The sequence below is a fragment of the Pantoea sp. SGAir0430 genome (genome assembly GCF_043549295.1).
In genome coordinates this window covers 1,886,904-1,943,115 of the sequence record NZ_CP039427.1, presented here as the reverse complement: position 1 = coordinate 1,943,115, position 56,212 = coordinate 1,886,904, and the positions used below count along the sequence as shown (strand labels likewise).

The 56,212-nt window shown below is 58.5% G+C and carries 56 protein-coding genes, 1 other RNA gene and 1 other annotated feature (2 of these 58 only partly in view); of the genes, 32 read left to right on the top strand and 25 right to left on the bottom strand.

From position 1 onward, the window contains the following. The 7 genes from clpP to E7738_RS09405 form a co-directional block, all read left to right on the top strand. A protein-coding gene (gene clpP / locus E7738_RS09435; RefSeq protein ID WP_010616837.1) for an ATP-dependent Clp endopeptidase proteolytic subunit ClpP crosses the window boundary here: on the top strand, positions 1 to 139 show its 3' end. It extends 485 nt beyond the left edge of the window; the window shows 139 of its 624 coding nt (coding positions 486–624); its start codon lies off the left edge, out of view; the stop codon is at positions 137 to 139. A gap of 127 nt (positions 140 to 266) precedes the next feature. After that, on the top strand, positions 267 to 1,538 hold the full coding sequence (gene clpX, locus E7738_RS09430) for an ATP-dependent protease ATP-binding subunit ClpX (protein ID WP_021507186.1): 1,272 nt from the start codon (positions 267 to 269) through the stop codon (positions 1,536 to 1,538). Between the two features lie 189 nt (positions 1,539 to 1,727). After that, positions 1,728 to 4,082, top strand: a complete 2,355-nt coding sequence (lon, locus tag E7738_RS09425; protein ID WP_394516308.1) for an endopeptidase La — start codon at positions 1,728 to 1,730, stop codon at positions 4,080 to 4,082. Between the two features lie 212 nt (positions 4,083 to 4,294). Continuing rightward, positions 4,295 to 4,567, top strand: coding sequence for a nucleoid-associated protein HU-beta (gene hupB, locus E7738_RS09420; protein ID WP_014606441.1), 273 nt, complete (start codon positions 4,295 to 4,297; stop codon positions 4,565 to 4,567). A 237-nt stretch (positions 4,568 to 4,804) separates the two neighbouring features. Beyond that, positions 4,805 to 6,673, top strand: a complete 1,869-nt coding sequence (gene ppiD, locus E7738_RS09415; RefSeq protein ID WP_394516307.1) for a peptidylprolyl isomerase — start codon at positions 4,805 to 4,807, stop codon at positions 6,671 to 6,673. Between the two features lie 139 nt (positions 6,674 to 6,812). Then, entirely contained in the window at positions 6,813 to 7,136 is a 324-nt protein-coding gene (locus E7738_RS09410; protein ID WP_238561129.1) for a ComEA family DNA-binding protein, read from the top strand. Positions 7,137 to 7,237: 101 nt separating this feature from the next. After that, positions 7,238 to 7,645, top strand: coding sequence for an acyl-CoA thioesterase (locus E7738_RS09405; RefSeq protein WP_166719923.1), 408 nt, complete (start codon positions 7,238 to 7,240; stop codon positions 7,643 to 7,645). A 44-nt stretch (positions 7,646 to 7,689) separates the two neighbouring features. On the opposite strand, the gene queC is transcribed toward E7738_RS09405, so the two are convergent. Together queC and E7738_RS09395 are read right to left on the bottom strand one after the other, a co-directional pair. Further along, entirely contained in the window at positions 7,690 to 8,385 is a 696-nt protein-coding gene (queC, locus tag E7738_RS09400) for a 7-cyano-7-deazaguanine synthase QueC (protein ID WP_058757956.1), read from the bottom strand. A 26-nt stretch (positions 8,386 to 8,411) separates the two neighbouring features. Further along, entirely contained in the window at positions 8,412 to 10,127 is a 1,716-nt protein-coding gene (locus E7738_RS09395) for an SgrR family transcriptional regulator (RefSeq protein ID WP_394516306.1), read from the bottom strand. Between the two features lie 93 nt (positions 10,128 to 10,220). Here E7738_RS09395 and cof point away from each other — a divergent pair, with 93 nt between their 5' ends. After that, entirely contained in the window at positions 10,221 to 11,042 is an 822-nt protein-coding gene (cof, locus tag E7738_RS09390; protein WP_058775233.1) for an HMP-PP phosphatase, read from the top strand. 34 nt (positions 11,043 to 11,076) lie between these two features. Here the strand turns inward: cof and E7738_RS09385 are convergent, their stop codons facing one another. Beyond that, on the bottom strand, positions 11,077 to 12,111 hold the full coding sequence (locus E7738_RS09385) for a PLP-dependent cysteine synthase family protein (RefSeq protein ID WP_021507195.1): 1,035 nt from the start codon (positions 12,109 to 12,111) through the stop codon (positions 11,077 to 11,079). Positions 12,112 to 12,226: 115 nt separating this feature from the next. On the opposite strand from E7738_RS09385, the gene E7738_RS09380 reads away from it, so the two are divergent. From E7738_RS09380 to amtB, 5 genes are all read left to right on the top strand, one after another. Next, positions 12,227 to 12,688 (top strand): Lrp/AsnC family transcriptional regulator, encoded by a 462-nt coding sequence (locus E7738_RS09380; RefSeq protein WP_021507196.1) that lies wholly within the window; start codon positions 12,227 to 12,229, stop codon positions 12,686 to 12,688. Between the two features lie 24 nt (positions 12,689 to 12,712). After that, the gene (locus tag E7738_RS09375) at positions 12,713 to 14,482 is read left to right on the top strand and encodes a SmdA family multidrug ABC transporter permease/ATP-binding protein (protein WP_058775236.1); all 1,770 of its coding nucleotides are present in this window, start codon (positions 12,713 to 12,715) and stop codon (positions 14,480 to 14,482) included. Then, the gene (locus tag E7738_RS09370) at positions 14,475 to 16,250 is read left to right on the top strand and encodes a SmdB family multidrug efflux ABC transporter permease/ATP-binding protein (protein ID WP_127833758.1); all 1,776 of its coding nucleotides are present in this window, start codon (positions 14,475 to 14,477) and stop codon (positions 16,248 to 16,250) included. The genes E7738_RS09375 and E7738_RS09370 overlap by 8 nt, the downstream gene beginning before the upstream one ends. 259 nt (positions 16,251 to 16,509) lie before the next feature. Beyond that, positions 16,510 to 16,848: a P-II family nitrogen regulator gene (glnK, locus tag E7738_RS09365; RefSeq protein WP_007886947.1), complete on the top strand. Its 339-nt coding sequence runs from the start codon at positions 16,510 to 16,512 to the stop codon at positions 16,846 to 16,848. A gap of 33 nt (positions 16,849 to 16,881) precedes the next feature. Next, positions 16,882 to 18,171, top strand: coding sequence for an ammonium transporter AmtB (gene amtB, locus E7738_RS09360; protein ID WP_021507199.1), 1,290 nt, complete (start codon positions 16,882 to 16,884; stop codon positions 18,169 to 18,171). A 72-nt stretch (positions 18,172 to 18,243) separates the two neighbouring features. Here amtB and tesB read toward each other — a convergent pair whose 3' ends face one another. Then, positions 18,244 to 19,107: an acyl-CoA thioesterase II gene (gene tesB / locus E7738_RS09355; RefSeq protein ID WP_058757950.1), complete on the bottom strand. Its 864-nt coding sequence runs from the start codon at positions 19,105 to 19,107 to the stop codon at positions 18,244 to 18,246. Between the two features lie 203 nt (positions 19,108 to 19,310). On the opposite strand from tesB, the gene E7738_RS09350 reads away from it, so the two are divergent. Beyond that, complete coding sequence (locus E7738_RS09350; RefSeq protein WP_021507201.1) at positions 19,311 to 19,868, top strand: YbaY family lipoprotein; 558 nt, start codon at positions 19,311 to 19,313, stop codon at positions 19,866 to 19,868. A 167-nt stretch (positions 19,869 to 20,035) separates the two neighbouring features. Here E7738_RS09350 and E7738_RS09345 read toward each other — a convergent pair whose 3' ends face one another. Beyond that, complete coding sequence (locus E7738_RS09345) at positions 20,036 to 20,347, bottom strand: MGMT family protein (RefSeq protein ID WP_021507202.1); 312 nt, start codon at positions 20,345 to 20,347, stop codon at positions 20,036 to 20,038. A gap of 176 nt (positions 20,348 to 20,523) precedes the next feature. On the opposite strand from E7738_RS09345, the gene ffs reads away from it, so the two are divergent. Continuing rightward, positions 20,524 to 20,620, top strand: an RNA gene (gene ffs / locus E7738_RS09340) — signal recognition particle sRNA small type. A gap of 128 nt (positions 20,621 to 20,748) precedes the next feature. On the opposite strand, the gene E7738_RS09335 is transcribed toward ffs, so the two are convergent. The 3 genes from E7738_RS09335 to E7738_RS09325 all read right to left on the bottom strand — a co-directional run bounded on the left by E7738_RS09335 (position 20,749) and on the right by E7738_RS09325 (position 21,868). Then, on the bottom strand, positions 20,749 to 20,967 hold the full coding sequence (locus E7738_RS09335) for an HHA domain-containing protein (RefSeq protein ID WP_021507203.1): 219 nt from the start codon (positions 20,965 to 20,967) through the stop codon (positions 20,749 to 20,751). Positions 20,968 to 20,991: 24 nt separating this feature from the next. Next, positions 20,992 to 21,369 carry an Hha toxicity modulator TomB gene (gene tomB, locus E7738_RS09330; RefSeq protein WP_021313568.1) on the bottom strand — a complete coding sequence of 126 codons (378 nt, stop codon included), beginning with the start codon at positions 21,367 to 21,369 and terminating at the stop codon, positions 20,992 to 20,994. Positions 21,370 to 21,514: 145 nt separating this feature from the next. Then, on the bottom strand, positions 21,515 to 21,868 hold the full coding sequence (locus E7738_RS09325) for a hypothetical protein (protein WP_275025951.1): 354 nt from the start codon (positions 21,866 to 21,868) through the stop codon (positions 21,515 to 21,517). Between the two features lie 327 nt (positions 21,869 to 22,195). Between E7738_RS09325 and E7738_RS09320 the strand changes: the two genes are divergently transcribed. From E7738_RS09320 to E7738_RS09310, 3 genes are read left to right on the top strand one after another with little or no spacing between them, the layout of a single operon-like run. Then, entirely contained in the window at positions 22,196 to 22,852 is a 657-nt protein-coding gene (locus tag E7738_RS09320; RefSeq protein ID WP_021507205.1) for a metal ABC transporter ATP-binding protein, read from the top strand. Then, positions 22,849 to 23,688: a metal ABC transporter permease gene (locus E7738_RS09315; RefSeq protein ID WP_021507206.1), complete on the top strand. Its 840-nt coding sequence runs from the start codon at positions 22,849 to 22,851 to the stop codon at positions 23,686 to 23,688. The genes E7738_RS09320 and E7738_RS09315 overlap by 4 nt, the downstream gene beginning before the upstream one ends. Before the next feature lie 21 nt (positions 23,689 to 23,709). Continuing rightward, positions 23,710 to 24,588, top strand: coding sequence for a metal ABC transporter substrate-binding protein (locus E7738_RS09310; RefSeq protein WP_394516305.1), 879 nt, complete (start codon positions 23,710 to 23,712; stop codon positions 24,586 to 24,588). Positions 24,589 to 24,632: 44 nt separating this feature from the next. On the opposite strand, the gene ykgO is transcribed toward E7738_RS09310, so the two are convergent. From ykgO to E7738_RS09290, 4 genes are all read right to left on the bottom strand, one after another. Continuing rightward, entirely contained in the window at positions 24,633 to 24,773 is a 141-nt protein-coding gene (ykgO, locus tag E7738_RS09305; protein WP_010616859.1) for a type B 50S ribosomal protein L36, read from the bottom strand. A 15-nt stretch (positions 24,774 to 24,788) separates the two neighbouring features. Then, positions 24,789 to 25,046, bottom strand: a complete 258-nt coding sequence (locus E7738_RS09300) for a type B 50S ribosomal protein L31 (RefSeq protein WP_021507208.1) — start codon at positions 25,044 to 25,046, stop codon at positions 24,789 to 24,791. Positions 25,047 to 25,206: 160 nt separating this feature from the next. Next, complete coding sequence (locus E7738_RS09295) at positions 25,207 to 28,356, bottom strand: multidrug efflux RND transporter permease subunit AcrB (protein ID WP_021507209.1); 3,150 nt, start codon at positions 28,354 to 28,356, stop codon at positions 25,207 to 25,209. Positions 28,357 to 28,373: 17 nt separating this feature from the next. Beyond that, positions 28,374 to 29,564, bottom strand: coding sequence for an efflux RND transporter periplasmic adaptor subunit (locus E7738_RS09290; RefSeq protein WP_058757947.1), 1,191 nt, complete (start codon positions 29,562 to 29,564; stop codon positions 28,374 to 28,376). Positions 29,565 to 29,706: 142 nt separating this feature from the next. Between E7738_RS09290 and acrR the strand changes: the two genes are divergently transcribed. After that, positions 29,707 to 30,345, top strand: a complete 639-nt coding sequence (gene acrR / locus E7738_RS09285) for a multidrug efflux transporter transcriptional repressor AcrR (RefSeq protein WP_031279658.1) — start codon at positions 29,707 to 29,709, stop codon at positions 30,343 to 30,345. On the opposite strand, the gene rsmS is transcribed toward acrR, so the two are convergent. Genes rsmS through priC form a run of 3 tightly spaced genes read right to left on the bottom strand, consistent with a single transcriptional unit; the run spans position 30,342 to position 31,310 of the window. Next, on the bottom strand, positions 30,342 to 30,497 hold the full coding sequence (gene rsmS / locus E7738_RS09280) for a pleiotropic regulatory protein RsmS (protein WP_021507212.1): 156 nt from the start codon (positions 30,495 to 30,497) through the stop codon (positions 30,342 to 30,344). The two genes, acrR and rsmS, sit on opposite strands and share 4 nt — an antisense overlap. 8 nt (positions 30,498 to 30,505) lie before the next feature. Further along, positions 30,506 to 30,751, bottom strand: a complete 246-nt coding sequence (locus E7738_RS09275; RefSeq protein ID WP_010616865.1) for a GlsB/YeaQ/YmgE family stress response membrane protein — start codon at positions 30,749 to 30,751, stop codon at positions 30,506 to 30,508. A 49-nt stretch (positions 30,752 to 30,800) separates the two neighbouring features. After that, the gene (gene priC, locus E7738_RS09270; RefSeq protein WP_021507214.1) at positions 30,801 to 31,310 is read right to left on the bottom strand and encodes a primosomal replication protein PriC; all 510 of its coding nucleotides are present in this window, start codon (positions 31,308 to 31,310) and stop codon (positions 30,801 to 30,803) included. 58 nt (positions 31,311 to 31,368) lie between these two features. Between priC and E7738_RS09265 the strand changes: the two genes are divergently transcribed. The 6 genes from E7738_RS09265 (at position 31,369) to htpG (ending at position 37,640) form a co-directional block, all read left to right on the top strand. Next, positions 31,369 to 31,752: a DUF454 family protein gene (locus E7738_RS09265; RefSeq protein ID WP_058775241.1), complete on the top strand. Its 384-nt coding sequence runs from the start codon at positions 31,369 to 31,371 to the stop codon at positions 31,750 to 31,752. Positions 31,753 to 31,902: 150 nt separating this feature from the next. Further along, complete coding sequence (gene apt / locus E7738_RS09260) at positions 31,903 to 32,454, top strand: adenine phosphoribosyltransferase (protein ID WP_031279659.1); 552 nt, start codon at positions 31,903 to 31,905, stop codon at positions 32,452 to 32,454. A gap of 247 nt (positions 32,455 to 32,701) precedes the next feature. Next, a complete protein-coding gene (gene dnaX, locus E7738_RS09255) occupies positions 32,702 to 34,681 on the top strand; it encodes a DNA polymerase III subunit gamma/tau (protein WP_058757942.1) in 1,980 nt (659 codons plus the stop codon). Beyond that, positions 34,023 to 34,084 (top strand) — a sequence feature (DnaX frameshifting element). Its footprint overlaps the gene before it by 62 nt. A 49-nt stretch (positions 34,682 to 34,730) precedes the next feature. Then, positions 34,731 to 35,060, top strand: a complete 330-nt coding sequence (locus tag E7738_RS09250) for a YbaB/EbfC family nucleoid-associated protein (RefSeq protein ID WP_010616869.1) — start codon at positions 34,731 to 34,733, stop codon at positions 35,058 to 35,060. Then, the gene (gene recR / locus E7738_RS09245; RefSeq protein WP_394516304.1) at positions 35,060 to 35,665 is read left to right on the top strand and encodes a recombination mediator RecR; all 606 of its coding nucleotides are present in this window, start codon (positions 35,060 to 35,062) and stop codon (positions 35,663 to 35,665) included. The genes E7738_RS09250 and recR overlap by 1 nt, the downstream gene beginning before the upstream one ends. Positions 35,666 to 35,771: 106 nt before the next feature. Beyond that, positions 35,772 to 37,640, top strand: coding sequence for a molecular chaperone HtpG (htpG, locus tag E7738_RS09240; RefSeq protein WP_262256352.1), 1,869 nt, complete (start codon positions 35,772 to 35,774; stop codon positions 37,638 to 37,640). 171 nt (positions 37,641 to 37,811) lie between these two features. Here the strand turns inward: htpG and E7738_RS09235 are convergent, their stop codons facing one another. Next, positions 37,812 to 38,681 carry a LysR substrate-binding domain-containing protein gene (locus tag E7738_RS09235; protein ID WP_021507220.1) on the bottom strand — a complete coding sequence of 290 codons (870 nt, stop codon included), beginning with the start codon at positions 38,679 to 38,681 and terminating at the stop codon, positions 37,812 to 37,814. 189 nt (positions 38,682 to 38,870) lie between these two features. Between E7738_RS09235 and E7738_RS09230 the strand changes: the two genes are divergently transcribed. From E7738_RS09230 to E7738_RS09215, 4 genes are all read left to right on the top strand, one after another. Continuing rightward, positions 38,871 to 39,698: a DUF6024 family protein gene (locus tag E7738_RS09230; protein ID WP_031279661.1), complete on the top strand. Its 828-nt coding sequence runs from the start codon at positions 38,871 to 38,873 to the stop codon at positions 39,696 to 39,698. A gap of 151 nt (positions 39,699 to 39,849) precedes the next feature. Further along, positions 39,850 to 40,494: an adenylate kinase gene (adk, locus tag E7738_RS09225; protein WP_021507222.1), complete on the top strand. Its 645-nt coding sequence runs from the start codon at positions 39,850 to 39,852 to the stop codon at positions 40,492 to 40,494. Positions 40,495 to 40,609: 115 nt separating this feature from the next. Beyond that, entirely contained in the window at positions 40,610 to 41,569 is a 960-nt protein-coding gene (gene hemH / locus E7738_RS09220) for a ferrochelatase (protein ID WP_021507223.1), read from the top strand. 58 nt (positions 41,570 to 41,627) lie between these two features. Further along, on the top strand, positions 41,628 to 42,929 hold the full coding sequence (locus E7738_RS09215; RefSeq protein WP_211725697.1) for an inosine/guanosine kinase: 1,302 nt from the start codon (positions 41,628 to 41,630) through the stop codon (positions 42,927 to 42,929). Between the two features lie 98 nt (positions 42,930 to 43,027). On the opposite strand, the gene ybaL is transcribed toward E7738_RS09215, so the two are convergent. Beyond that, positions 43,028 to 44,716 carry a YbaL family putative K(+) efflux transporter gene (ybaL, locus tag E7738_RS09210; protein WP_021508650.1) on the bottom strand — a complete coding sequence of 563 codons (1,689 nt, stop codon included), beginning with the start codon at positions 44,714 to 44,716 and terminating at the stop codon, positions 43,028 to 43,030. Between the two features lie 219 nt (positions 44,717 to 44,935). Beyond that, a complete protein-coding gene (locus E7738_RS09205) occupies positions 44,936 to 46,135 on the bottom strand; it encodes an MFS transporter (protein ID WP_262256351.1) in 1,200 nt (399 codons plus the stop codon). A 163-nt stretch (positions 46,136 to 46,298) separates the two neighbouring features. Between E7738_RS09205 and ushA the strand changes: the two genes are divergently transcribed. Further along, entirely contained in the window at positions 46,299 to 48,050 is a 1,752-nt protein-coding gene (gene ushA, locus E7738_RS09200; RefSeq protein ID WP_262256350.1) for a bifunctional UDP-sugar hydrolase/5'-nucleotidase UshA, read from the top strand. A gap of 34 nt (positions 48,051 to 48,084) precedes the next feature. On the opposite strand, the gene E7738_RS09195 is transcribed toward ushA, so the two are convergent. After that, entirely contained in the window at positions 48,085 to 48,516 is a 432-nt protein-coding gene (locus tag E7738_RS09195; RefSeq protein ID WP_058769406.1) for a multidrug/biocide efflux PACE transporter, read from the bottom strand. A gap of 90 nt (positions 48,517 to 48,606) precedes the next feature. On the opposite strand from E7738_RS09195, the gene E7738_RS09190 reads away from it, so the two are divergent. After that, a complete protein-coding gene (locus E7738_RS09190; protein ID WP_021508646.1) occupies positions 48,607 to 49,476 on the top strand; it encodes a LysR family transcriptional regulator in 870 nt (289 codons plus the stop codon). Here the strand turns inward: E7738_RS09190 and ybaK are convergent. The 3 genes from ybaK to copA all read right to left on the bottom strand — a co-directional run bounded on the left by ybaK (position 49,473) and on the right by copA (position 53,495). Then, positions 49,473 to 49,952, bottom strand: a complete 480-nt coding sequence (gene ybaK / locus E7738_RS09185) for a Cys-tRNA(Pro)/Cys-tRNA(Cys) deacylase YbaK (RefSeq protein ID WP_021508645.1) — start codon at positions 49,950 to 49,952, stop codon at positions 49,473 to 49,475. The genes E7738_RS09190 and ybaK overlap by 4 nt on opposite strands. Before the next feature lie 163 nt (positions 49,953 to 50,115). Continuing rightward, positions 50,116 to 50,916 carry a TraB/GumN family protein gene (locus E7738_RS09180; protein ID WP_215800311.1) on the bottom strand — a complete coding sequence of 267 codons (801 nt, stop codon included), beginning with the start codon at positions 50,914 to 50,916 and terminating at the stop codon, positions 50,116 to 50,118. 68 nt (positions 50,917 to 50,984) lie between these two features. Then, positions 50,985 to 53,495, bottom strand: a complete 2,511-nt coding sequence (gene copA / locus E7738_RS09175) for a copper-exporting P-type ATPase CopA (RefSeq protein ID WP_394516338.1) — start codon at positions 53,493 to 53,495, stop codon at positions 50,985 to 50,987. Positions 53,496 to 53,590: 95 nt separating this feature from the next. Here copA and cueR point away from each other — a divergent pair, with 95 nt between their 5' ends. Continuing rightward, positions 53,591 to 54,007: a Cu(I)-responsive transcriptional regulator gene (cueR, locus tag E7738_RS09170; RefSeq protein ID WP_058775250.1), complete on the top strand. Its 417-nt coding sequence runs from the start codon at positions 53,591 to 53,593 to the stop codon at positions 54,005 to 54,007. Here cueR and E7738_RS09165 read toward each other — a convergent pair. The 3 genes from E7738_RS09165 to E7738_RS09155 form a co-directional block, all read right to left on the bottom strand. Further along, entirely contained in the window at positions 53,983 to 54,441 is a 459-nt protein-coding gene (locus tag E7738_RS09165) for an NfeD family protein (protein ID WP_058775251.1), read from the bottom strand. The genes cueR and E7738_RS09165 overlap by 25 nt on opposite strands. After that, on the bottom strand, positions 54,441 to 55,355 hold the full coding sequence (locus tag E7738_RS09160) for an SPFH domain-containing protein (protein ID WP_021508640.1): 915 nt from the start codon (positions 55,353 to 55,355) through the stop codon (positions 54,441 to 54,443). The genes E7738_RS09165 and E7738_RS09160 overlap by 1 nt, the downstream gene beginning before the upstream one ends. Before the next feature lie 64 nt (positions 55,356 to 55,419). After that, positions 55,420 to 56,212, bottom strand: partial view of a thioredoxin family protein gene (locus E7738_RS09155; protein ID WP_021508639.1) — the 3' portion only. Its footprint extends 62 nt past the window's final position; the window shows 793 of its 855 coding nt (coding positions 63–855); its start codon lies beyond the right edge, outside the window; its stop codon occupies positions 55,420 to 55,422.

The window sequence follows — 56,212 nt, the reverse complement described above, 5'->3', positions numbered from 1 at the left end:
TATGAATGAGCTGATGGCGGAACATACCGGCAAATCGCTGGAGCAGATTGAACGCGACACCGAGCGCGATCGTTTCCTCTCTGCCAGCGAAGCGGTAGAGTATGGCCTGGTCGACTCCATCCTGACGCATCGCCAATAAGACACATCTGTCTGCCCCTTACGCTATAGTTAACGGGTGCAGACAGGTGAGTTGCATGCATATCGGCCGTTGCTGTGCGGCCATTGCCGTACACCAATTAGGTCTGAGAACGAAAAGAGGTTAGCTGATGACAGATAAGCGCAAAGACGGTTCAGGTAAGTTGCTGTACTGCTCTTTCTGCGGCAAAAGCCAGCATGAAGTCCGTAAGCTGATTGCCGGGCCGTCAGTGTATATTTGCGACGAGTGTGTCGATCTGTGTAACGACATCATTCGCGAAGAGATTAAAGAAGTGGCTCCGCACCGCGAGCGCAGCGCGCTCCCGACGCCGCATGAGATCCGCCATCACCTTGACGATTATGTTATCGGTCAGGAAAAGGCGAAAAAAGTGCTGGCGGTGGCGGTATACAACCACTACAAACGTCTGCGTAACGGCGACACCAGCAACGGGATTGAACTGGGCAAAAGTAACATTCTGCTGATCGGTCCAACCGGTAGCGGTAAGACCCTGCTGGCGGAAACACTGGCGCGCCTGCTGGATGTGCCTTTCACCATGGCGGATGCCACCACGCTGACCGAAGCCGGTTATGTGGGCGAGGATGTGGAAAACATCATCCAGAAACTGCTGCAGAAGTGCGACTACGACGTACAGAAAGCGCAGCGCGGCATCGTGTACATCGATGAAATCGATAAGATTTCCCGTAAATCAGACAACCCGTCTATCACCCGTGATGTGTCAGGTGAAGGCGTACAGCAGGCGCTGCTGAAACTGATTGAAGGCACAGTGGCTGCCGTGCCGCCGCAGGGTGGACGTAAGCATCCGCAGCAGGAGTTTCTGCAGGTCGACACCTCGAAAATCCTGTTTATCTGTGGCGGTGCGTTTGCCGGCCTCGATAAAGTGATTTCACAGCGTGTTGAAACCGGCTCCGGTATTGGCTTTGGCGCGACCGTTAAAGGTAAATCGCAGAAAGCCAGCGAAGGCGAGTTGCTGTCACAGGTTGAGCCGGAAGATCTGATCAAATTTGGTCTGATTCCGGAGTTCATTGGTCGTCTGCCGGTGGTGGCGACGCTCAACGAGCTGAGCGAAGAAGCGCTGATCCAGATCCTGCGTGAACCGAAAAACGCGCTGACCAAGCAGTATCAGGCGCTGTTTAACCTGGAAGGCGTGGAGCTGGAGTTCCGTGACGAAGCGCTGACGGCGATTGCGAAGAAAGCCAACTCGCGTAAAACCGGGGCACGTGGTCTGCGTTCTATCGTAGAAGCGGCGCTGCTCGAAACCATGTACGACCTGCCATCAATGGAAGGCGTAGAGAAAGTGGTGATCGATGAGTCAGTAATCGAGGGGCAATCTGACCCGATGCTGATTTACGGTAAGCATGAAGCCCAGGCTTCTGGCGAATAAATAATCAATTACACCACGTTGTTATCTTAAAAAAGGGGAAAATGTTTCCCCTTTTATTTTTCTCACCTCTGTGACATTGAATGTCGTGCAAGCATCCCCATATACTCATAATCCTGTGGGTCTAACTGCATACAGCCTGTATCACGCGGTTCCCATCACCTGGCGGACATTAAACTAAGAGAGAGCTCTATGAATCCTGAGCGTTCTGAACGCATTGAAATCCCCGTGTTGCCGTTGCGCGACGTGGTGGTTTATCCGCACATGGTAATTCCGTTGTTTGTTGGTCGGGAAAAATCGATTCGTTGCCTCGAAGCGGCGATGGATCATGACAAGAAGATCATGCTGGTTGCCCAGAAAGAGGCTTCAACGGATGAACCTGGTATTAACGATCTCTTCGCGGTAGGGACCGTTGCTTCCGTACTGCAGATGCTGAAACTGCCAGACGGCACCGTTAAGGTGCTGGTGGAAGGTCTTCAGCGCGCACACATCACCACTTTAGCGGACAATGGCGACCACTTTGTTGCCCAGGCCGAATACCTGATCTCGCCGGAAATTGAAGAGCGCGAGCAGGAAGTGCTGGTGCGTACCGCCATCAATCAGTTTGAAGGCTACATCAAGCTGAACAAAAAAATCCCGCCGGAGGTGCTGACTTCACTCAACAGCATCGACGACGCGGCGCGTCTCGCCGACACCGTAGCGGCGCACATGCCGCTTAAGCTGGCTGACAAACAGTCAGTGCTGGAGATGTCCGACATCAATGAGCGTCTGGAATATCTCATGGCGATGATGGAATCGGAAATCGATCTGCTGCAGGTTGAGAAGCGTATTCGCAACCGTGTTAAAAAGCAGATGGAGAAAAGCCAGCGCGAGTACTATCTGAATGAGCAAATGAAAGCGATTCAGAAAGAGCTGGGCGAGATGGATGATGCGCCGGATGAATACGAAGCGCTGAAACGCAAAATCGACGCGGCGAAAATGCCGGCCGAGGCGCGCGAGAAGGCCGAAGCCGAACTGCAGAAGCTGAAGATGATGTCACCGATGTCAGCGGAAGCCACCGTGGTGCGCGGCTACATCGACTGGATGGTACAGGTTCCGTGGAACGCGCGCAGCAAGGTGAAAAAAGACCTGCGGAAAGCGCAGGAGACGCTGGATACCGACCATTACGGTCTGGAGCGCGTGAAAGACCGCATCCTTGAGTATCTTGCGGTGCAGAGTCGCGTCAGCAAAATCAAAGGGCCGATTCTGTGCCTGGTCGGACCGCCGGGCGTGGGTAAAACCTCGCTGGGACAGTCAATCGCTAAAGCCACCGGCCGTAAATATGTGCGTATGGCGCTGGGCGGCGTGCGTGACGAAGCGGAAATCCGCGGCCACCGTCGTACCTATATCGGGTCGATGCCGGGCAAACTGATCCAGAAAATGGCAAAAGTCGGCGTGAAAAATCCGCTGTTCCTGCTGGATGAGATCGACAAAATGTCATCCGATATGCGCGGCGATCCGGCTTCAGCGCTGCTGGAGGTACTGGATCCGGAGCAGAACATTGCGTTCAACGATCACTATCTGGAAGTGGATTACGATCTGTCAGATGTGATGTTTGTGGCTACCTCTAACTCCATGAACATTCCGGCTCCGCTGCTGGATCGTATGGAAGTGATTCGTCTCTCCGGCTACACCGAAGATGAGAAGCTCAACATCGCTAAACAGCACCTGCTGCCGAAGCAGATCGAGCGTAATGCGCTGAAAGATAAAGAGATCAGCGTTGACGACAGCGCCATTATCGGCATTATCCGCTATTACACCCGTGAAGCGGGCGTGCGTAGCCTGGAGCGTGAACTCTCCAAGCTGTGCCGTAAAGCGGTGAAAGCGCTGCTGATGGACAAAGCGAAAAAGAGCATCAAAATCAACGGCGAAAACCTCAAGGATTTCCTGGGTGTGCAGCGCTTTGACTACGGCCGTGCCGACAGCGAAAACCGTGTTGGTCAGGTCACCGGCCTGGCGTGGACCGAAGTGGGCGGCGATCTGCTCACCATCGAAACCGCCTGCGTGCCGGGCAAAGGCAAGCTGACCTACACCGGTTCACTCGGTGAGGTGATGCAGGAGTCCATCCAGGCGGCGCTGACGGTAGTCCGCGCCCGTGCGGAGAAACTCGGCATCAACGGTGACTTCTACGAGAAGCGTGACATCCACGTGCACGTACCGGAAGGAGCGACGCCGAAAGATGGTCCGAGCGCCGGTATCGCGATGTGTACCGCACTGGTCTCCTGTCTGACCGGTAACCCGGTGCGTTCGGACGTGGCGATGACCGGCGAGATCACACTGCGCGGTCAGGTACTGCCGATTGGTGGCCTGAAAGAGAAACTGCTGGCGGCGCATCGCGGCGGCATCAAAACCGTGCTGATCCCGGACGAAAACAAGCGCGATCTGGAAGAGATTCCACAGAACGTGATTGCCGATCTGTCGATCCATCCGGTGAAGCGTATTGAAGAAGTGCTGAGCCTGGCGCTGGAAAATGCCCCGTACGGGATGCAGGTTGCCACGGCAAAATAGTGATTAGCGACAAAAAGCGCTAAAAAGCGAAGCTGGCAGGCCAAATCGGGCTTGCCAGCTTTTTTTTGTGCCGCTAATTTAGGGGGCTGCTGGATCAACGATTAAGATGAATACCGTTGTTTCAGCTCCACAGGCTTGATATAACTGGCTGCGCGTTCGCACCGGGCGGGAAGCGCGGGTGCGAGTGAATAATAAAAGAGGGGATGAAGAGAGTGAATAAGTCACAGTTGATCGACAAAATTGCTGCAGACGCTGACATTTCTAAAGCGGCAGCGGGACGTGTGTTAGATGCATTCATGGGCTCCGTTTCTGACGCGCTGAAAGGCGGTGACGAAGTGGCACTGGTCGGTTTCGGTACCTTCTCTGTACGCGAGCGTGCTGCCCGCACCGGCCGTAACCCACAAACCGGTAAAGAAATCACCATCCCGGCTGGTAAAGTACCGGGCTTCCGTGCAGGTAAAGCACTGAAAGACGCCGTCAATTAATGACCGCTGACCTGTCCATCGAAGCATTTTCTTCCATGGATTGAGGACGAAAAAGGCGTTCTCATGTAACATACGGGCACATCATTTTTGATGTGCCTTTTTTTATCTTGATGCGCGACTTTAGCCGCTGGCTTCAGTCTCCGCATGGTTGCCAGCTGCCAGCCTGAACCGCAGCTGCACGATGATGACATCGTGTCAGAGCTTTACATCCACACTACAGCGGAGTGTTGTCATACCATGATGGACAATTTACGCGCGGCGTCGAACCATGTCGTGCTCAAGATCATTCTGGGATTGATCATCCTGTCATTCGTACTGACCGGGGTGGGCAACTACCTGATTGGCGGTAACAGCGATTACGCTGCCAAAGTGAACGGCCATGAAATTAGCCGCGGTGAGCTGGAACAGGCGTTTAATAACGAGCGCAACCGTCAGCAGCAGATGCTGGGCGACCAGTTCTCGCAGCTGGCCAGCAACGACGGCTACATGCAGCAGATGCGCCAGCAGGCGCTGTCGCAGCTGATCGATCAGGCGCTGCTCGATCAGTACATCAAAGATCTGCACATTGGCATCAGCGACGATCAGGTGAAGCAGGCTATTTTCAATCAGCAGGCTTTCCAGACCAACGGTAAGTTCGACAACGCGAAATACAACGGCCTGATCGCCAGCATGGGTTTCAGTGCCGATCAGTACGCCGAAGCGCTGCGCAAGCAGCTGGCGACGCAGCAGCTGATTAACGCCATCGCCAATACCGACTTCATGCTCAAGGGTGAAACCAGCAAGCTGGTGGATCTGGTCTCGCAGCAGCGTGAGATTCGTCAGGCGGTGATTGACGTTAATGCGCTGGCCGCGAAACAAACCGCCAGCGACGACGAAATCAATCAGTACTACCAGCAGCATCAGAGCCGCTTTATGGCACCTGAGCAGTTCCGCGTCAGCTATATCAAAATGGATGCGGCCAGTCTGCAGGAGAACGCCAGCGAAGCGGATATTCAGAGCTGGTACGATCAGCACAAAGCCGACTATTCACAGCCGCAGCGTAACCGTTACAGCATCATTCAGACCAAAACCGAAGCCGATGCCAACGCGGTGCTGGATGCGCTGAAAAAGGGCGAGGATTTCGCCACGCTGGCGAAGAGCAAATCCATCGACCCAATCTCTGCGCGTAAAGGCGGCGACATGGGCTGGCTGGAGCCGAACACCACGCCGGACGAACTGAAAAACGCCAACCTGACGCAGAAAGGTCAGCTGTCTGGCGTGATCAAGTCCTCAGTAGGTTTCCTGGTGGTGCGTCTGGACGATATCCAGACAGAGCAGGTTAAACCGCTGGCGGACGTGCACGATGCGGTGGCGGATAAAGTGAAGCAGGAAAAAGCCGTCGACGCCTTCTATAAGATGCAGCAGAAGGTGAGCGAAGCCGCCAGTAACGACAACGAATCCCTGGCGGGCGCCGCACAGGCATCTGGCCTGAAAGTGGTGGAAACGGGCTGGATCACCCGCGATAACGTGCCGGCCGATCTCGATTTCGATGCGGTTAAACAGGCGATCTTCAACGGTGGCCTGACCGGTCAGAACGGCGCGCCGGGCAACAACTCCGACATCATCAGCGTCGATGGCGACCGGGCGTTTGTGTTGCGCATCAGCGAGCACAAACCGGAAGCGGTTAAACCGCTTGATCAGGTCAAAGCGCAGATTGCCGACAGCCTGAAGCATGACAAAGCGACGCAGCAGGCCAAAGCGCAGGCAGACAAACTGCTGACCGAGCTGAAAGCGGGCAAACAGGACGCGCTGCAGGCGGCTGGCATGACGCTGAGCGCCAGCAAAACCGTCGATCGCAACGCCCAGGATCCGGTGGCACAGGCCGCATTCAACCTGCCACAGCCAGCGGATAACAAGCCGTCGTGGGGTGTCAGCGAAGATATGCAGGGCAACGTGGTGCTGGTCGCGCTGGATAAGGTCAGCGCGGGCAACATGCCGCAGGCGCAGATCGACGAAATGGTGAAAGGCGTGACGCAAAACAACGCGCAGATTGCCTTTGAAGCGCTGCTGGAAAACCTGCGTAAAGAGGCGAAGATTAAGTACGGCGCCGCCGCACAAAACCAGTAAGCCTCACAAAAAAAGGTAAACTGCTGCAATACCGAAAGGCCGCTTCTGCGGCCTTTTCCATTTCTGATCATCGCCTTTTGAGTGGGTTTCTCGCTTGTGCCACCCTGCAGTGGCTGTCAAACACAAGGAGAAACACAGCATGGTTAAATCAACATTTCGTGCCTTATGCATCACGCTGGCGCTGGGCGGCGCGTTCTGGACCAGCGGACTGGCGGCGGCGGAAAGCCCCAGTGAAACGCAGGCGACGCAGGTGTCCACGCCGCAGCAGGAACAGGTCAGCATCAATCAGGCCACGGCCGAGCAGCTGGCCGCCGCCATGAACGGTATTGGACTGAAAAAAGCGCAGGCAATTGTCAGCTATCGTGAGCAGTACGGGCCCTTCAGCGCCATCGAGCAGCTGAAAGAAGTACCGGGTATTGGCAGTGCGCTGGTGGAGCGGAACAGCGCGCGGCTGAAATTGTGAAGCGGCTCGCGACTCTGAAGGATTGCTAAAGCGGCCCATCAGGCTGTGCTATGCTCAACAGGTCCAACCAGTTGTCATTCACAGCCTGAACAGGAGCAATCATGCAAACCACCATCAAAGTGCGCGGCTATCATCTTGACGTCTATCAGCATGTGAACAATGCGCGCTACCTGGAGTTTCTGGAAGAGGCGCGCTGGCAGTGGCTGGAAGATGCCGATGCCTTTCACTGGCTGCTGGAGCAGCAGCTGGCGTTTGTGGTGGTGAATATCAACATTAACTATCGTCGTCCGGCGGTGCTGGGCGACGTGCTGCACATAGAGAGCGAGGTCTCGCAGCTCAACGGCAAAAGCGGCATTATTTTACAGCGGGTGGTGCTGGCGGGTGATAACACGCTGGTGGCGGATGCGGCGCTGACCTTCGTCTGCATCGATTTGCGCACGCAAAAAACCGTGCCGCTGGAAGGGGAGTTACGTGAACGCCTGGCGGCATTGATGACCGCGACTTCCTGAGCTGGCATGCCCAGAAAGCACGCCAGCCCGCAGCGCGGCCGCAATCAGCGCAGGCCGCTTTTCTGTTTCATCGCCGCCATCACGCTGGCCGCATTGGCCTGGTAATCGGCCAGACCGCGTGCGCGCAGGTGGCAGGCCGCGCACTCACCACAGCCGTCGCCTTTAACGCCGTTGTAGCAGGTTAGCGTCTCCGAGCGGACCAGCGGCAGTTGCTGCCAGTAGTCCGCCAGCGCCCAGGTTTCTGCTTTATTCAGCCACATCAGCGGCGTTTCAAAACGCACGTCGCGCGCCATGCCGAGAGTGACGGCGTTGTTCAGCGCTTTGACAAACTCGTCACGGCAATCCGGGTAGCCGGAAAAATCGGTTTCACACACGCCGGTGATCACCGCTTCGGCTTCCACCTGATAAGCATAAATTGAGGCCAGCGTCAGAAACAGGATGTTACGTCCCGGCACGAAGGTGCTGGGCAGGCCGCTGGCCTGTGGATTGTAGGCCGGCACCGGAATGTTATCGCGCGTCAGGCTGCTGACCGCCAGTTCATTGAGCAGCGTTACGTCCAGCACTTTGTGCGCCCGCGCGCCCAGCTGGTGCGCCAGCTCTGCGGCGACGCTGATCTCTTCGCGATGGCGCTGACCATAATCAAAGGTCACACAGTGCACTTCATCATACTGCTGCAGCGCCTGAATCAGACAGGTGGTGGAGTCTTGTCCGCCACTGAATACGACAACGGCTCGTTTCATGTTTTCTTCCCCATAAATCAGTGCGCCTATGGTACTGGCTCTGGCGCGGGCTGAACAGCACCGCCTGCGGCAGGCGGCGGGATCCAGGCGCGGGTGAAATCGAACCAGCCCATGCTGTTAAGCTGAATACCTTCGACGCCTGGCGGAGCAAACACCTGGTAGCGATAGTTAAACAGCGGCAGCAGATGGCCGTCGCGCATCAGCTGCTGAAACAGCTGATGAATCGCGGCGCTGCGCAGTGCCGGACTGGCCTGACGGGCGATAGCGTGCAGCGGTGCCTGCAGTACCGCCGGACGCAGCGGTTGCCAGACCGCATCATTTTCCAGCCAGTTCACCAGGGTAAACTGCGGCGCATCACCAATCAGACGGTCGCCCATGATGATGTCGGCGTCACTCAGATCGATGTCATCGCGCCAGCTTTTGACGTCGTGAAATACGCAGGTGAGGGTACAGCCCTGTGCCGCCAGCAGCGGCACCAGCGCCTGCGCCATGACGTGCAGTTCGATGGGCAGGTGATAATGTAGCGTCAGCGTTGCGGGCAGTGTGCCTTCCGGGCGGTGTGGGGCGGGCAGCGGCCAGCCGGGCAGCAGCTCTGCGGTTGGCGTAATTAAGCCTTCATCCAGCGGCAACTGCTGAATGACGCCGCTGTGCTGAATCAGCGCGAGCAGCGTTTTGGCCTGCGCCTGGCTGAAGCGAGCCGAGAAACGCGGCGCCAGGTAACAGAAACCGAGACTGATGCTGCGATCCACCGGCCGCAGCGTGTCCAGCTCGTCGGGATCGCCAATGGCGATCTGCACCGGATGGCGACAGCTGGTGCCCAGCCCGCGATCGAACAGCTGCGGCGTAATCCAGTATTCCACCACCTGAATCAGCGGACGCTGATGGTGCCAGCGCGCATGGCTCTCCAGCCGCACCAGCTCGCGGGTAAAGTGCGTCAGGCGCCACGGTCCGCTGCCGGTATCGGCATGCTCCGGATGCGGCAGCAGGCAAAACTGATGCGCCAGCCGCTGCGGCAGCCAGTAATCGCTGGTGCGTAGCCGGATACGCAGCGCCAGCGGATGTGGCGCATCGATGTGTTCCACCGCCGCCAGCAGGCGGCCGCCCTGCGGCGTCTGCATGATACGTTGCAGCTGCTGGACCAGCTGTGCCGCCTGCACCGGTTCGTCGTTGTGCCAGCTGAGCAGCGGCCGCAGCCAGAAATACCATTCGCGGCCCTGCGCATCGTGCTGCCAGTGATGTGCCAGATCGCCCTCGACATCATCCGCGTTAAAGCGCGTCAGGCCGGAAAAAATCTGGCGTACCAGATGCTGCTCGGCGCGTCCGGTGAGCTGCAGCGGATCCAGCGCCTCCATCGCGCGATAATAGGGAATGCGCAGCACCGGCGCCTGATTCTGCCACTGGCCGCCCATCAGTGGGCGCAGCATTGTCACCAGCCGTTCAGGCGCGACATCCAGTACCTGCAGTGCCTGTACCGCTTCACCGGCTGCCAGCTGCTGGCTGAGCAATTGCTGACGCAGCTGTTCGGGAGAGAGCAGAAAGCGCAGTTCGCCCTGTTTACCGCGTCCCGCCGCACCGTGCCACTGCAGCCAGCCCGCCTGCTGCCACTGCCGCAGCAGGGTACGCACGTGGCGCTCGCTGCAATAGCAGTGCTGCGCCATGGCCGCAACGCTGATGCGCTGCGCTTCGCCCTGGCTAAGCTGCCACAGGCGCTGAAACTGATTAACCCGATGAAGCTGTCGCATGATTAAACCCGGAACAGTTTTTTGAAAGTATTCACTATTAGTTCCGTAATTACCAGGCGATAGTAAACCCCTCATTCAGACCGGAGAGTTGCTATGGCCCGCCTCGCGGCATTTGATATGGACGGTACACTGCTGCTGCCTACCCACCGTTTAGGTGCGGAGACGCTGCAGAGCCTCAACGCCCTACACCAGCGTGGCGTTACACTGGCGTTTGCCACGGGGCGTCACCTGCTGGATATGCAGGCAGTACGCCAGCAGATCACCTTGCCCGCCTGGCTGATCACCGGTAACGGCACGCGCATTCACGATGTCGAGGGCAGGCAGCTGTACGGCTGTGATTTAGCGCCGTCGGTGGCGGAAGAGGTATTGCACAGTCACTGGCAAACTCCCGCATCGATCCACATCTTTAATGACGAAGGCTGGTTTACCGATAAACCGCTCCCGGGATTGCTGGAAGCGCACGCGATGAGCGGGTTTCACTATCAGCTGCGTGATTTACGCCGCATGCCGGCACATGAAGTCACCAAGATCTGCTTTATCGCGCCGTACGAGATGCTGCTGGCGCTTAAGATTGAACTGCAACAGGCGCTCGGCGATCGCGCCAGCCTGTGCTTCTCCGCCAGGGAGTGTCTGGAAGTTTTACCGTTGGATTGCCACAAAGGCGCCGCGCTGGCGCGGCTGTGCCAGCATCTGTCTCTGTCGCTGGCGGATTGCATGGCATTTGGCGATGCGATGAACGACCGCGAAATGCTGGAGCGCGTCGGGCGTGGTTTTATCATGGGCAACGCCATGCATCAGCTCAAAACCTCGCTGCCCCATTTACCGATTATTGGCCATTGCGAGACACAGGCGGTGTCTCACTACTTAAATCACTGGATGACCACACCACACCTCGATTATTCCCCCGAATGCTGAGGCTTACAGTGAACCGGACAGGATGTCCGGTTTTTTATTGCAGCTCGCGCTGCCACGCCTGAATATCGCCGATCTGCTCAGCGACCCACTGCGGATTGTAATAGGTATCCGGATAGCGCTCGCCGCTGTCACACAGCAGCGTGACCAGCGCGGCGGACTGCCCCTGCGCACGCAGCCGTTTTGCCACCTGCAGCATGCCCCAGAAATTGGTGCCGGTAGAGGCGCCCGGACGCCGGCCGAGAATCTGCTCCAGCCTTAACATGGCCGCCACGGTGGCGCCGTCGGGCACTTTCATCATTTCGTCAATCACATCCGGTAAAAACGACGGCTCAACGCGCGGGCGACCAATCCCCTCAATCAGGCTGCCACGCTCGCTGCGCAGCGTGCGATCGCGGCTGTGCCAGTAATCGAAAAACACCGAGTGTTGCGGATCGACCACCAGCAGGCGCGTGTCGTGGCCCTGATAGCGGATGTAGCGCCCCAGCGTAGCCGAGGTGCCGCCGGTGCCGGCGCTCATGATCAGGGTGTGCGGCACCGGGAAAGGTTCGTGCGCCATCTGGCGGAAAATGCTTTCGGCAATATTGTTGTTGCCGCGCCAGTCGGTAGCGCGTTCGGCGTAGGTAAACTGATCCATAAAATGGCCGTTGAGTTCACGCGCCAGACGCTCGGATTCGCTGTACAGCTGGCACGGATCGGCGACGAAGTGGCACTCCCCGCCGTAAAAGCGGATCAGCTCGATTTTGCGCCGCGCAGTGCTGGCTGGCATCACGGCGATAAACGGCAGGCCGAGCAGACGGGCAAAATAGGCTTCCGACACCGCGGTGCTGCCGGAGGAGGCTTCGATGATCGGCGTGTTTTCGCCAATCCAGCCATTGGCCAGACCATAGAGAAACAGCGAACGCGCCAGGCGATGTTTCAGGCTGCCGCTTGGATGGGTGCTTTCATCCTTAAGATAAAAGCGAATGCCGGGGAAATCGTCCAGCGTAAAACGGATCAGGTGCGTATCAGCGGAGCGCTGAAAGTCGGCGTTAATTTCATTGATAGCGTGGCGAACCCAGGGCGTTTGCATGGTGCGATTCCGGCAGCGAGATTGCGCTCAGTGTAAGGCACTGGCAGGAAAAAGAGGTTGCTAAAATTTGGTTATAATTGGCAAATAAGAGAAAATTTTTCTCCTGAGGTGGCGAATGCTAGATAAAACTGACCGCACACTGCTGGCGCTGCTGCAAAAAGACTGCACGCTGTCGCTGCAGGCGCTGGCCGATGCGGTGAATCTCACCACCACGCCGTGCTGGAAACGCCTGAAAAAGCTGGAAGATGATGGCATTATTCGGGCGCGCGTCGCGTTGCTGGATGGTGAAAAGCTCGGCCTGTCGCTCACCGCCTTTATGCTGATCAAAACCCAGCAGCACAGCAGCGACTGGTTTCAGCAGTTTGTCGCGGTGGTACAGCAGATGCCGGAAGTGATGGCCTTCTACCGCATGGCGGGCGAGTACGACTACCTGCTGCGCATTCAGGTGGCCGATATGAAGAGCTACGACGCGTTTTACAAGCGTCTGGTTAACGGCGTGCCGGGACTGATTGACGTCACCTCCAGCTTCGCTATGGAAGAGATTAAATACACCACCGCCTTGCCGGTAGCGCCCTGAACGGGCATCACAAGAGATTGTTTTGTGCGATTATTCAGCCAGTTAAGTTGGTATTTTTTGCGCGAGTGGCGGCGCTATCTGGGCGCCATCAGCTTGCTGATTATCATTGCGCTGCTGCAACTGCTGCCTCCGCATCTGGTCGGCGTGATTGTCGACGGCGTGACCCAGCACAGCCTGACGCGCGGCGAAATTTTTCTGTGGATCGGCGTGATGCTGGTGACCGCAGTGATTGTCTATTTGCTGCGCTACGTCTGGCGCGTGCTGCTGTTCGGCGCCTCTTACCAGCTGGCAGTGGAGCTGCGCGAAGATTTTTACCGCCAGCTTAGCCGCCAGCATCCGGCGTTTTACCTGCGCCACCGTACCGGCGATCTGATCGCGCGCGCGACTAACGATGTCGATCGCGTGGTGTTTGCCGCGGGTGAAGGGGTGCTGACGCTGGTGGATTCGCTGGTGATGGGGCTGGTCGTGCTGGCGGTAATGAGCGTGCAGATCAGCTGGGAGCTGACGCTGCTGGCGCTGATTCCTATGCCGATTATGGCGCTGGTGATCCAGAAAGACGGCGCGCGCCTGCATCAGCGCTTCAAAGTGGCGCAGGCGGCGTTCTCCAGCCTGAACGATCAAACGCAGGAGAGTCTGACCAGCATCCGCATGATCAAAGCCTTTGGCCTGGAAGATCATCAGTCGAGCCAGTTTGCGGATATCGCCAGCGACACCGGCCGCAAAAATCTGCACGTGGCGCGCGTCGATGCGCGCTTCGATCCCATCATTTATATCGCCGTGGGCTTTTCGAATCTGCTGGCGATTGGCGGTGGCGGCTGGATGGTGTGGCACGGTTCACTGACGCTCGGGCAGCTCACCAGCTTCGTCATGTACTTAGGGCTGATGATTTGGCCGATGCTGGCGCTGGCGTGGATGATTAACATCGTCGAGCGCGGCAGCGCGGCGTGGAGCCGTATTGGTGCGCTGCTGGCGGAAGCGCCTGCGGTTGAGGATGGTCAGCAGCCACTGCCGGCGGAAGCGGGCGTGCTGCAGGTGGCGATCCGCGCCTTCCACTATCCGGCGAGCAGCGCGCCGGTGCTGAGCGACGTGCATTTCCAGTTACAGCCCGGGCAGATGCTTGGGCTGTGCGGGCCTACCGGCTGCGGCAAAAGCACGCTGCTGAGCCTGATTCAGCGCCATTTTGATATCGATCAGGGCGAGATTTGCTATCACGCCATTCCGCTACCGCAACTGCGGCTGGACAGCTGGCGCAGCCGGCTGGCGGTGGTCAGTCAGACGCCGTTCCTGTTTTCCGATACCGTTGCGAATAACCTGGCGCTGGGCCGCCCGGAGGCAACGCAGGAAGAGATCGAGCGCGTGGCGCAGATGGCCTGCGTGCACGATGACATACTGCGTCTGCCGCAGGGGTACGCTACCGAAGTGGGCGAGCGCGGCGTCATGCTCTCTGGCGGGCAGAAACAGCGCATCGCCATTGCGCGTGCGCTGTTGCTCAACGCGGAGATTCTGATCCTCGACGATGCGCTGTCGGCGGTTGATGGCCGTACCGAACATGAAATCCTGCATAACCTGCGCCTGTGGGGCAAAGGGCGCACGCTGATCATCAGCGCGCATCGGCTGTCGGCGCTGACCGAAGCCAGCGAGATTCTGGTATTGCAGCAGGGCGCAGTGGCACAGCGCGGCGATCACGATACGCTGGCGGCGCAGCCGGGCTGGTATCGCGATATGTATCGCTATCAGCAGCTGGAAGCCGCGCTGGATGAGGACGAGTCAGAACAGGGAGCCGACCATGGCTAAATCGCAACGCTTATGGCCAACGCTGAAACGCCTGCTGGCCTACGGTAAACCGTGGCGCAAATCGCTGTGGTTGGCCGTCGGCATGCTGTGGATCGCTGCTGCTGCCGAAGTCACCGGTCCGGTGCTGGTGAGCTATTTTATCGATAACCTGGTGGCCAAACACCAGATGCCGTGGGGCATCGTGGCCGGGCTGCTGGTGGGTTTTGTGCTGCTACAGCTGCTGGCAGCGGGTCTGCACTATTTCCAGGCGCTGCTGTTTAACCGCGCGGCGATTGGCGTTGTGCAGCAGCTGCGTGTCGACGTGATGAATGCGGCGCTGCGCCAGCCGCTCAGTGCCTTCGATACCCAGCCGGTGGGACAGATTATTTCGCGCGTCACCAACGACACCGAAGTGATCAAAGATCTTTACGTCACGGTGGTGGCCACTGTGCTGCGCAGCGCTGCGCTGATTGGCGCGATGCTGGTGGCGATGTTTGCACTCGACTGGCGTATGGCGCTGGTGGCGCTGGTGATTTTCCCGCTGGTTTTAACGGTGATGCTGATCTATCAGCGCTACAGCACGCCGATTGCGCGCCGCGTACGTAGCTATCTGGCCGAGATCAATAATGGTTTTAACGAAGTGATTAACGGCATGAGTGTGATCCAGCAGTTTCGCCAGCAGGCGCGCTTCGGCGAGCGCATGGGCGAAGCCAGCCGTTCACACTATCTGGCGCGGATGGAGACGCTGCGGCTGGACGGCTTTTTGCTGCGTCCGCTGCTCAGCCTGTTTTCTGCACTGATATTGTGCGGTCTGCTGATGTTGTTCAGCTTTGCCACGCCGGGCGTGTTTGAGGTTGGCGTGCTTTACGCCTTTATCACTTATCTTGGCCGCCTTAACGAGCCACTGATCGAACTCACCACGCAGCAGTCAATGCTGCAGCAGGCGGTGGTGTCGGGCGAGCGTATTTTTGAACTGATGGATGCGGCGCAGCAGGGCTACGGCAGTGACGCTCAGCCGCTGGCTTCCGGGCGTATCACCCTGCGCGATGTCAGCTTTGCCTACCGCGACAACCGCGACGTGCTCAGCCATATCAACCTCGAAGTGCCGGCGCGCGGCTTCGTGGCACTGGTCGGCCACACCGGCAGCGGCAAAAGCACCTTAGCCAATCTGCTGATGGGCTACTATCCGGTGACGCGTGGCAGCATTGAGCTGGATGGCCGCCCGCTGCGCCAGCTGACGCACGATGCGCTGCGCGGCAGCGTGGCGATGGTGCAACAGGATCCGGTGGTACTGGCCGATACGCTATTGGCCAACGTGCGCCTGGGACGCGATATCAGCGAAGAGGACGTGTGGCGTGCGCTGGAGAAGGTGCAGCTGGCACCGCTGGCCCGCGCGATGCGCGACGGTATTCATACCCGGCTCGGTGAGCAGGGGAACACGCTGTCGGTCGGGCAGAAGCAGCTGCTGGCGCTGGCGCGCGTGCTGGTGTCGCTGCCGCAGATTCTGATCCTCGATGAGGCCACTGCCAATATCGACTCAGGCACCGAGCAGGCGATTCAGCAGGCGCTGCGCACGCTGCGCCAGCACAGCACGCTGGTGGTGATTGCTCACCGTCTTTCCACCATCACCGAAGCGGATCAGATTCTGGTGCTGCACCGTGGTCAGGTGGTCGAACGCGGTACGCACACCGAACTGCTGGCGCAGCAGGGCCGTTACTGGCAGATGTACCAGCTGCAGCAGGCTGGCGATGAACTCGCGGCGGGCATACCCGCAACAGCAGAAGGGTGATTTGCACCTTTTTTGCGCAGATTTATCGGAATGTTCTGTATTGATGCACTCCTTTGAGGCCGCAAGCACCAAAGGAGTGCAGCAAAGCCCCACCTTTCTGTTTTTCCGAATGAAAACCTTGCCCGTTACGCCATATCGGAGCGCGATACTCTGCGCCCGGCAGCCTTAGCGCCCACTTTTGCCATTTGTGGCACAGCCTTTGCTTAACTCTCTGCGTGTCCGCGAAGACTCACCTATTTTTATATCCGGAGGGGAACGTATGAAGCTGGTTACCGTGGTAATCAAACCATTTAAGCTGGAGGACGTGCGTGAAGCCTTATCCTCCATTGGCATTCAGGGCCTGACCGTGACCGAAGTGAAAGGCTTCGGTCGTCAGAAAGGCCATGCAGAACTGTACCGCGGTGCCGAGTACAGCGTTAACTTCCTGCCAAAAGTAAAAATCGATATTGCGATTGCGGACGATCAGCTGGATGAAGTGGTGGATGTGATCAGCAAAGCCGCGTACACCGGCAAAATTGGCGACGGCAAAATTTTCGTCGCGGAACTGCAGCGCGTGATTCGTATTCGTACCGGCGAGACCGACGAAGCAGCACTGTAACTGGGGCTCTGAATTGTGATGGGATGGAAAGAAATGAATAAAGTAATGACTAAGTTGGGCCTCACCAGCCTGGCGCTGTTACCGTCTCTTGCGATGGCAGCTGCGCCTGCCGTAGCGGATAAAGCCGATAACGCGTTTATGATGATTTGTACCGCGCTGGTACTGTTCATGACAATTCCCGGCATTGCCCTGTTTTACGGCGGCCTGATTCGCGGCAAAAACGTGCTGTCGATGCTGACTCAGGTCGCGGTGACGTTCGCGTTAGTATGCGTACTGTGGATCGTCTACGGCTACTCGCTGGCGTTCAGCGAAGGCAATGCCTTCTTCGGTAACTTCCAGTGGGCAATGCTGAAAAATATCGAGCTGAAAGCGGTGATGGGCAGCTTCTATCAGTACATTCACGTGGCGTTCCAGGCTTCCTTCGCCTGTATCACCGTGGGGCTGATTGTTGGTTCGCTGGCTGAGCGTATTCGCTTCTCTGCGGTACTGATTTTCGTGCTGGTGTGGCTGACGCTGGCCTATCTGCCTATCGCACATATGGTGTGGGCTGGCGGCTTCCTGGCACAGGATGGCGCGCTGGACTTCGCTGGCGGTACCGTGGTGCACATCAACGCCGCCGTTGCCGGTCTGGTTGGTGCTTACCTGGTAGGCAAGCGTGCTGGCTTCGGTAAAGAAGCGTTCAAACCGCATAACCTGCCGATGGTGTTTACCGGTACCGCGATTCTGTACGTTGGCTGGTTCGGCTTCAACGCCGGCTCTGCGTCTTCCGCGAACGAAATCGCGGCGCTGGCCTTCCTGAATACCGTGGTGGCCACTGCGGGTGCCGTGCTGTCGTGGGTGTTCGGTGAGTGGGCGCTGCGCGGTAAGCCTTCACTGCTGGGTGCGTCTTCTGGCTTCATCGCCGGTCTGGTTGCCATCACGCCAGCCTGTGGTTATGTCGGCGTCGGCGGCGCACTGATTATCGGTCTGGCCGGTGGCCTGGCAGGTATCTGGGGTGTGACCACGCTGAAGAAATGGCTGCGCGTTGATGACCCGTGTGATGTGTTCGGTGTGCACGGCGTGTGCGGTATCCTCGGCTGTATCCTGACCGGCGTGTTTGCCTCCTCTTCACTGGGCGGCGTAGGCTACGCGGAAGGCGTGACCATGGGCCATCAGGTTTGGGTGCAGCTGTTCAGCTGTGGCCTGACCATCGTCTGGTCTGGCGTAGTAGCCTTCGTGGGCTTCAAGCTGGCAGATATGATTGTTGGCCTGCGCGTACCGGAAGAACAGGAACGTGAAGGTCTGGATGTGAACAGCCACGGCGAGAACGCTTACAACCAGTAAGTGCCGGCTGGCAGAAGAGCAGTGCGCTATAACTATAATGATGAGAAAGGGGCGAGATAATCGCCCCTTTTTTTATGCTTCGCGCTGACGCATCACCCCTTCCTGCACCGTCGTCGCCACCAGCGTGCCGTCCTGGCTGAAGAACTCACCGCGCACGAAGCCGCGCGCGCCGGACGCTGAAGTGCTTACCACGCTGTACAGGAGCCACTCCGAGAGATCGAATGGACGGTGGAACCACATGGAGTGGTCAATCGTCGCCACCTGCATATCCGGCTCAAGGAAGCCTTTGCCATGCGGCTGCAGCGCGACCGGCAGAAAGTTGAGATCGGAAGCGTAGCCCAGCAGATATTGGTGAATGCGGCGATCGTCCGGCAGCTGGCCATTGGCACGCACCCAGACCTGGCGCAGCGGCTCATCAACGTGGCCTTTCAGCGGATTGTGGATCTGCACCGGACGGATATCCAGCGGGCGCTCGGCGAGGAATTTTTCTTTCAGCTTGAGCGGCAGGTGCGCAGCCAGTCGGTGGGCGAGATCCTGCTCGGAGGGCAGGTTATCGGGTCCCGGCACCTGCGGCATGCTGTTCTGATGCTCGAAGCCATTTTCCGGTGCCTGAAAGGAGGCGGTCATGTAGAAGATCGGCTGACCGTTTTGTACGGCGCTGACGCGGCGGGCGCTGAAGCTTTTGCCGTCGCGCAGGGTTTCCACATCGTAAATAATGGCTTTCTGGCTGTCGCCCGGGCGCAGAAAGTAGCTGTGGAAGGAGTGAATGATACGGGCTTCCGGCACGGTTTGTTTTGCCGCATACAGCGCCTGTCCCACCACCTGGCCGCCAAACACCTGGCGCAGGCCGAGATCTTCACTCTGGCCGCGAAACAGGCCCTCTTCCAGTTTTTCCAGATTCAATAAATTAAGCAGGTTGTGCAGTGCCTGGCTCATAACGGATTCCTCAGTGATGCCAATGGCGTCAGTGTGAAAGATCCGACCAGTTTGCGCAACGCTTTTACCCGGTTTTCAGCAGGATGGCGGGGCTTCAGGCGCAAAGGGGATTTTTGTGCCAGAATTAACAGCAATCGGCGGTGGAAAACCCAGCCAATAAATTTACCGCCGACAATCATAGTGTTCATAAGGAGACGACATCGATGAAACTCTGGCATGTAATTAGCGGTATGACACTGGCGGTGGCAATCACAGGCTGTGCCGATCACAGTAAACCCGTGCCGACGCCAACTTTAGGCGCCAGCGTGGCCGGGCAGCCGTCGGCGATTGCCCAGCCGAACGTAAGCGGTTCCGTCTATATTCGCCAGCGTATTGCGCTGCCGCCGGATGCGGTGCTGACCGTGACGCTGGCCGATGCGTCACTGGCGGACGCGCCGTCCAAAGTGCTGTCACAGCGTGTGGTTCGCACCGAGGGCAAACAGGCACCGTTCCAGTTTGTGCTGCCCTTTAACCCGGCCGATATCCAGCCGAACGCGCGCATTTTGCTGAGCGCAGCGATCACCATCGACGGCAAGCTGGCGTTTATCACCGATACGGTGAAACCGGTGATTAATCAGGGTGGAACGAAAGCGGAACTGCTGCTGGTACCGGTGACCAATATGGCGATGCCAACCCAGCCGGGCGCTGCTACCACGGTGCCTTCGACGTCGCCAACCCAGGTTACGCCGTCAGCCTCCGTGCCGGCACCAACCAGTCTGTAAGTTGAAACGGGAGACAGCGCGTTACGGCAGCTGCGCCAGAATGGCACTGCAGAAAGTAAAGGCGCTGTCTCGTCCCTGATCGCTCGGCACACGCCATCCCTGGCGTGTGACGCTTTACTTTCTGCAGTGCCATTCCCGCGCCTTAAAGGGAGTGCGGCCTGTCAGCATTAATACTCCCAGCGATACTTCGCCAGTTCAATTTCTCCCGCATCACTCACTTCAATACCTTCGGCTTCCAGTGCATCGCGCTGACGAAAAAGATCATCGCCCTGCAGCGAAATACGACCATGACGATTAATCACGCGGAACCACGGCAGTTTGCTGCCTGGCGGCAGGCGCCGCAGCACGCCGCCCACCTGACGTGCGGCACGCGGTGAACCGGCCAGCAGCGCGACATCGCCGTAGGTCGTCACTTTACCGGCAGGAATAGCGGCAACAATTTGCCAGACGCGCTCGGAAAAATTGCTCTGTTCACTCACTGACGCACCTCGTCTGCGGGAAAAGCGCCACTTTAGCATGCGATTGCGGCTATCAGCAGGGTTTTGCCGCCGGCCTGTTCAAGAAACCAACGGTTGCCCGGCCTGCGCTTGCAATTGCCAGGGGCTTCCCCGATAATGCCAGCGCTCTCAACATGAGAGCTCGTCAATGGGGGCCCTGTTGGTTCTCCCGCAACGCTAACTTGTGAACTCGGTCAGGTCCGGAAGGAAGCAGCCGCAGCAGGCGACGCGTGTGCCGGGATGTAGCTGGCAGGGCCTCCACCATTTCTGCCCATGCAAAATCCCTGCGCGCAATGCGGCACAGCACCGTATTGGCACTCCTTTGCCTGCCTGTCATCCGTGGAAATAAAGGTGAGTAACGAAGCGACCTGCGGGGAGAAAACTTAGCGGACGTACTTCCAGACAGATCCGGGCACTTTGTCATAGAGCTTGTTCATGGTCAGCTCGGCCAGACGGTGATCGGCTGCGGAGTAGAATACCGCTAACTCATCATCGGGTAATTCATACTTGTTCTTTTCAATCACCCGTTCAAGGGTGTCAATTGAGCGACAACGACGCAGTCGCATCAAATAGTCTGTTTTGGTTAAGGCTGGGTTGCTCATAAATAAACCGGTCTCACTCTGATGCTAAAAGGAATGGCTGGGTTGCTGGAGATAAGCGCACTCTTCGGCAAACAGATTAAATAAGCGTTTTGCTGAACGTTGCCACCGTTGAAGATCCTGGGTATTGATTCCATAGCTGCTAAACAGCATAAAGGTATCATCAAGATATTCATCGATTTGCGTAATCAGCGCTTCATCTTCAACATGCTTAATTTTGTAATTCATCGTGAAAGAGGCGATATGCTCAATCAAATCGTTGAGCTGTAAATTGCCTGGCGAAGTGGGATCATTAACCCAGCCGTGATGGCTGTCGGTTAGCGTCGCCATACTTTCGTCAAACAGGTTCTCACACAGAAATTTAAGCTGGGCAATATCATGCCGTTTCGGTGAGTATTCGTCCATCTTTTTCCCCTCCATAGCGAGCACAGTTACCGCGACGCGGCGAGATTTGGAAAAGCTACCAGGGAGCGATCACGAATAAAAAGAATTCAGCGACCTTTTAAATATAATCCACAATCATTAGTTTTGCTCACCCAATTACTAAATATTACAATTCGTCGCACGGTGACGGGCGGGTATTGTCTATCACCTCAAACACCAGTGCGCCGGGCGTTGTCTGGAACATAACTTCTTCACGTTGGGTAAAGGTTTCATTTAAATCAAGGCAGGGATTAAATAAATCCCACGTGAAATCGTAAAGCATTTTAAATCGTTTTTGGCCGATGGGCTGAATGGAAATAATGGTAAAACTGTCCGGAACTAATTGCGCGTTTTGAGAATACCACTGTAAATCGCCGGCAAGGTCCTGGGCTATTTTGAGAATATTCCCCTGGATAATCTGGCGTAACTTGCCGCAATCATCCTCATTCACATCAATATCACTATGAATAATAGACTGCATTCTGCATCCCGTAAAAAGCAAGGAGAGTTCTATCATTGGCTTTCAGCCCGGACATTGCAAGCCATTGGTAAACAGAAAGGGCGATTGCTGCGATGGGCGCTGGCTTGATGGCACAAATCGCCCATGCGTATCGCCGCTGATCAATTTTTGAAACACTTTCGTCCGCGCGTCGCGATGATGCCATCAGGTAGTATATTGTTATGTTATAACATTTTTGTTGCCTATCATGAATCACAGTGGATTACTTCTCTCGCTCGGCGGGCGCCTGCTGGTAGCGCTACTGCTGAGTGGCCTGCTGGCTCTAGCCATCGTCTGGGGCCTGCACCAATGATGCGTTTTCATCGTCTGCAGGGCGGCTATCAGGGCAGGGCGGTGACGCCGGTGGTGAATGGCGAACTGGCGGCCGGCAGTATGACGGCACTGGTCGGGGCCAACGGAACGGGCAAATCAACCTTGCTCAAAACTATCGCCGGACTGCTGCCGCCGGTGGCGGGACGCTGTGAACTGCAGCTGCCGCGAAAAGCGCTGGGCTGGTTGCCGCAGCGCAGCGAGCTGGACACCCGCTTCCCACTCACCGTCTATGAGCTGGTGGCAATGGGCTGCTGGCCGCGCTGCGGCTGGTTCGGTGGCATCACGCGTGCGCTGAGGCAGGAGATTGATGCCGCGCTGGAGGCGGTGCAGATGCGCGATTTCGCCACTGCGCAGCCCGCGATGCTCTCCGGCGGGCAGCTGCAGCGCGTGCTGTTTGCGCGCCTGATGCTCCAGCGCAGCCAGCTCTGGCTGCTGGACGAACCCTTCAACGGCATTGATACGCCGACGATAACCTTACTGATGTCGATTCTCGAACAGCAGCAGCGGGCGGGCACCACGCTGCTGGTGGTGCTGCACGACAAGCTGCTGGTGGCGCGCCATTTTCGTGACGTGCTGTCGCTGGATGAGCGTGACAGTGCGCAGCAACCGCGGCTGTGTCGGGTGGCGTCATGACGTTACTCCAGCCGTTTATTGAGTTTGGCTTTATGCGCCGGGCACTAGTGGCCTGCATGGCGCTGGCGATCAGTGCGACGCCGCTCGGCGTCTTTCTCTCGCTGCGCCGTATGAGCCTGGTGGGCGATGCGCTATCCCATGCGGTACTGCCGGGCGCTGCCATCGGCTATCTGGTGTCCGGCCTGTCGCTGGTGGCGATGGGCATTGGCGGCCTGATTGCCGGGCTGGCGGTGGCGCTGCTGTCCGGTGCGGTCAGCCGTTACACCCATTTGAAGGAGGATGCCAGCTTTTCCGGCTTCTATCTGGGTTCGCTGGCGCTCGGCGTCACGCTGGTATCACTGCGCGGGTCCAGTGTCGATCTGCTGCACGTGTTGTTCGGCTCGCTGCTGGCGGTGGATAACGGCGCGATTGTACTGGTTGGCAGCATCGCCGCGTTCACCCTGCTGATGCTGGCCGTGATCTTCAGGCCGCTGGTCATTGATGCCTTTGATCCTGATTTTCTGCGTGCGCAGGGGAAATGGAGCGCACCGCTGGTGCACGGCATTTTCCTCACGCTGGTGGTGCTGAATCTGGTGGCGGGTTTTCAGGTGCTCGGCACGCTGATGTCCGTTGGGCTGATGATGCTGCCCGCCACCAGCGCGCGCTTCTGGAGCCGTCACCTTACGCGCATGCTGGCGATTGCCATGCTGCTGGCGCTGATCGCCGCCTTTATCGGCCTGTTGCTCTCCTGGCACTATGCCCTGCCTGCCGGACCGGCGGTGGTACTGAGTGCGGCCGTACTGTTTTTGCTGTCTGTGTTGACAGGACCATGTGGCGGCCTGCTGCGCCGTCGATAATAAGATGACAAGGGGATAGGTATGAAGAAGTTACCGTTGAGTCTGGCGATTGGCGCGATGCTGATTAGCCCGCTAACGCTGGCAAAAACCGTTGATGCCGTAGCCAGTTTTACCGTGCTGGCAGACATCGTTAAACAGGTCGGTGGCGATCACGTTAGGGTGAAATCGCTGGTGGGGCCGGATGGCGATCCGCACACCTTTGAGCCCACGCCGCAGGATAGCCAGGCGCTGGCGCAGGCCGATGTGGTGTTCGTCAGCGGGCTGGGCATGGAAGGCTGGATGGACCGGCTGATTAGCGCGTCCGGCTATAAGGGCACGGTGGTGGTCGCCTCGAACGGCGTCAATACGCGCAAAATGGAGGAGGATGGCAAAACCATCACCGATCCACACGCGTGGAACAGCATGCACAACGGCGTGATCTACGCCACCAACGTGATGAACGCGCTGATCAAAGCCGATCCGGACGATGCCGCCGACATCCGTCACAGCGGTGAACGCTATATTCAGCAGTTGCAGAAGCTGGATAGCTGGGCCAAAAGTGAATTTGCCGGCGTGGCGCAAAGTAAACGCAAGGTACTCACCAGCCATGATGCCTTTGGCTATTTCGGCCAGCGCTACGGCGTGACATTCCTCGCGCCGGTGGGATTCTCAACCGAAGCTGAAGCCAGCGCCAGCGATGTCGCCGCTATCATCAAACAGCTCCGGGCCGAGCATATCACCACCTACTTTATGGAGAATCAGACCGATCCGCGTCTGGTGAAACAGATCGCCAGTGAAACCGGTGCGCAACCCGGTGGCGAGCTCTATCCGGAAGCGCTGTCAGCGGCCAGCGGGCCGGCGCCTACCTATGAGGCGGCGTTTAAGCACAACGTGGAAACTCTGCTGCACAGCATGAAGTAAAAAAAAGGCCGGGGAGCATCCCGGCCAATTATCACGACACTTTCCTAACGTTTTTTCTTTCTTCCCTGCACCGCCTTAAAGCGCGGGTTGGTTTTGCAAATCACATAAATACGACCTTTACGCCGCACGACTTTGCAATCTTTGTGACGGGTCTTGGCAGACCGCAATGAACTGACAACTTGCATGTGGCTAAACTCCGGTTATTTGCTGCGCGTCAGGAAGCTGCCAAAACGCTTGTTGAAGCGTGCGGCGCTGCCCTCTTTGGCAAACTCTTTCTGTTTACCGGTGTAGTAAACGTGCGACTTCGACGACACATCGAGCGTGACGTACGGCAGCTCTTCGCCCTCAAACTGGATGGTGCGATCGGTCTGAATCGTTGAGCCGACTTTGAAGTATTCGTCGACGGTGGTGTCGTGGAACACCACAGGACGGTAGTGCGGATGAATGTTTGGTTTCATGATGGTGCTCTCGTGTAATGTTATAATATAACAATATTATGAACCTCGCGCCGCAGGATTGCAACCACGCTTCTGGTGCGGGTTTGTCATGGAACGTGCGAGGCAGGGGAGTGCGCAATAAAAAAGGCCGCTTGCGCGGCCTTTTAGCAGAGAGAAACTATCAGTGAGGGTGATCGACCGGATGGCCCTGTTCCAGCTCAGACTTGTTTTTGCTGAAACGGCGGCGCACCACCACGAAGAACACCGGCACGAAGAAGATCGCCAGCGCGGTGGCCGTCACCATCCCGCCCATTACGCCGGTACCGACGGCGTTCTGTGCGCCGGAGCCGGCACCGCTGCTGATCGCCAGCGGCAGTACGCCGAGGATGAACGCCAGCGACGTCATCAGAATCGGACGCAGACGCATACGTGAGGCTTCCAGCGTCGACTCGACCAGCCCTTTGCCTTCCTTCTCCATCAAATCCTTGGCGAATTCGACGATCAGGATGGCGTTCTTCGCCGAGAGACCAATGGTGGTCAACAGACCCACCACAAAGTACACGTCGTTACTCAGACCGCGCAGCGTGGTGAAGAGCAGGGCGCCAATCACACCCAGCGGCACCACCAGCATGACCGCGAACGGAATCGACCAGCTCTCATACAGCGCGGCCAGACACAGGAACACCACAATCAGCGAAATGGCGTACAGTGCAGGCGCCTGGTTGCCGGACAGGCGTTCCTGATAGGACATGCCGGTCCAGTCGTAGCCGATACCCGCAGGCAGCTTCGAGGCGAGGCTCTCCATCAGGTTCATGGCATCACCCGAGCTCTTGCCCGGCGCCGCCTGACCCAGGATCTCCATTGATGGCAGACCGTTGTAACGCTCCAGACGCGGTGAACCATACTGCCACTTCGCCGAAGAGAAGGCAGAGAACGGCACCATGGTTCCGGCGCTATTGCGCACGTACCATTTGCTGATGTCATCCGGCAGCATGCGCGAGTCGGCCTGACCCATCACGTACACTTTCTTCACGCGACCACGGTCGATGAAGTCGTTGACGTAAGAACCGCCCCAGGCCGCACCCAGCGTGGTGTTGATGTCAGACAGCGACACACCAAGCGCCTGCGCTTTTTCCTGATCAATAATCAGTTTGTACTGCGGCGTATCTTCCAGCCCGTTTGGACGCACGCCCACCAGCGTATCCGGATGCTGGGCAATCATGCCAAACAGCTGGTTACGCGCGGCGGTCAGCTTCTCATGGCCGAGGTTACCCTGATCAATCAGCTGGAAGTCGAAACCGGTGGCGTTACCCAGTTCGATAATGGCCGGCAGGTTGAACGGGAACACCATGGCATCTTTAATCTGACCCAGCGCCTGCATTGCACGTCCGGCAATCGCCGGCACTTTCAGGCTGGCATCACCACGCTCATCCCATGGCTTCAGGCTGACGAAGGCGATACCGGTGTTCTGTCCACGACCGGCGAAGCCAAAGCCGTTAACGGTAAACACCGAATTCACGCTGTCTTTCTCTTTGGTCAGGAAGTAATCCGTAACCTGATCCAGCACTTTCTGCGTACGCTCCTGGGTCGCACCGGCAGGCAGCTGCGCCTGTGCCAGTAACAGCCCCTGATCCTCTTCCGGCAGGAACGAGGTAGGCAGTTTCAGGAACAGGTAAGCCATGCCGACCACAATCAGCAGATAAATCAGCAGATAGCGACCGGTGCTGCGCACAATGTGACCGACGCTGTCGACGTAATGGTTGGTGCTCTTATCAAACAGGCGGTTAAACCAGCCGAAGAAACCGGTGGTTTTGCCGTGTTCACCTTTTTTGATGGGCTTCAGCATGGTGGCACACAGCGCTGGCGTCAGAATCAACGCCACCAGCACCGACAGCGCCATCGCCGAAACGATGGTGATCGAGAACTGACGATAAATCACCCCGGTTGAGCCGCCGAAGAACGCCATCGGGATAAATACCGCTGACAGCACCAGCGCGATGCCAACCAGCGCGCCCTGAATCTGTTCCATCGAGCGTTTGGTGGCTTCTTTCGGCGGTAATCCCTCTTCCGCCATGACGCGCTCAACGTTTTCCACCACCACGATGGCGTCATCAACTAACAGGCCGATGGCGAGCACCATGCCGAACATCGTCAGGGTGTTTATCGAGTAGCCAAAGGCACTGATGATGGCAAAGGTGCCCAGCAGTACTACCGGCACGGCGATGGTAGGAATCAGCGTCGCGCGGAAGTTCTGCAGGAACAGATACATTACCAGGAACACCAGCACGATGGCTTCGAACAGCGTTTTCACCACTTCGAAAATGGAGATCTTAACGAATGGTGTGGTGTCGTACGGGTAAACGGTTTTCATGCCGGCCGGGAAGAACGGTTCCAGCTTGGCCAGTTCCGCTTTCACCGCGTCGGCGGTATCCAGCGCGTTGGCGCCGGTCGCCAGTTTGACACCGATACCGGAGGCTGGTTTGCCGTTATAGCGGGCAATGATCTCGTAGTTTTCACCGCCGAGTTCAATCTTCGCGACATCGCGCAGGCGCACCTGTGAGCCGTCCTGATTGACCTTCAGCATGATGTTGCCGAACTCTTCGGTCGAGGTCAGACGCGTCTGGGCAATGATCGAAGCGTTAAGCTGCTGACCCGGCACCGGTGGGGTACCGCCCAGCTGACCGGCGGCCACCTGGGTGTTCTGGGTTTGCAGCGCGCTGATCACATCCACCGGCGTCAGCTGGTAGTTGTTAAGCTTGTGCGGATCGAGCCAGATACGCATCGCATACTGCGCACCAAACACCTGAGTATCACCGACGCCAGGCGTACGGCTGATCGGATCTTTGATGTTCGACGCTACGTAGTCTGAGATGTCGTTCTGCGTCATGCTGCCATCTTCGCTGACGAAACCGGCGACCATCAGGAAGCTGCTGGAGGATTTTTTCACCTGAATCCCCTGCTGCTGTACTTCCTGCGGCAGCAGTGGCATTGCCAGCTGCAGTTTGTTCTGCACCTGCACCTGAGCAATGTCGGCGTCAGTGCCAGACTGGAAGGTCAGCGTCAGCGTCAGCGTACCAGAAGAGTCACTGCTCGAGGACATATACATCAGCCCGTCGATGCCGTTCATATTCTGTTCGATAACCTGCGTTACCGAATCCTGTAGCGTTTTCGCATCTGCACCCGGATAAGATGCCTGGATTTCAACTGCCGGCGGCGCAACGTTGGGATATTGCTCGATCGGCAGTTTGATAATCGATAGCGCACCCGCCAGCATAATAATGATGGCAAGCACCCAGGCAAAAATGGGGCGATCGATAAAGAACTTAGCCATGTATCAACGGCTCCTGTTTATGACGATGATTTAGCAGACTGAGATTCCGGTGCGGCTTTGGCATCATCTTTGACTTCCTGCGGCGTCACCTGAGCACCCGGTTTAGCACGCTGAATACCGACGGTAATCACGCGATCGCCCTCTTTCAGGCCATCGGTCACCAGCCATTTGTCGCCAAACGCCTGGTTCGCGGTAATCTTACGCACTTCGACTTTATTATCCGCGCCCACTACCATCGCAGTGGCTTCACCGGTTGGCGTGCGGGTTACGCCGGTCTGCGGTACCAGCAGCGCCGTCGGGTTAGTGCCCTCATCCAGACGTGCACGCACGAACATGCCCGGCAGCAAACGATGATCCGGATTCGGGAAAATCGCGCGCAGGGTAATCGAGCCAGTGGTTTCATCCACGGTAACATCAGAGAATTCCAGTGTGCCCGGCTGGCTGTATGCGCTACCGTTCTGCATCAGCAGGGTAACATTAGCTTTGCCGTCGTTCTGCTTCAGCTGACCCGACTCCAGCTCGCCGCGCAGGCGCAGGAAATCATCGCTGGATTGGGTCACATCGACGTACATCGGATCGAGTTGCTGCACGGTCGCCAGCGCGGTGGTCTGGCCGTTCGACACCAGCGCACCTTCCGTCACCGAGGATTTACCAATGCGGCCGCTGATTGGCGAGGTCACTTTGGTGTACGCCAGGTTAATGCGGGCGGTTTCCACATTGGCCTGCGCCGCCTGTACGGCTGCTGCGGTCTGCGCGGCGGTGGCCGCGGCGTTATCGTAGTCCTGCTGGCTGATATATTTGGTACCTAGCAGCGGCTTGTAACGATTCACCGTCAGCTGGGCAACGCGCGCGTTGGCCTGAGCCTGGGCTAAATCGCCTTTTGCGCTGTCGTACGCGGCCTGATAGGTGGCGGGATCGATCTGGTACAGCGAATCGCCGGCTTTAACATCACTGCCTTCAACAAAATTACGCTTGAGAATGATACCTGACACCTGCGGACGCACTTCAGCCACGCGGAACGCCGAAGTACGGCCTGGCAGTTCGGTGGTGATTTTCAGGGGCTCGTTTTTTAACGTGACAACACCCACTTCCGGGGGCTGCTGCTGGGCGGCTTGCTGGGATTTATTATCATCACATCCTGTTAACAAAAAGCTGCCTGTAAGCATCACGGCGGCCGCCAGAGGCGCTAATCCTCTGTTTTTATTCATAAATAAACCTCTAGTGTCCGATATCAAATGATCAATGGATCACAAACCGTTAAACCCATTGCTGCGTTAAAACACGGGTCGTGCTATGGTACATACATTCACAAATGTATGTAAACTTGCCAGTTTGTAAAAACAGTCCTCTATGGCACGAAAAACCAAAGCGCAAGCACTTGAAACGCGACATCAAATTCTGGATGCCGCTTTAGCTCACTTTTCTGAACACGGTGTGGCCGCCACCTCACTGGCGGATATCGCCGCGGCCGCTGGCGTCACGCGCGGCGCTATCTACTGGCATTTTAAAAATAAAGCCGATCTGTTACAGGAGATCTGGCTGCGCTGCGACGCCGGGCTCGACGATGTGGAACTTGAGTATCAGACAAAATACCCTGGCGATCCACTTTCTGTAATGCGTTCGATGCTGATCTATATCCTTGAAGCCACAGCAAAGGATCCACAAAGACGCGCATTAATGGAGATTATCTTCCATAAATGTGAGTTCGTTGGCGAAATGTCGACGTTAATGGCGATGCAGCAGGGGCTGCTGCAGGCGTGTTATGACCGCATCGAAGAGGTGCTGCGCAGCTGTATCGAGGCCGGGCAGCTCCCGGCCAGCCTCAACACCCGCCAGGCGGCGCTGCTGATGCGCGGCTACATCAGCGGCATGATGGAAAGCTGGTTATTCAATCCGCAAAGTTTTGATCTGGTGAGTGAAGCGCCGCAGGTGGTCGAGGCCTTTATAGATATGCTGCGCCTGAGCCCGACGCTCGCCGGCACGCGCTAAGCGGTGCGTTCGGCCGCCAGCTTCTGCTCGTAATCGCGCTGGACAATCGCCAGCGCAGCCAGCACCGTGGCCGTGGGCACCTGGTTTTCCTCCAGCAGCTGAATTAAATCGACCGCCAGCTTGATGTCGTCCGGCGCGGTATCCAGCGTCATAGTGTCTCCTAAATACGTAGTTTAGCGGCGACCAACAGCATCAGCAGGGCACCGGCCAGCGCCACGGCAAAGCCCGTCGGATGCAGCGTACCGAGGTCGCCCGTGGTGAAATACGTGGCGATGTAGCCGCCAATCAGCGCGCCGATCACCGCCAGCACCAGCGTCGGCACCAGTCCGCCGGGACGGCCGGGAAACACCCTCCGCTTCAGCCAGCCGGCAGCCAGGCCAATAATAATCCAGATGATAAGGGTCATGCTTCTCCTCCCGTCAGCGCTGTTTCCAGTATAGAGGAAAGCGAACGGCTTACGGCTGCGCCGCGATCTCCAGTTTATGCAGCGCGGCGCGGCAGCGCGCCAGCCGCTCCTGCAGAATCTCCACCTCGCGCATCAGCTGCTGCTGCACGCTCAGCGTTTCAGCGCGCGCCAGGTGCTGTTCGCGCTGCTGCAGCATGGCCAGCAATCGCGTTTCGTAGCCGCGGTACTCATCACGCTTCGGCTGCAGCGGATCGCGACGCGGCCGTTCACGCACCACGCGCAGTTGCTGGCTACTGCACTCGCGCTGCAGCGCGGCAATCTGGTCCAGCACCTTCTGCGCCAGCCACTGGCGGCGCGACGCATCACTGTCGGACGCCGCGAGCTGCGCCGCATTGTGCTGCAGCTCTTGCAGATAGTCAGCCAGCCGCGTGCCTTTGCAGCGAAACAGCTGCGCGTCAAAGCGCGGCTGACGGCAGCTACCGTCCGGCTGCTGCGCAATCTGCTGGCGCAGCGTGTCAATCATTGCGTGCAGACGCTGTTGGGCGGGCAGTTGAGGCATCACTTCGATTCCGTCTGTGTTAACGTAGCGCTGTTGTGACATTTTTCAGGCATCTGGCATGCAGCGCATTTTACTGTTAAGCCTTGGCTGGCTGGCGATTGTGCTGGGCACGCTGGGCATTGTATTACCTTTACTACCGACCACGCCATTCGTGTTGCTGGCCGCCTGGTGTTTTGCCCGCTCGTCGCCGCGCTTTCACCACTGGCTGCTGTGGCGCTCGCCGTTTGGCCGCTATCTGCGCCACTGGCAGCAGCATCGCGCCATGCCGCCCGGTGCCAAAAGCCGCGCCATGTTGCTGATTGTCATCACCTTTGCGGTTTCAATCTGGCTGGTGAAGCTGCTGTGGCTGCGCATTCTGCTCGGTGTGATGCTGGCGCTATTGTTGCTCATGCTGTGGCGCATCCCGGTTGTAGCAGAAAGTGCGAACCCGCACGAACCGTAGCATCAGGGTTGCATTTAGCCGGCTGTTTGCTTAGATTTGGGCATCTTCGTGCGTGGCTTCCCTTTGAGAAACGACTTCGCTTAACCCGGTTTCCGGGTATTGGCGCTGTGGAAGCTGCGCGTTTTAGATATTTTTCCAGGCGTAACCTTTATGACCGCAACTGCGCAGCAGCTTGAACTGATCAAAAACAGCATCAAAAGCATTCCTGACTATCCGAAGCCGGGCATCCTGTTCCGTGACGTCACCAGTCTGATGGAAGATCCGCAGGCGTATGCCGCAGCGATCGCCATTCTGGTGGAGCGTTATCGTAATAAAGGCATCACCAAAGTGGTGGGCACCGAAGCGCGTGGCTTCCTGTTCGGGGCGCCGGTTGCGCTGGGTCTGGGCGTGGGATTTGTGCCGGTGCGCAAACCGGGTAAACTGCCGCGTGAAACTTTCAGCGAAAGCTATGAACTGGAGTACGGTTCAGACGCGCTGGAACTGCACAAAGACGCCATCAAACCCGGCGATGTGGTGCTGGTGGTGGACGATCTGCTGGCTACCGGCGGCACCCTTGAAGCCACGGTGAAACTGATTCGTCGTGCGGGCGGTGAAGTTAAAGACGCCGCGTTCGTGATCAACCTGTTTGATTTAAGCGGCGAAGCGCGCCTGAACGCGCTGGGTATCGACTGCTACAGCCTGGTCAATTTCCCCGGCCACTAAGGCCATCGCGCCGCCAGCCTTGATGCCCGGCGGCGCCTCTCTTCGCACTCCCTGGCAGGCGTATTCCGCCCTGAAGCGCAGCGCGCAACGTATCACGGGTATAGGCATATCCGGCTGTGGCTGTTACACTCCTGTCAAAATAAACAGGGTTTGCGTCACCGCATTTTTCCCCTAAGTCCCACGGCAGAATCGGCGCAACTGAGCGTGCTGCTGTGCCAGGTTAAACAACTCCAGTGATTGAATCCACATGAGCTATCAGGTACTTGCGCGAAAATGGCGTCCCCAGGCTTTCGCCGACGTAGTCGGTCAGGAACATGTGCTGACGGCGCTGGCCAACGGGTTGTCACTGGGACGCATCCATCATGCCTATCTGTTTTCCGGCACGCGCGGCGTGGGGAAAACCTCGATTGCGCGTCTGCTGGCCAAAGGCCTCAACTGCGAAACCGGTATTACGGCCACGCCCTGTGGACAGTGCGATAACTGTCGCGAGATTGAACAGGGGCGCTTTGTCGATCTGATTGAAATCGATGCTGCCTCGCGCACCAAAGTGGAAGACACGCGCGACCTGCTGGATAACGTCCAGTATGCACCCGCACGCGGGCGCTTTAAGGTCTATCTGATCGATGAAGTGCACATGCTGTCGCGCCACAGCTTTAATGCGCTGCTGAAAACGCTGGAAGAGCCGCCGTCACACGTGAAATTCCTGCTGGCGACCACCGATCCGCAGAAGCTGCCGGTAACCATTCTGTCGCGCTGCCTGCAGTTCCACCTGAAAGCCCTCGATGTCGAACAGATTCAGCAGCAGCTGGCGCACGTGCTGCAGCAGGAGCAGATTGACGCCGAGCCGCGCGCGCTGCATCTGCTGGCGCGCGCCGCCGACGGCAGTATGCGCGATGCGCTCAGCCTCACCGATCAGGCGATTGCCATGGGGCAGGGCAGCGTCACGCGCGACAGCGTGGCGCAAATGCTGGGCACGCTGGATGATGAACAGCCGCTGGCGCTGATTGAAGCGCTGGTGGAAGGCAACGGCGAACAGGTGATGGCGCTGCTGAATCAGGCCGCATCGCGCGGCGTGGAGTGGGAGGCGCTGCTGGTGGAGATGCTGCGTCTGCTGCACCGTATCGCGATGGTCCAGCTGCTGCCCAGCTCGCTTGGCGAAGATGATGCCAGCCAGGCGCAGCGCCTGCGCGAACTGGCGCGCGTGCTGCCGCCTGCTGACGTTCAGCTCTATTATCAGACGCTGCTGATGGGGCGCAAAGATTTGCCGTTGGCGCCGGATCGCCGGCTCGGCGTGGAAATGACGCTGTTGCGTGCACTGGCGTTTCATCCGCAGGCCACCATCGCTGAACCGGTGGCGCGCCCGTCGCTGACGCCGCAGGCCGCACCGGCCGTTGCCGCGCCAGCGCCTCAGACCAAAGCCGCACCCGCTGTGGCCGCGCAGCCGCAGATGGCACCGCCGATGGATGAGTCGCCGCCGCCGGCCGATGATTATCCCGATATGGCACCGGCCCCGGATAACTTGCCCGACGCCACCAGTCAGCTGTTACAGGCGCGGACGCAACTGCTGCGTCAGGGAGCCGGCAAAGCAAAAAAGAGTGAGCCGGCAGCGCGTTCCGCGCGGCCGGCAAACCCGGCGCTGGAACGTCTGGCAAGCGTCACCGAGCGCGTGCAACAGCGCGCGTCTGAACCGGCGGTAAAAGCGCCGGCGAAACCGGAAGCGTATCGCTGGAAAGCCCAGCAGCAGGAGGAGATCAAGCCGGAGCCGGTGGCGACGCCAAAAGCCTTGCGTTCTGCGCTGGAGCATGAGAAAACGCCAGAGCTGGCGCTCAAACTAGCGGAAGAGGCGCTGCAGCGCGACGCCTGGGCGGCGGAGATCGCCACGCTGACGCTGCCGAAGCTGGTCCAGCAGGTCGCGCTGAACGCGTGGAAAGAGGTGAATGAGCAGGGCGTGACGCTGCATTTGCGCAGCAGCCAGCGTCATCTCAACTCTGCCCCGGCGCGCCAGGCGATTCAGGAGGCGCTGAGCCAGGCGGCCGGCCAGACGGTTGAACTGACCATCGTGGAAGACGATAATCCGGCGGTATTGACGCCGCTGGAGTGGCGTCAGGCCATTTATGAAGAGAAGCTGGCGCAGGCGCGTCAGTCGATCGAAAGCGATACCCACATTCAGACGCTGCGTCGCTTCTTTGATGCGGACCTGGATGAAGAGAGTATCCGACCCGTATGATCACGCTGTCGCGCAGCGTTGCGCGCAGCCCCAGCAGAGAGAGAAAACTATGTTTGGTAAAGGCGGATTGGGCAACCTGATGAAACAGGCCCAGCAGATGCAGGATAAAATGGCCAAAGTTCAGGAAGAGATCGCCGCACTGGAAGTCACCGGCGAATCAGGGGCTGGCCTGGTCAAAGTGACCATCAACGGTGCGCACAACTGCCGCCGCGTGGAAGTCGATCCCAGCCTGCTGGAAGATGACAAAGAGATGCTGGAAGATCTGATCGCTGCGGCGTTCAACGATGCGGCGCGCCGTATTGATGAAACGCAGAAAGAGAAGATGGCGTCCGTCTCTGCCGGTATGCAGCTGCCGCCTGGCTTCAAGATGCCGTTCTGATGCAAACCAGTCCACTGCTTGAAGCTTTGATGGAGTCGCTGCGCTGTTTGCCGGGCGTTGGCCCGAAATCGGCGCAGCGCATGGCGTTTCATCTGTTGCAGCGCGATCGCAGCGGTGGCATGCGTCTGGCGCAGGCGCTGACCCGCGCCATGGCAGAGATCGGCCACTGTTCCGACTGCCGCACCTTCACCGAGCAGGAGATCTGCACCATCTGCGCCAATCCCCGCCGTCAGCAAAACGGCCAGATTTGCGTGGTGGAGAGCCCGGCGGATATCCACGCCATCGAGCAGACCGGCCAGTTTGGCGGTCGCTACTTTGTGCTGATGGGCCATCTGTCGCCGCTGGACGGCATCGGCCCGCAGGATATTGGCCTGGATCGGCTGGAGCAGCGCCTTGAACGTGAGACGCTGCAGGAGGTGATCCTCGCCACCAACCCAACGGTGGAAGGCGAAGCCACGGCTAACTATATCGCCGAGCTGTGCGGCCAGTATGGCGTTGAGGCCAGCCGCATTGCGCACGGGGTTCCGGTCGGCGGTGAACTGGAAATGGTCGACGGCACAACGCTGTCGCACTCGCTTGCCGGACGGCACAAGATTAAATTCTGACCACTTGCCGGTATCCTGCTGCGATACCGGCTTGAAATTCTTCCCACCATCCCCATTTCACTCTCAACAATTGATCAACCCCGATTCTGTTGAGGTAGCAATGACCATGAAAGGACAAGAGACGCGTGGCTTCCAGTCAGAGGTAAAACAACTTCTGCACCTGATGATCCATTCCCTCTATTCAAACAAAGAGATTTTCCTGCGTGAACTGATCTCCAACGCCTCCGATGCGGCTGACAAGCTGCGCTTCCGCGCACTGTCGACGCCGGATCTGTATGAAGGCGATGGCGACCTGCGCGTGCGTATCTCGGTCGACAAGGAAAAACGCACGCTGACGCTGAGCGATAACGGCATCGGTATGCGCCGTGATGAGGTGATTGAAAACCTCGGCACCATCGCGAAATCCGGTACCAAAGCGTTTCTGGAATCGATGGGTTCCGATCAGGCAAAAGACAGCCAGCTGATCGGCCAGTTCGGTGTCGGTTTCTACTCGGCGTTTATCGTCGCTGACAAAGTGACGGTACGCACCCGTGCCGCGGGCGCCAAAGCCGACGAAGGCGTGTTCTGGGAATCCGCCGGCGAAGGCGAGTATACGCTGGCGGAGATTGAGAAAGCCGATCGCGGCACCGAAATTACGCTGCACTTCCGTGAAGGTGAAGATGACTTCCTCGACGCGTGGCGCGTGCGCAACGTGATCAGCAAATATTCCGATCACATCGCGCTGCCGGTGGAGATCGAGACCAAAGACGAAGAGAACGATACCGTCACCTGGGAGAAGATCAACAAAGCCCAGGCGCTGTGGACGCGCAACAAAGGCGAAATCAGCGACGAAGAGTACAACGAGTTCTACAAACACATCGCTCATGATTTCAGCGATCCGGCCATCTGGAGCCACAACCGCGTCGAAGGTAAGCAGGAGTACACCAGTCTGCTGTACATCCCGTCGCGTGCGCCGTTCGACATGTGGAACCGCGACAGCAAGCACGGTCTGAAACTGTACGTGCAGCGCGTCTTTATCATGGATGACGCGGAACAGTTCATGCCGAACTACCTGCGCTTTGTGCGTGGCCTGATTGATTCCAGCGATCTGCCGCTCAACGTCTCCCGTGAGATCCTGCAGGACAGCCGCGTCACGCAGAGCCTGCGCGCTGCGCTGACCAAACGCAGCCTGCAGATGCTGGAAAAACTGGCTAAAGACGACGCAGAGAAATATCAGCAGTTCTGGAAAGAGTTCGGTCTGGTGCTGAAAGAGGGCCCGGCGGAAGATCATGCCAACCAGGAGGCGATTGCTAAACTGCTGCGTTTCGCCACCACCCAGAGCGAAGGCGCGGCGCAGACCGTTTCGCTGGAAGATTACGTTAGCCGCATGGTTGAAGGGCAGGAGAAGATTTACTACATCACTGCCGACAGCTATGCCGCCGCGAAAAGCAGCCCGCATCTGGAGCTGTTCCGTAAGAAAGGCATCGAGGTCCTGCTGCTGTCCGATCGTATCGACGAGTGGATGATGAGCTACCTGACCGAGTTTGATGGCAAAGCCTTCCAGTCGGTGAGCAAAGCCGATGAGTCGCTGAGCAAGCTGGCGGACGAAGAGACGGAAGAGCAGAAAGAAGCGGAAAAAGCGCTGGAGCCGTTCGTCGATCGTGTGAAAACCCTGCTGGGCGAGCGCGTCAAAGAGGTGCGTCTGACTCATCGCCTCACCGACACGCCGGCGATTGTCACTACCGACGCCAACGAAATGACCACGCAGATGGCGAAGCTGTTCGCTGCGGCCGGTCAGGACGTGCCGGAAGTGAAGTATATCTTTGAGATCAACCCGGATCATACGCTGGTGAAACGCGTGGCTGACACGCAGGACGAAGCACGCTTTGCGGAATGGGTCGAGCTGCTGCTGGATCAGGCGCTGCTGGCCGAGCGCGGCACGCTGGACGATCCTAACCAGTTCATCCGCCGCATGAATCAGCTGCTGACGGCGTAACGCGGTGCGGTAATCGAAACGGTCGGCATGAATGCCGACCCTACAGGTTACCTGGCACCGATTCGACAACTGTCCACTCTCTGTAGGGTCGTCATTAATGACGACCTTAAAAAATCACATATTCGTAGGGTCGTCATTAATGACGACCTTTTTTATCTATACTGCCTTTACTTACTTCAGCGCTTCATCCCGCAGCCAATCCCGGAACAACGTAATCTCCGCATCGTGCTGGCGTGACCGCTTGGTCATCATCCAGGTGGCACGGTCGGCGCGCACAAACCCCAGCGGCGCAATCAGCGTGCCGTCGTTCAGCTCCTGACGCACCAGCAGGCGCGGCGCCACAATCACGCCCAGCCCGTTTCTCGCGGCCTGAATCGCCAGCGTCAGATTATCGAAATGTTTGCCCAGCCAAAAATTACCGCGCACGCCGCTGATTTTCGCCCATTCGGCCCAGGCCTGCAGGCGGGTATCGGCGTGCAAAAGCGGCAGCGACGCCAGATCCTGCTCGCTGTGAAAACGCGCCGCGTACTGTGGGGCGCACAGCGGGCCAACGTAATCATCGCTGATGAGCGAGGCATCAATGTCGTCGTCCGGCGCCTGTTCATAACTGAGGATCAGCACATCGGTGTGTTCGCTGCGCAGCTGAGCAATATCGCCCTGCGGCTGAAATTGCACTTCAATATCGGGATAGCGCTGGTAAAAGCTGCTGATGCGCGGAATCAGCCACTGGGATAAAAAACTCGGGGTACAGGCGACGCTCAGATGATTGCGCATCCCGGTGCGAATACTTACGCAGGTGGTAGAGAGTTCGCTAAAGGCTTTCTGGCAGCTCACCAGCAGACGTTCGCCGTGAGAGGTTAAGCGCACGCGCCCGTTAGTGCGGATGAACAGGGGTTTGCCCATCCAGCTCTCCAGCTGGCGAATCTGATGGCTGATGGCGCTGTGGGTGACATGGAGACATTCGGCCGCGACGCTAAAGCTGCAATGCAGCGCCGCCTGATGAAAATAGTGCAGTGCACGTAACGACGGAAGCGCGGTCATACTCATCCCCTGTGTAAAAACCTAACAGGGATTGTCAGTTTATATCATTTTAATGTCCAGCCGCATTAACCTAACCTTTCCTGCTTAATCTGGCGGGTTGACGGACCGGCTGCGCTGTGTACAGCAGCGGCGATGTCCGCTGCCAGCGCCAGCTTCACACAGCAGAATAACCAAGAGAAATGTCACGTGATGACTTCACAACAGGCTACTGCCAGGGCGGCGGCGCGCGATCGGCTGCGCGGCTTGCTGTCCCGTCACTATCGGCTGGAAAATTACGATCTGTTTTTTGCCCCTTCACTGCACATCGCGCGCGTGCTGCTCTCGCAACTGTTTCTGCGCCAGGAGCAGGCGCGCAATCAGACGCGCTACGCCGCGCAATATCCGGTCAGCGAACTCAGCGTGCTGCCGGCCCTGCCGATGATGGCGGGCAATATCGCGCTGGTCGATCACGTCGATATGCAGCAGGGCCGGGTGCGCAATCTGAGTGCCTGCCAGAGCCAGGGCGTGACGCACGCGTCCGGCTCCTTCGCCAGCGTGTTGCATAAACGACTCATCAGCGAGGCGCGACTGTTTGTCACCCAACTGAATCAGCATGCGATGCTGAGCGACGATCTGGTGCTGATTGCGCTGCGTACCCATGATTTTAGTACGCTGGTGCGCAGCGAACTGCGGCTGTTCGAACAGGGACTGGCGCTGGGTGACGCGCCGGAACGCGCGCTGGAGTGCATGGCGCAGGACGACTGGCAGCCCTTCAACGTTGCCAGTGTCGACAGCCTGACGCTGGATACGCCCTTCACGCTGCAGTCGATTCACCAGCCCGGCCTGCCGTTTGCGCTGCTGCCCTTGCCGCCCGGCAGTGCGCTGCCCGCGTTGCCCGCGGATATGCAACTGCTGCCCGCGCCGCATCGCCTGTTTTTGCCGGTCAGCGTACGCGGCAACGGCAATAAGCCGCAGAACGTCACCGCTGCGCTAAAAAAACGGCTGCGCGAGGTGCTCAGAGACAGCCGAAATTCTTAAAAACGCGCCTGCTACTGGCGCACCGCGCTAAAGCAGGTCAAAGTAGGCCTTTCAGCGCCCGGGGGCCCGTTGCCTTGTGGTGTGCGGGTCATAATGGTATGTTCTTGGCCTTCTCAGATTGATCAATGCGATTCGCAAGGGGAATTACGCAATGCGTATTATTCTGCTCGGGGCACCGGGCGCAGGTAAGGGCACTCAGGCTCAATTCATCATGGAGAAATACGGTATTCCGCAGATCTCCACGGGCGACATGTTGCGTGCGGCTGTTAAAGCCGGCACCGAATTGGGCCAGCAGGCGAAAGCCATCATGGATGCCGGTAAACTGGTAACGGACGAGCTGGTGATTGCGCTGGTTAAAGAGCGTATCGCGCAGGAAGACTGCAAAAACGGCTTCCTGCTCGATGGTTTCCCACGCACCATTCCGCAGGCTGACGCCATGAAAGAGGCGGGCATCAAGGTGGATTACGTGCTCGAGTTCGCCGTACCGGACGAACTGATTGTCGATCGCATTGTCGGCCGCCGCGTGCATGCGCCGTCAGGCCGCGTTTACCACATCAAATACAATCCGCCAAAAGTGGAAGGTAAAGATGACGTGACCGGCGAAGAGCTGACCACGCGTAAAGACGACCAGGAAGAGACCGTGCGTAAGCGTCTGGTGGAATACCATCAGCTGACCGCGCCGCTGATTGCTTACTACAGCAAAGAAGCCGAAGCCGGTAACACCGAATACCACAAAATCGACGGCACCCGCCAGGTGACCGAAGTGAGTGCACAGCTGGCCGATATCCTCGGCTAAGTGGTGACCAGGGCCGGTTGTCCGGCCCTTTTGCAGCAATTGCTTTCCCCCTCCGCTTTTTCCGCTACAATTTCCCCCGATTCAGAACCATTGTCTGCGACATCAAGGAAATACAATGAGGCAAGATAAGCCAGGGGTTTTACTGGTTAACTTAGGTACACCAGACGCACCGACCACCGCGGCGGTGAAACGCTATCTGAAACAGTTCCTCGGCGATCCGCGCGTGGTGGATACGCCGCGCTGGCTGTGGTGGCCGATTCTCAATTTCATCATTCTGCCGTTCCGCTCGCCGCGCGTCTCGAAGCTGTACGCATCGGTGTGGATGGATGAAGGTTCCCCGCTGATGGTGTTCAGCAAGCGGCAGCGTGCCGCGCTGGCGCAGCGGCTGGATATGCCGGTAGAGCTGGGCATGAGTTACGGCCAGCCGAGCCTCAACGGTGCGGTGGAGCGTCTGCTGGCGCAGGGCGTGACCAAATTCATCGTGCTGCCGCTCTATCCGCAGTTCTCCTGCTCCACGGTGGCGGCAGTGTGGGATGGCCTGGCGGCCAGCTTTAAACCGCTGCGTTCCCTGCCGGAAGTGGCGTTTATCCGCGATTACGCCGAACATCCGGCCTATATCGCCGCGCTGAAGGCCTCGGTGGAGCGCTCGTTTGCCCAACACGGCGAGCCGGATCTGCTGGTGCTCTCTTACCACGGCATTCCGCAGCGCTTCGCCAATGAAGGCGACGACTACCCGCTGCGCTGCAAAGACACCACCGACGCCCTGGCCGCCGCGCTCGGCATTGCGCCGCATAAAATCATGATGACCTTCCAGTCGCGCTTTGGCCGCGAGCCATGGCTGATGCCGTACACGGATGAGACCATGAAAAGCCTGCCGGCCAAAGGGATCAAACATGTGCAGGTGATGAGTCCGGGCTTTGCGGCGGACTGCCTCGAGACGCTGGAGGAGATCAGCGGCGAAAACTGCGAAATCTTCCTGCACGCTGGCGGCGAGAAATTTGAATACATTCCGGCGCTTAATGCTGATGATGAGCACATCGAGATGATGGTGCAGCTGGTACAAGCGCGCCGCTAAGGGTGCGGCAGAGAATGTGATATCATTCTCTGCCTGATTTTCCCTGACGGCAGCTTTCATGAAATTTCCCGGCAAACGCAAATCCAAACACTATTTCCCCGTCAACGCGCGCGATCCGCTGCTGCAGGCTTCCCAGCAGGAGCAGGAAGAGGGCAGCTGGGTGGTGGGTATCGACCAGACGCTGGTGGATATCGAAGCCAAAGTCGATGACGACTTTCTGCAGCGCTATGGTCTGAGCGCCGGTCATTCGCTGGTGATCGACGATGCGACCGCCGAAGCGCTGTACAACGAGCTGATGCGCGAGCAGCTGATCAGCCACCAGTTTGCCGGCGGTACCATCGGTAATACGCTGCACAACTATTCAGTGCTGGCCGATGACCGTTCGGTGCTGCTCGGCGTGATGTGTAACAACATCCAGATTGGCGGTTACGCCTATCGCTACCTGTGCAACACCTCCAGCCGCATGGACCTTAACTTCCTGCAGGGCGTCGATGGCGCCATTGGCCGCTGCTTTACTCTGATCGGCGAGCAGGGCGAGCGCACTTTTGCTATCAGCCCTGGCCTGATGAACCAGCTGCAGGCTGCCAGTATTCCGGAAGAGGTGATTGCCGGTGCGTCGGCGCTGGTGCTGACATCCTACCTGGTGCGCTGTCAGCCGGGCGAACCGATGCCGGAAGCGACGCTGCGGGCCATTGAGTTCGCCAAAAAGCACAATGTACCGGTGGTGCTGACGCTGGGTACCAAATATGTGATTCAGGATAACCCGCAGTTCTGGCGCGATTTCCTGCGCGAACACGTCTCGATTGTGGCGATGAATGAAGAGGAAGCGTTCGCGCTGACCGGCGAAGCGGATCCGCTGCTGGCCTCTAACATGGCGCTCGACTGGGTCGATCTGGTGCTGTGCACCGCCGGACCGACCGGGCTGTATATGGCCGGGTTCACCGAAGAGGCGTTTAAGCGCAAAACCAATCATCCGCTGTTGCCGGGGGCGATTGCCGAGTTCAACCAGTATGAGTTCAGCCGCGCCATGCGCCATCAGGATTGCCAGCAGCCGCTGCGGATCTTCTCGCACATTGCGCCTTACATGGGCGGTCCGGAGAAGATCATGAACACCAACGGTGCCGGTGATGGCGCGCTGGCGGCGCTGCTGCACGATATTACCGCCAACAATTTCCACCGTCAGAAAGTGCCAAACTCCAGCAAACACGCCCGCGAATACCTGACCTACTCGTCGCTGGCGCAGGTGTGCAAATATGCCAACCGCGTCAGTTATCAGGTGCTGAACCAGCACTCACCGCGTCTGACGCGCGGGCTGCCGGAGCGGGAAGACAGTTTAGAAGAGTCTTACTGGGACAGGTAATAACGAACCCGTAGCGGCGCAATTTATTGCGCATTCTTCAGCCGTGATATGGCTTTAGTATGCGCAATAAATTGCGCCGCTACGGTGTAATAATGTCTTTAAATCGGGCACTCGCGCACAATCGGGTTTTGCGCGATCTCTTCCTGCAATACATGCAACATACTGTTGGCAATCTCCCGCTCGCCCATCACCACGCGATTGGCGCCACGCTCCATGATATAGGCCACTTCGTCGTCGTAATGCGCCCGGGCGATAATCTCAATATCTGCCCGCTTTTCGCGCGCGGCGGTAACAATTTCCCCGGCTTCATAGCCGTTGGGGATGGTCAGGAGCAGCCAGCGCGCGCAGTCAAGACGCGCTAAATCCATGGTATCGACTCGCGCCGCGTTGCCCAGCACGGCTTTGATGCCCTGTTCGCGCAGCGCTTCGACGCGCGGGCGCGAATTCTCCACCACCACCAGCGGCACATCAGCTTCCATCAGCTGCTGTCCCAGCAGGCTGCCGACGCGGCCATAACCCACAATCACCGCATGATTGCAGATATCCACCGGAATCTGCTTCTCTTCTTCAATTGCCTCTTCCAGCGTCTGCTCTTCCATGGTCTCGGTTTTGTCGAGATAACGCTCCAGCACGGTAAACAGAATCGGGTTAAGCATGATGGAGAGAATCGCCGCCGCCAGCACCAGGTTGCGGCCTTCGTCGCTCAGCATGCCGAGCGAAATCCCCAGTCCGGCGAGGATAAAAGCGAATTCGCCAATCTGCGCCAGGCTGACGGAGATGGTCAGCGCGGTGCGCCGCGAGTGGCCGAGCAGCGTGACCAGCAGCCAGGCGGCAATCGATTTACCCAGCACGATAATGGCCAGCGCACCCAGCACCGCCAGCGGCTGCTCCAGCAGGATCATCGGATCGAACAGCATGCCGACCGAGACAAAAAACAGCACGGCAAACGCATCGCGCAGCGGCAGCGTGTCGTGTGCCGCCCGGTGGCTGAGCTCTGATTCATTCAGCACCATGCCGGCAAAAAAGGCGCCGAGGGCAAAGGAAACATCAAAGAATTCCACCGCGCCAAACGCGATACCCAGCGCCAGCGCCAGTACCGACAGCGTAAACAGCTCGCGTGAACCGGTGGCGGCGCTTTTGGCCAGAATCCACGGCACCACGCGGCGGCCGACCACCATCATCAGCACCATAAAGGCAGCGACTTTGCCGATGGTCAGTAACAGGTCCCACGCCAGCAGCGTCGGGCTGGCATTTCCCTGCTCCAGCATGCCGGCGATGGCCGGCAGCAGCACCAGCGTCAGCACCATCACCAGGTCTTCGACGATCAGCCAGCCGATGGCGATTTGCCCGCGCTGGCTATCAATCAGTTGACGCTCTTCCAGCGCGCGCAGCAGCACCACGGTACTGGCGGTAGAGAGACACAGGCCAAACACCAGGCCGGTCATCCATGACCAGCCCATCGCCCATGACAGACCCATTCCCAGCAGCGTGGCGACCGCGATCTGCGCGATGGCACCGGGAATGGCAATCGACTTTACCGACATCAAATCCTTAAGCGAGAAGTGCAGACCGACGCCGAACATCAGCAGAATGACGCCGAGTTCAGCCAGTTCGGGGGCCAGATTGGTATCCGCGACGAAGCCCGGGGTAAAAGGACCCGCCAGCACGCCGGCCAGCAGATAGCCGACCAGCGGCGAGATGCGCAGGCGATTCGCCAGCATACCAAGGAGAAATGCGAGGACCAGACCTCCGACAATGGTGGTGATCAACGGGGTAGTGTGATGCATGCCTGTCTCCTTGTGTGCAAATGTATCCGCTTGTAACAACCTAGTGTAATGCACAATCGTTCGCCGCGTTTAAACATTTGAGCGGTGAAAGACGAAAAAATTGAAAAAATGAGACAAAAACGCAGCCGAAGCGCTATTTTCCTCAGTTATCTCAGCATATCGGCAGGATTTATGCAGAATGGAGGGGGGCAGAGAAAAATAGTTGCCCCCCGAAAGGGCTCAGCGCTGCTGCTGATCAGGTAAGAAAGCGGTCAACAGGCCAATAAGTGGCAGCCAGGCACAGATTTGATACACCCATTCGATACTGGTGTGGTCGGCTACTACGCCCAGGACCGCCGCGCCGAGGCCGCCCATGCCAAAAGCAAAACCGAAAAACAGCCCGGAAACCATACCGATACGCCCCGGCAGCAGCTCCTGGGCATAGACCAGAATGGCGGAAAACGCCGAGGCAAGGATCAGACCAATAATGACGCTCAGCACGCTGGTCCACATCAGGCTGGCGTGCGGTAACAGCAGGGTAAACGGCGCCACGCCGAGAATCGATCCCCAGATGACATATTTGCGCCCGATTTTATCGCCTATCGGCCCACCGATAATGGTGCCGGTGGCGACCGCGCCGAGAAAGGCAAACAGATGGAACTGCGAGGCCTGCACGGACAGCCCGAATTTGTGCATCAGATAGAAGGTGTAATAGCTGCTCAGGCTGGTGAGATAAAAGTACTTGGAGAATATCAGCAGCAGCAGAATGCCGATGGCCAGCGCCACTTTATTGCGCGGCAGGGGGTTACGCGGCCTGCTGGCAGCGCTGGCCTGCGTGGCGCGCTGCTGGTGGCTGTACCAGCGGCTCACCTGCAGCAGCACAATGATGCCGAGCAGCGCGGCCAGCATGAACCAGCTGAGATGGCCTTTGCCATAGGGCGCGACGATGATGGCGGCCAGCAGCGGCCCGAGTGCGCTGCCAAAGTTACCACCGACCTGAAACAGCGACTGAGCCAGCCCGTGGCGGCCGCCGGAGGCCATACGCGCCACGCGCGACGATTCCGGATGGAACACCGATGAGCCGCAGCCAACCAGCGCTGCGGCCAGCAGCACCTGCGGATAAGTGCTGGCGAAGGTCAGCAGCACCAGACCGAACAGGGTAAACCCCATCCCGACCGGCAGTGACCAGGGTTTCGGATATTTGTCGGTGTAATAGCCAATCAGCGGTTGTAATAATGAGGCCGTAACCTGGTACGTCAGCGTAATCAAACCAATTTGCACAAAGCTGAGGCTGAAATCTTTCTGCAGCAGCGGATAGATCGCCAGTAACAGCGATTGCAGCATATCGTTCAGCAGATGCGCGAGACTGATGGCACCAAGAATGCCAAAAGCGGTACGCCCGGTGCGCCGCGTCGGGGTTAACGTCTTTTCACTTGCCATAAAGATCCTGAAGGGGTGGGAATTTCGTTATCAGATTGTTACGTCATGCATGACTGTATTCGCCTTTGGCCTTGAGTTAAAGGGCGAACTGTGCGACACAGAAGGGCGAAAAAGCACATCAGGCGCACCGCCCGGTAAAAAACGCAGAATAAGGAGATCGGCTTTGTTGTTATCACCGCACAGAGGGCGCTGGCTGGCGCTGATTATGCTGCTGTTGCCGCTGCTGGCGCAGGCGTGGCAGCCGGACCGCAGCTATCGCTTCAGCATTTTGCACACCAACGATCATCACGGCCATTTCTGGGCCAACGCGCAGGGCGAATATGGTCTGGCCGCGCAAAAAACGCTGATGGATCAGCAGCGGTATGATGTACAGGCCAAAGGCGGCGGCGCGCTAATTCTGTCGGCGGGCGACGTCAACACCGGCGTGCCGGAATCGGATGTGCTGAACGCCGAGCCGGACATTCGCGGCATGAACCTTATCGGCTATGACGCGATGGCGCTCGGTAACCACGAATTCGACAAACCGCTCAGCGTGCTGCAAAAGCAGCAGAAATGGGCGAAGTTTCCGTTTCTTGCCGCCAACATTTATGCCAAAGGCAGCGATAAGCGCCTGTTTAAGCCGTGGGCGATATTCAATCGTATGGGACTGAAAATTGCGGTGATCGGCCTGACCACCACTGATACGCTGCGCATCGCCAATCCGCAGAACGTGGCGCAGATAGAGATTCGCGATCCGGTGAAAGAGACGGAAAAAGCGGTGGCGGAACTGCGCGCCAGCGACAAGCCGGATGTAATTATCGCGCTGACGCACATGGGCCACTACGACGACGGGCAGCATGGCAGCAACGCACCGGGCGATGTGGAGCTGGCGCGCAGCCTGCCGCCGGGCACGGTTAACGTGATCGTCGGCGGCCATTCGCACGATGCAGTGTGCATGGCAAAAGAGAACGTCAGCGTGGCGGATTATCAGCCCGGACAGCCGTGCCAGCCGGATCGCCAGAACGGCGTGTGGATCGTGCAGGCAAAAGAGTGGGGGAAATTTGTCGGTCGCGGCGATTTCACCTTCCGCAACGGTGAGCTGACGCTGGATAACTATCAGCTGATTCCGGTCAACCTTAAGCACAAGGTAAAGAACCTTGATGGCAGCGAAACCTGGCTGCCGTATCAGGAAGCGATAGCGCAGAACGGCGCAATGATGAAGCTGCTGACGCCGTATCAGCTGCGCGCCGGCAAACAGCTGGCGGTCAACGTGGGTCGCAGCGACAGCGTGTTTGATGGCGACCGCAGCAAGGTGCGCTTTGAACAAATGCCACTGGCTCAGCTGATCCTGCGCGCGCAGATGGCGGCTACTCAGGCCGACTTTGCCGTTATCAGCGGCGGCGGTATTCGCACCTCGCTGGCGCAAGGCGAGATCAGCTGGCGCGATCTGTTGCAGATCCAGCCGTTTGGCAATCAGGTGGTGTCCGTGACGCTGACGGGCAAAGAGCTGCTGAACTACCTGGCGACGGTGGCGAATATCAAAGCCGATTCCGGCGGTTTCGCGCAGTTCAGCAACATCAGCCTGGTGGCCGATGGCAAAAGTGTTAGCGCAGTGAAAATCAATGGCGAGCCGCTGCAGCTGGATAAAACCTATCGCATGACCACCAACAGCTTTAACGCCAGCGGCGGCGACGGCTACCCGGTGATTGATGGCCATGCTGGTTTCCGCAACAGCGGCCTGCGTGATGCCGAGGTGCTGCGCAGCTATGTCAGTCAGCACTCACCGCTGCGCGTCGCCGATTATGCGCCACCGCAGATTGTGCATCTGACACCGCAGCAGGTTGAGGAGCGCGACAAAGCGCTGGAGAAGCAAAAGAAGCGCAGCTATCCGCAGATGATCCTGGCGTGGATCTGGCCGCGCGCGGCGCACGAGTGACAACACGGGCGGCACTTCAGCCGCCCGTGGTTTTTCAGGCGCGGCAGGATTTCTGGCTCACCCAGCGCTGGCGCAGCTTATCCCATGCCCAGTTGTAAGCCATGGTGTAGGGCAGAAAGAACAGAAAGAACGCCACTTCCAGCAGGAAAGCCTCCAGCAGCGAAATGTGCAACATCCACGCGGCAATCGGCAGGCCAATAAGGATAAAGCCGCCCTCAAAGCCGAGCGCATGCAGCGCGCGCAGGCCGAGACCGCGCTGGCGCTGCGGCGGACAGAGACGGTCAAAACCGCTGTTATAAATGATGTTCCACAGCATGGCGACGGTCGACAGCATAATCGCCAGCGCGCCCATCTGAAACAGCGGTTTATCCATGGCCCAGGCGGCCAGCGGCGCAACCGTGACGATCGCTAACCCTTCAAAGCCTGCGGCATGACAAAAACGTTCTTTCAGTGAACGGGTACGCATATAAACCTCCTTTTGAGTAACGCCACGCATTTTCTCACTGCACAATGCTAAGATAAAATGATTACCTATCGATAAAAGCGATGGTTCAGCATGAAGTACTCACCAGAATCCCTTGAGGCATTTGTCCAGACCGTCGCCAGCGGCTCGTTTTCTGCAGCGGCGCGTGCGCTGGCAAAAAGTCAGTCCACCATCAGTAGCGCGGTGGCCAATCTCGAAGATGACTTAGGCTTTGCGCTGTTTGATCGCAGCGGTCGCCAGCCGGTGCTGACCGCTCAGGGCCAGCGCGCGCTGGCGCAGGTGCAGCAAATTCTTGCTGCCAGCCAGCGGCTGGATGAACTGGCGGTGCGGCTGTCGCAGGGCGTTGAGCCGCGCCTCAGCCTGGCCATTTCCGACTTCTGGCAGGCCGATCACCATGAAAATCTGCTGACGCGCTTTGAGGCACGCTATCCGGATATCGAGTTTGAATGCATGATTGCGGAAGATGAGGATGTGCTGGATTTACTGCAGGCCGGGCGCGTACATCTTGGCGTGGTGCGCGCGCAGCCGCGTTTGCCGCCGGATCTGGCGGTGGCGCGACTGCAGGTTGAAGCGCAAATGGCGATTTTCCTGCATCAGGATCACCCGCTGGCAGCCCGTTCGCAGGTGAGCGAGGCACAGCTGGGCGAATTGCGTCAGCTGCGGCTCAATACCTGGGTGGAAACCCGCCAGCCGTTGCCGGCGGGCCGCACCTGGTCGGCCCCAACCTATCTTTTATTGCTGGAGATGGCGGAGCAGGGGTTTGGCTGGAGCGTACTGCCGCGCTGGCTGGTGCAGCAGTTTGGTCATCAGGTCTTGCGCGAGCTGCCGGTGCCGGGCTGGCCGCAGCACATCGCGGTGGATGTCATCTGGTCGCGGCGCAATCCGCCGGGCCCGGCCGGCCGCTGGATGATCGACCAGCTGTGCGCGCAGCAGCCTGATTAATCGCGGCGCGCCACGTCAGCCAGCGTGGCATCCAGCAGCCTTGCCAGATCCTGCGCGGCCAGTTCGATATCCAGCCCGCGCTTGCCGCCGGAAATAAAGATGGTCGGGAATTCGCTGGCCTGCTGATCGATCACCGTCGGCAGCCGCTTTTTCTGCCCCAGCGGACTGATGCCACCCACCAGATAGCCGGTGACGCGCTGCGCCAGTTGCGGATCGGCCATGTCGGCTTTTTTTGCCCCCAGCGCTTTGGCGACTTTTTTCAAATCCAGCTGTGAAGAGACCGGCGTCACCGCCACTGCCAGCGCTTTGCCATCACCGTTAAGCGCCACCAGCAGGGTTTTAAACACCTGGCGCGCATCCAGGTTGAGCTTGCGCACCGCCTCGTCACCGAAGTGGGTTTCATGGCTGTCATGCTCGTAGGGATGCAGGGTAAAAGCGACCTGTTGTTTTTCCAGCAGTTTTACGGCGGGTGTCATAATCAATCCTTGCTACGAAAATTCTTATCTCGGTTTGCGTGAAAGTACTGGCGAAAATCTGAACTTTGCGCGAAAATTGGCCGGCGCCAGTCACCCTGGCGATAACCAAAATCATAAACAAATTCCTCTTTGACGGGCCGATAGCAATATTGGCCTTCTTTTTTTATGCCTTCAGCAGCTGCGGCAAATTGTCTTCGCCGTACAGATGCAGTGCACCGACCGCCACCACATAGCGCCCGCGCGGCAACCCCAGCAGCAGCTCGCGCCAGTGCTGATTACGGTTGCGCATCAGAGTATCGTTCAGTTCACTACTGAACGTAGTCGGCAGCGCCACCGGCTGACTGGCGGGCGGCGCATCCAGCCACCAGCTGATCATGGTTTGCAGCAGTCGCGCGTTGGTGTGCCAGTGTTCCAGCGTATCCAGCAGCAGCGCCAGGCCATCCTGCGGTAGTGATTTCAGCAACGCGATCTGCGTTTCCGGCCCTTCCAGCTCAATAATGCGTTTTCCTGCCGCCTGCGCTGCCTGCAGCAGCTGATAGTCAATACCGTACTGCGGTCGCAGCCCCAGCCGCTGCGCCTGCTGCGCCTGCAGCATCAGCGCAATTTGCCAGAACGGCAGGCTATCAAACAGCGCGATGTTCAGTGACAGCTCATCGCACAGCGCCGTCAGCTGTTGCAGCGTCTCTGGCGTCAGCCGCGTTGCCAGCGGCGGATACGCTTCACCCTCACTAAACGGTGAACTGCCGCGGGTAATATCCGCTTCCACCACCAGCGCATCGGCTTTTTGCAGCTGGCGCAGCAAGCCGGCCGGCAGCGGTTGCATATCGCGCGTGCCCATATGAATACTGCCAGCCAGATGCAGACGGCGGTCTCCGAGTCTGATATCCATGGCGGGCCAGCTGTAGCTGGCGGGGAACAGGCTGCTGGCCAGCTGTTGCAGGCGGTGCCACACACTGCGTCTCATGCCGTGTCCTTTTTAAGTCAAAAATCCATGCTAGCGATTTCGCTCAGCGAAAGACAGGGCAGAGGTTGCTATTGCCGCTGCGCCGGTTTAAAGCGCAGCAAACGGTTAGCATTGCTCACCACGGTGATCGACGACAGCGCCATGGCGGCACCGGCGACGATGGGGCTGAGCAGCACGCCGGTAAACGGATAGAGCACGCCGGCAGCAATCGGAATGCCCAGGCTGTTATAGACAAAGGCACCCAGCAGATTCTGCCGCATATTGCGCAGCGTGGCGTTGGCCATCGCCAGCGCGTCGGCCACGCAGTGCAGATCGTTGCGCATCAGCGCCATCGCCGCGGTTTCAACCGCCACATCGCTGCCGTCGCCCATGGCGATCCCCACATCCGCCTGCGCCAGCGCCGGAGCGTCGTTGATGCCGTCGCCCACCATCACCACGCTGCGCCCCTGCTGTTGCAGCTGCGCAATCGCCTGCGCTTTACCGTCCGGCAGCACGCCAGCGATCACCTCATCAATGCCTGCTTCGGCAGCGATGGCTTCGGCAGTAGTCTGATGGTCACCGGTCAGCATGATCAGACGGTAGCCCAGCTGATGCAGCCGCTGTTGCGCCGCACGGCTCTCCGGACGCAGCTGGTCGCGCAGGGCGATCAGGCCCAGCAGTTGCTGTTGATCCGCCAGCAGCACCGGCGTGGCGCCCTGCGCAGCGAGTCGCGCGATATCCTGCTGTGCGGCGCGCAGGTCGATGTGCTGCTCTTCCAGCAGCGCCGCATTGCCCAGCAGCAGCGTTCTGTCAGCGACAGTAGCACTCACGCCTTTGCCGCGTATTGTACGAAATTGCGCAACGCGGGCGTCACTGACGGCCGGTGCGGCGGCGACGATGGCCTTCGCCAGCGGATGCCCCGATCCCAGCTCCAGCTGGGCGGCGGCCTGCAATACCTGCTGACGATCCCAGTCGCTGTACAGCAGCACCTCGCTGACCTGCGGCGTTCCCCGGGTCAGGGTGCCGGTTTTATCAAACACAATGGTGTCAACTTTACTGGCCCGCTGCAGCGCATCGGCATCGCGCACCAGCACGCCCAGCTCCGCGGCGCGGCCGACGCCCGCGATCACCGACATCGGCGTGGCTAAGCCCAGCGCACACGGACAGGCGATAATCAGCACCGTGGTGACAATCACCAGCGTATAGGCCAGCTGCGGCTGCGGCCCGATAAAATACCAGACCGCTCCGCTGAGCAGGGCAATCGCCACCACCACCGGCACAAACACCGCCGAGATGCGATCGGCCAGCCGGCCCATTTCCGGCTTGCTGCTCTGCGCCTGACGCACCAGATTGATGATACGGGCCAGCGTGGTATGGCTGCCGGTGGCGCGGGCGGTGAACTGTAGCGATCCGTCCTGCACCAGCGTCCCGGCATAAATCTTATCGCCAGGACGGCGCGACTGCGGCAGCGCTTCGCCGGTGAGCATTGCTTCGTCAAGCCAGGCTTCGCCGCGGCTGACTTCGCCGTCCACCGGTACGCGATCGCCGGTGACCAGTTTGAGCGTCATGCCCGGTGTGATTTCGCTCAGCGGCAGCGGCTTTTCCCCTTCGGCAGTGATCACGCAGGCCTGCGCCGGGGTTAAATCCAGCAGCCGCTCCAGCGCCTGTGAGGCGCGCTGGCGCGCGCGCTGTTCCAGCGCATGGCCGAGGTTAATCAGGCCGATGATCATCACGCTGGCTTCAAAATAAAGGTGGCGCGCCTGCGGCGGGAAAAATGCCGGCCACAGCGCGACGCTCATTGAGTAGATCCAGGCCGCACCAGTACCGAGCGCCACCAGCGTGTCCATGGTGGCGGTAGCATGACGCAGGCTGCGCCACGCGCTGCGATAGAAGTGGCCGCCGGCAAGCGCCATCACCGCCAGCGTGACGGCACCGAGCACGCGCCAGAGCGTCTGATTGCTGTCGTTTAGCATCATGTGATCACCGAGCATGCCCCAGACCATCATCGGCACGCCGACGATCAGCGCCAGCGCCGCCTGCCAGCTAAAGCGGCGCATCGCCTGCTGTGCGCTGACCTGCTGGCGCTCGCGCCGGGTTTGTTCATCTTCGATCACTTCCGCAGAATAACCTGCCTCGTCTACGGCGCTGACCAGCGCTGAGGGTACGGCATCGCCCAGCACCAGCGCGCTGCGCTCACCCAGATTGACGCGCGCCTGGCTCACGCCGGGCACTTTCTGTAACGCCTGCTCGACGCGACTGACACAGCTGGCGCAGCTCATCCCGCCTATCAGCAGATGGTGCACCGCAAGATTCTCTTCTGCCGGCTGCGACTCCGTTGTCAGCGCCTCCGGCTGCGGCTCCTGAGCTGGCAACGGATCAGGCTTTGGGCTGGACGCCTCATTTTTCAGCGTGGCGTGATAACCAGCCTGCTCAACAGTGGCAATCAGATCGCTGGCGCTGGCTGCGCCGGTGACGCGCGCTTCCTGCTGCGTTACCTCGGCCTGTTCCACATCGCTGCGCTGCTCCAGCGCCTCTTTAACGCGTTTAACACAGTGGCCACAGGACAAGCCGTCCAGAGCCAGTAATTGTGTGTGTGACATCATCAACTCCTCGTTTATCAGGTTTGACTCGCTGCAAGGTTTGCATTAGTTATAAAGCCTAAACCTTCCATTCAGGGGAAGGTCAAGGGGCAGAGATGAACATTAGCGATGTAGCAAAAAAAACCGGGCTGACCAGCAAAGCGATTCGTTTTTACGAACAGAAAGGGGTGGTTACGCCGCCGTTACGCAGTGACAACGGCTATCGCAGTTATGGCGCGCACCACCTGGATGAGCTCAATTTTCTGCGCCAGGCGCGGCAGGTGGGCTTCACGCTCGAGGAGTGTCGCGAACTGGTCGCGCTGTTTAATAACCCGGCGCGCCACAGTGCCGATGTTAAAGCGCGCACCCTGCAGAAGGCGGATGAGATCGCGGCGCATATTGAAGAGCTGCACGCGATGCGCGCGCGTCTGCTGGAACTGGCTGCAGCCTGCCCGGGCGATGACGGTGCCGAATGTCCCATCATCAATCACCTGGCGGGCTGCGGTAATCAGGAGGGCGGCAAACGCGGCTGAATCAGCAGCGTGATGCCTGACACGCCGGTCACGATCACCGGCGTGCCCGCCGGCAAATCTTCCTGCGCCTGCACGCGCCAGCTGCTGTCACCAATGCGCACATGACCGACGCCGTCTTTTAGCGCGCTGTCTAACGTCAGGTGCTGGCCAATCAGCTGGCTGCCGCGCTGATTGAGCGTATTGGGCTGCTGCGCACTTTCGCGAAAGCGCATCCAGCGATACCAAAGAAATACGCACAGCAGCGTCAGAGTGGCGAACAGCATGCCCTGGCTGGTCCACGAGAACGGAAACAGCCACTCAATGATCCCGACCAGCACCGCCGCCACGCCGCTCCACAGCAGGTAACCGCTGGTGCCGAGCATCTCCGCAGCCAGCAGTAAACCGCCCAGCGTGAGCCAGAACCAGTGCGGATGCGCAATCAGCTCCATCAGCATCACGGTTTGCGCTCCTGACGACTCTCTTTCAGTAGCTCGCTGATACCGGCCACCGAGCCGAGCAGGCTGCTGGCGTCGAGCGGCATCATCACCACTTTGCTGTTATTCGCTTCGCCAATTTTTTGCAGGGCATCGGTGTATTTCTGCGCCACAAAGTAGTTAATCGCCTGGATATCCCCGGCAGAGATGGCTTCTGACACCATCCGCGTGGCGTTGGCCTCGGCTTCGGCCTGACGCTCGCGCGCTTCCGCCTGCAAAAAGGCGGAGGTACGTTCGCCTTCCGCTTTAAGGATTTGCGACTGCTTATCGCCCTCGGCGCGCAGGATGGCCGCCTGGCGTACGCCTTCGGCGGCGAGGATATCGGCGCGTTTGGTACGCTCAGCCTTCATCTGCGCGTTCATGGCCGCTATCAGTTCCTGCGGCGGGCGCACGTCGCGGATTTCAATACGGGTGATTTTTACCCCCCACGGATTGGTCGCTTCATCAACAATGTGCAGCAGGCGGGTATTAATGTTATCGCGCTGCGACAGCATCTCATCCAGCTCCATACCACCGAGCACGGTGCGGATATTGGTCATGGTGAGGTTGATGATGGCCAGCTCAAGATTGCTGACTTCATAAGCGGCGCGCGCCGAATCTACCACCTGAATAAAGCACACTGCATCGATGGTGACGTTGGCGTTATCTTTGGAGATGATCTCCTGCGAGGGAATATCGAGAACCTGCTCCATCATATTGATCCGGCGACCAATACGATCCATGAACGGCACGACTAAATTCAGGCCGGGCGGCAACGTTTTGGTGTAGCGGCCAAAGCGCTCCACCGTCCACTGGTAGCCCTGTGGCACAATTTTGACACCGGCCCACACGGTAACCAGCGCGAGCACGATGATGACGGGAATCACTGTTAACATATAACCTCCTGGCTGTCAGATTGTCGGGCCGAGTCGCTTCGGCCCGTTTACCGCGCGGTACCGGTCAGTACAGCAGCGAGTAGAGCTGGCGACGATAGCGCGAGGCGAGGGCATCGCCGGTGCCGAGGGCCGCCAGAATCTCCTGGAACATTTTGCGCACTTCGCCGTCACCGGCGCTGAGATCGCGCTTCAGAAAACCTAACAACAGCTCCAGCGCTTCTTCATTGCGGCCCACCTGATGCAGCTGTAACGCAAGTTTAGCAGCCAGACCGGCATTGTCCGGTTCGCTTGCCATCTGCTCCTGCAGCTGCTGGATCTCCGGCGTGTCGGCGGCCTGTTTCAGCAGGTCGATTTGCGAAATCAGGCTCTGATAGCGCGTATCCTGATCCTGCAATGGCACCACAGCCAGCACCGCTTCGGCTTCTTCGCTGCGGTTCAGGGTAATCAGGACTTCTGCCAGCAGAAAACCGATTTCACTGTTCTGATTGCTCAGCTGCCAGGCGTCTTTCAGCAGCGGTAGCGCATCCAGCGGCTTGCCTTCCTGCATCAGCTGCATCGCCTGCTGCGCCTTTAACTCCTCTTCACGCGGCAGGACTTTCTCCAGCAGCGCGCGAATCGCCTCTTCCGGCTGCGGGCCCTGGAAGCCGTCGACCGGCTGGCCGTTCTGGAACAGGTAGACGGTCGGCAGAGAGCGCAGACCAAACTGCGATGCCACCAGCTGCTCTTTATCGCAATCCAGCTTCGCCAGAATAAACTGGCCGGCGTACTCCTGTGCCAGACGCTCCAGCACCGGCGTCAGCTGCTGGCAGTGCTGGCTGCGCTCCGACCAGAAGTAGAACAGTACCGGCAGCTGCATC

Coding starts and splice junctions, on each gene's coding strand:
- clpX (WP_021507186.1), top strand. CDS start 267: ATGACAGATAAGCGCAAAGACGGTTCAGGTAAGTTGCTGTACTGCTCT.
- lon (WP_394516308.1), top strand. CDS start 1,728: ATGAATCCTGAGCGTTCTGAACGCATTGAAATCCCCGTGTTGCCGTTG.
- ppiD (WP_394516307.1), top strand. CDS start 4,805: ATGATGGACAATTTACGCGCGGCGTCGAACCATGTCGTGCTCAAGATC.
- E7738_RS09410 (WP_238561129.1), top strand. CDS start 6,813: ATGGTTAAATCAACATTTCGTGCCTTATGCATCACGCTGGCGCTGGGC.
- E7738_RS09405 (WP_166719923.1), top strand. CDS start 7,238: ATGCAAACCACCATCAAAGTGCGCGGCTATCATCTTGACGTCTATCAG.
- queC (WP_058757956.1), bottom strand. CDS start 8,385: ATGAAACGAGCCGTTGTCGTATTCAGTGGCGGACAAGACTCCACCACC.
- E7738_RS09395 (WP_394516306.1), bottom strand. CDS start 10,127: ATGCGACAGCTTCATCGGGTTAATCAGTTTCAGCGCCTGTGGCAGCTT.
- cof (WP_058775233.1), top strand. CDS start 10,221: ATGGCCCGCCTCGCGGCATTTGATATGGACGGTACACTGCTGCTGCCT.
- E7738_RS09385 (WP_021507195.1), bottom strand. CDS start 12,111: ATGCAAACGCCCTGGGTTCGCCACGCTATCAATGAAATTAACGCCGAC.
- E7738_RS09380 (WP_021507196.1), top strand. CDS start 12,227: ATGCTAGATAAAACTGACCGCACACTGCTGGCGCTGCTGCAAAAAGAC.
- E7738_RS09370 (WP_127833758.1), top strand. CDS start 14,475: ATGGCTAAATCGCAACGCTTATGGCCAACGCTGAAACGCCTGCTGGCC.
- glnK (WP_007886947.1), top strand. CDS start 16,510: ATGAAGCTGGTTACCGTGGTAATCAAACCATTTAAGCTGGAGGACGTG.
- amtB (WP_021507199.1), top strand. CDS start 16,882: ATGAATAAAGTAATGACTAAGTTGGGCCTCACCAGCCTGGCGCTGTTA.
- tesB (WP_058757950.1), bottom strand. CDS start 19,107: ATGAGCCAGGCACTGCACAACCTGCTTAATTTATTGAATCTGGAAAAA.
- E7738_RS09350 (WP_021507201.1), top strand. CDS start 19,311: ATGAAACTCTGGCATGTAATTAGCGGTATGACACTGGCGGTGGCAATC.
- E7738_RS09335 (WP_021507203.1), bottom strand. CDS start 20,967: ATGAGCAACCCAGCCTTAACCAAAACAGACTATTTGATGCGACTGCGT.
- tomB (WP_021313568.1), bottom strand. CDS start 21,369: ATGGACGAATACTCACCGAAACGGCATGATATTGCCCAGCTTAAATTT.
- E7738_RS09325 (WP_275025951.1), bottom strand. CDS start 21,868: ATGCAGTCTATTATTCATAGTGATATTGATGTGAATGAGGATGATTGC.
- E7738_RS09320 (WP_021507205.1), top strand. CDS start 22,196: ATGATGCGTTTTCATCGTCTGCAGGGCGGCTATCAGGGCAGGGCGGTG.
- E7738_RS09315 (WP_021507206.1), top strand. CDS start 22,849: ATGACGTTACTCCAGCCGTTTATTGAGTTTGGCTTTATGCGCCGGGCA.
- E7738_RS09310 (WP_394516305.1), top strand. CDS start 23,710: ATGAAGAAGTTACCGTTGAGTCTGGCGATTGGCGCGATGCTGATTAGC.
- ykgO (WP_010616859.1), bottom strand. CDS start 24,773: ATGCAAGTTGTCAGTTCATTGCGGTCTGCCAAGACCCGTCACAAAGAT.
- E7738_RS09300 (WP_021507208.1), bottom strand. CDS start 25,046: ATGAAACCAAACATTCATCCGCACTACCGTCCTGTGGTGTTCCACGAC.
- E7738_RS09295 (WP_021507209.1), bottom strand. CDS start 28,356: ATGGCTAAGTTCTTTATCGATCGCCCCATTTTTGCCTGGGTGCTTGCC.
- E7738_RS09290 (WP_058757947.1), bottom strand. CDS start 29,564: ATGAATAAAAACAGAGGATTAGCGCCTCTGGCGGCCGCCGTGATGCTT.
- acrR (WP_031279658.1), top strand. CDS start 29,707: ATGGCACGAAAAACCAAAGCGCAAGCACTTGAAACGCGACATCAAATT.
- rsmS (WP_021507212.1), bottom strand. CDS start 30,497: ATGACGCTGGATACCGCGCCGGACGACATCAAGCTGGCGGTCGATTTA.
- E7738_RS09275 (WP_010616865.1), bottom strand. CDS start 30,751: ATGACCCTTATCATCTGGATTATTATTGGCCTGGCTGCCGGCTGGCTG.
- priC (WP_021507214.1), bottom strand. CDS start 31,310: ATGCCTCAACTGCCCGCCCAACAGCGTCTGCACGCAATGATTGACACG.
- E7738_RS09265 (WP_058775241.1), top strand. CDS start 31,369: ATGCAGCGCATTTTACTGTTAAGCCTTGGCTGGCTGGCGATTGTGCTG.
- apt (WP_031279659.1), top strand. CDS start 31,903: ATGACCGCAACTGCGCAGCAGCTTGAACTGATCAAAAACAGCATCAAA.
- dnaX (WP_058757942.1), top strand. CDS start 32,702: ATGAGCTATCAGGTACTTGCGCGAAAATGGCGTCCCCAGGCTTTCGCC.
- E7738_RS09250 (WP_010616869.1), top strand. CDS start 34,731: ATGTTTGGTAAAGGCGGATTGGGCAACCTGATGAAACAGGCCCAGCAG.
- recR (WP_394516304.1), top strand. CDS start 35,060: ATGCAAACCAGTCCACTGCTTGAAGCTTTGATGGAGTCGCTGCGCTGT.
- htpG (WP_262256352.1), top strand. CDS start 35,772: ATGAAAGGACAAGAGACGCGTGGCTTCCAGTCAGAGGTAAAACAACTT.
- E7738_RS09235 (WP_021507220.1), bottom strand. CDS start 38,681: ATGACCGCGCTTCCGTCGTTACGTGCACTGCACTATTTTCATCAGGCG.
- E7738_RS09230 (WP_031279661.1), top strand. CDS start 38,871: ATGACTTCACAACAGGCTACTGCCAGGGCGGCGGCGCGCGATCGGCTG.
- adk (WP_021507222.1), top strand. CDS start 39,850: ATGCGTATTATTCTGCTCGGGGCACCGGGCGCAGGTAAGGGCACTCAG.
- hemH (WP_021507223.1), top strand. CDS start 40,610: ATGAGGCAAGATAAGCCAGGGGTTTTACTGGTTAACTTAGGTACACCA.
- E7738_RS09215 (WP_211725697.1), top strand. CDS start 41,628: ATGAAATTTCCCGGCAAACGCAAATCCAAACACTATTTCCCCGTCAAC.
- ybaL (WP_021508650.1), bottom strand. CDS start 44,716: ATGCATCACACTACCCCGTTGATCACCACCATTGTCGGAGGTCTGGTC.
- E7738_RS09205 (WP_262256351.1), bottom strand. CDS start 46,135: ATGGCAAGTGAAAAGACGTTAACCCCGACGCGGCGCACCGGGCGTACC.
- E7738_RS09195 (WP_058769406.1), bottom strand. CDS start 48,516: ATGCGTACCCGTTCACTGAAAGAACGTTTTTGTCATGCCGCAGGCTTT.
- E7738_RS09190 (WP_021508646.1), top strand. CDS start 48,607: ATGAAGTACTCACCAGAATCCCTTGAGGCATTTGTCCAGACCGTCGCC.
- ybaK (WP_021508645.1), bottom strand. CDS start 49,952: ATGACACCCGCCGTAAAACTGCTGGAAAAACAACAGGTCGCTTTTACC.
- E7738_RS09180 (WP_215800311.1), bottom strand. CDS start 50,916: ATGAGACGCAGTGTGTGGCACCGCCTGCAACAGCTGGCCAGCAGCCTG.
- copA (WP_394516338.1), bottom strand. CDS start 53,495: ATGTCACACACACAATTACTGGCTCTGGACGGCTTGTCCTGTGGCCAC.
- cueR (WP_058775250.1), top strand. CDS start 53,591: ATGAACATTAGCGATGTAGCAAAAAAAACCGGGCTGACCAGCAAAGCG.
- E7738_RS09165 (WP_058775251.1), bottom strand. CDS start 54,441: ATGCTGATGGAGCTGATTGCGCATCCGCACTGGTTCTGGCTCACGCTG.
- E7738_RS09160 (WP_021508640.1), bottom strand. CDS start 55,355: ATGTTAACAGTGATTCCCGTCATCATCGTGCTCGCGCTGGTTACCGTG.